Origin of the sequence: Cupriavidus sp. BIC8F, assembly GCF_032465815.1 — a bacterium.
Taxonomy (GTDB): Bacteria; Pseudomonadota; Gammaproteobacteria; order Burkholderiales; family Burkholderiaceae; genus Cupriavidus; species Cupriavidus necator.
On the sequence record NZ_CP136095.1, the window covers coordinates 1476090 to 1533229 of the forward strand.

Consider the following 57140-nt stretch of genomic DNA (forward strand, 5'->3'; position numbering starts at 1 on the left):
GCGCCGACCGCGCTCCTGGCCATCTTCACCAGCCCGCGATAAGCGTTCTGGCCGTGGCCGGCCGAGATGCCCTTGGAAAGGATGGTGCTCCTGGTGTTCCTGCCGAGGTGCGTCATCTTGGTCCCGGTGTCGGCCTGCTGGTAGTGGTTGGTCAGCGCGACTGAATAGAACTCGCCGACCGAGTCGTCGCCCTGCAGGATCACGCTCGGATACTTCCAGGTGATGGCGGAGCCGGTCTCCACCTGGGTCCACGAAATCTTCGAGCGCGCGCCGCGGCAGTCACCGCGCTTGGTGACGAAGTTGTAGATGCCGCCCTTGCCGTCCTTGTCGCCCGGATACCAGTTCTGCACGGTGGAGTATTTGATCTGTGCATCTTCCAGCGCAATCAGCTCCACCACCGCGGCATGCAGCTGGTTCTCGTCGCGCATCGGCGCGGTGCAGCCTTCCAGATAGCTGACGTAAGCGCCCTGGTCGGCGATGATCAGGGTGCGCTCGAACTGACCGGTGTTGCGGGCATTGATGCGGAAGTAGGTGGACAGCTCCATCGGGCAGCGCACCCCCGGCGGGATGTAGCAGAACGAGCCGTCGCTGAACACGGCGGAGTTGAGCGAGGCGAAGAAGTTGTCGGTATAGGGCACGACCGAGCCGAGATATTGCTGCACCAACGCCGGATGCTCCCTCACCGCCTCGGAAAAAGAGCAGAAGATGATGCCGAGTTCGCCCAGTTTCTGCTTGAAGGTGGTGGCCACCGAGACGCTGTCGAATACCGCATCCACGGCCACGCCTGCCAGCAGTTCACGCTCGTGCAGCGGCACGCCCAGCTTTTCGTAGGTGCGCAACAACTCCGGATCGACCTCGTCCAGCGTCTTCGGTCCCGCCTTCTGGGAGTGCGGCGCTGAATAGTAGGCGATCGCCTGGTAGTCGATGGGCGGGTGCCTGACCGTCGCCCAGTGCGGCTCGGACATCGTCAGCCAGTGGCGGAAGGCCTTGAGACGCCACTCCCGCATGAATTCCGGCTCACCCTTGATGGCCGAGATCATGCGGATCACGTCTTCATCCAGCCCGCACGGCACCGTGTCGGTCTCCACGGTTGTATAGAAGCCATGCTTATAGCCCTGGTTGATCAGTTCGTCGAGCTTGCGTGCCGGGGTTGCCATGTTCTGCCTTCGCTTGCCACTGTCACCTGATTCACAAGATGTCAGCTTGCGGCCCGTTTGTGCGTCGGGCGCGCAAGGCGCCGATATCCACCGGGTGCAATACCGGTTGCGCCATATCTGCCAGCGTCACGCCATTGAGTGCGCTAAAGATGACTCGATTGATCGATTGCCAATTGGCGCGGATGGCGCACAGGCCTTCCTGCGCACACAGGCCGGCAGCGACACTGCATTCGGTCATGCCCGCCGGGCCCTCCATGGCGTCAATCACCTGTGCGATCGAGATCTGCTCCGGCGGTCGCGCCAGCAGATAGCCGCCATTGGCACCGCGCAATGACTCCAGCAAGTGGTGTCTTGCCAGCATCTTCAGAATCTTGCTTGCCGTCGGGACCGCCACGCCGATCGCGGCGGCGACCTCGGCGGCACTGTAGATTCGGCCCGGGTTTCGCGCCAAGTGCGTCATGATCACCGTGCCATAGTCAGTCAGCTTGCTTAGCCTGAGCATTGTCGCCACCAGTATTTGCTAATTAGAACCAATTCGGTCCTCATTTGTTCCGACATCCCAGTTCCAAGTCAGACCGGGGTCCGCGGTATCCGCTGACACAAGGTCGCAGTCGACGGTGTATAGATAATTATCTGCGCCAGCGGCGAGGACACTCAGGCATGGTCAAGCAACCCATTACCGTCATCACTGGCGCGAGCCGCGGCTTGGGCCGCGCAGCGACGCGCCGTCTGGCCACTGTTGAAGGCCATCTGGTCGTCGCCACGGCGCGCAAGCCGACGGACCTCGCGGGGCTGGAGACCGAGCTCCGGCTCGCGGGGCATCCGATCGCATGCCGCCCCCTTGACGTCACGGAAGAAGGCTCGGCGGCCGCGCTGGCCAACTGGCTGACCGAACGCTTCGGGCGCGTGGACGTGCTGATCAACAACGCTGGTGTTTCACTCGACCACTATGACACCAGCCTGCTCGAACTGCCGCTCGAGACCCTGCGCCGCACCCTGGAAACCAATCTGTTCGGCGTGCTGCGGACCACCCAGGCGCTGGCGCCGCTGCTGCACGCCAGCCGCGCCGCCCGGGTGGTCAACCTGGCTTCGGGCATGGGACAACTGGCGGAGATGGGCCGCGGCGTGCCAGCTTACCGAATCTCGAAAACAGCGCTGAATGCCGTCACGCGCATCCTGGCCGCCGAGATGGCCGATCGCGGCGTCAAGGTCAACTCGGTGTGCCCCGGCTGGTGTCGCACCGACCTGGGCGGCCCCGATGCGCCGCGCCCGCCGGAGCAGTGCATCGACACTGTGGTCTGGCTGGCAACGCTGCCCGACGATGGCCCCACTGGCGGCTTCTTCCGCGATCGCCAGCCGATTCCGTGGTAGCCCGGAGGGTTCGCGGCAGCCGTGTCAAAGGCGTCGTCCACACGGCAACCTTCCCGCCCGCGGCATCGAACGCAGCGCGGCAAGCGACGGGGATTGGCCGTGGTGTGGATCGGGCGATCGGGTTGAACTCCGGTGCGAAATCGTCCAACCATTCCGACCTGCGATCAATGCTGTGACGCGCCTTCGAGCATCCGCATAGCGGCGGCCCACTAACGACCGGGCTGCGACGCGCTGTTGGCGCACCCCCGCTTTACGCCCAACGTGGATTTCTGAACTGAGATTGCCTTGACACCCACAACCTCGTCAGGGACGTAGCCCAATTGTTAACGTACGTCACGATCCGGCGCCCCCAGCCCGCGCGCTCCGGACTGGCCACTGCTACGCCCGGAGTCGGGTTCGGCCGCCGCCGGCACTTGCAGGCTGCGCTCCAGCAGCGTCAGGTCGTCCCGCAGCAATTGCAGGATGGCTGCCGGACCGGGCTTTTCCAATGCGCGGCTGGCGGGCAATTCCACCGAACGTAGTGCCATATCCGCGATTTGTCCTGCGACATCATCCATGGACACCTGTCCGGCGGGATTGAACCACCACGCCGTCCAGTTGCACATGCCTATGATCGAGAATGCCGCGACTTTTGCGTCCACCACGCGGAATGTTCCATGATCGATGCCGAATTCGATCGCTTGCCGGAACTGCTCGAGCACCGCGCGGCGCGACTGTTCCGCCATCTTGCGCTGCTTTAGCGGCAGGTTGTTTTCATTGCGTTCCACCACGCGGAACTGCAACGGGTGCGACAGGATCAGCGTGGCATGGCGCAGCACCAGGTGACGCAGAATGCCGGCAGGCGTGCGCATCGCTTCAGGGATGGCCTCGGTCGCCAGTTGCGCAGCGGTGCGCGTGACCGCGGTGGTCAGTTCCTCAAGGATGGCTTCCTTGCTCTTGACGTAGTAGTACAGCGCGGGGCGGCTCAGTCCCACTGCGTCGGCAATGTCGTTGAGTCCGGTGCCATCGAAGCCACGCTCGATGAAGAGGCGGGTTGCAACTTCCAGGATCGAGTCCCGCAGTGCGTCGCTCTTGGTCTGTGTCTTTGCCATGGACTGCCATTCAGTTTTTCGACGCAGGCGTCGAGACGCCACCACGATAAACAATAAGACGCGGACGCGCCACCCCAATGGCCGGCGGCTTGCGCTCAATCCCCCGAAATAGTGCCATATAGACCACTTCTATCCGTGGTTTGACGCGACTGTGAATAAATTTACGGTAACGTCGAAAAATGGACTATGCTGTAAAAAACGGAGTGAGATGATGACAAGTTCCAAGACGCCCCCCCAAGCATCGCCCGCGGCAGCCGGCCCGATTGCCGGGTTTCTCAATACCGACTGGAACCCGCGCGACGTGCCACCCGGCACGGTGACGCGCAACGTCGTGCTGCGCACGGAGGATGGTGCAGCCACGGGTGGCTCGCTCTACGCCGCAGGCCAGCCGGATACGGTGGTTTGCATCATGCATCCGCGTGAATTCATGGCTTGCCACTACCTGATTCCCGACATCGTGGAAGCGGGCTGCGCGGCGTGGTCGCAGTCGCCGCGTTCGGTCGGCAACGACCAGCGCCTGGAGCACGAGTTCGCGCTTTACGACGTGGCCGCAAGCGTGCGCTACCTGCGTGAAGCGGGATTCCGCCGCATCGTGCTGCTTGGCAATTCCGGAGGCAGCGGCTTGTACGCCTTGTATGTCCAGCAATCCAACGCAGCCCCCGCGGCACGAATCCCCAGGACGCCTGGCGGCCGCGCCACCAATCTCGCGTCAGCGATGCTGCCGGCGGTGGATGGCGTCGTGTTTGTCGCCCCGCATCCGGGGCAGGGTGTGCTGCTGCAGGGCTGCATCGACCCGGCTGTAAGCGATGAATCTGATCCGCTTTCGGTCGTTCCGGCGCTCGATGCGTTTTCGGCAGCCAATGGCTTTGCGCCGGCCCCTCAGTCCTCCGCGTACCACGCCGACTTTGTGGCGCGGTATCGCGCTGCGCAGGCCATGCGGGTGCAGCGCCTCGACAACCTGGCCAGGACGATGATTGCCGAGCGCATGGATGCTCGCGCGGAAGTGAAGCGCAACCCCGGTACCGTCAGCGATGCCATCCGGCGGCGCGCCGCCCACACGCAGCTCTTTACCGTGTGGCGCACAGATGCCGACCTGCGCTGCTTCGACCTTTCGCTCGATCCGTCTGAGCGCAAGTACGGAACGCTCTGGGGCGCGGACCCGTTTGCTTCCAACTACGGTTCAGTCGGCTTCGCACGTGTCTGCTCGCCAGAGAGCTGGTTGTCGACGTGGTCGGGGCTGTCGTCGAATGCGGCGCTGTCCCGGACTGCCCCAGCCATTCACCAGCCCACCCTGTTGATCGAATACACGGCCGACCAGGCCTGTTTTCCAGGCGTCATCGCGGACATCTTCCGCAGCATAGCCAGCACTGACAAGCAGCACCACCGGGTGCGCGGCGACCACCACGGCCGCGCGCTGGCCAAGGGCGAGGAGCCTGGCCGCTACGCGGCGGGCCGCCTGCTGCAGGCCTGGCTGCACGAAACCTTTCCCCAATAACGCACCCGACCAATCCGATCCGGAGACGCAACGATGTTTGCAAGTACCGCTTCACCAGATGCCGGCGCGCCGCTGTGCCTGCACGGCGTCGACCATACCGCCAGGCCGACCTGGCGCCTGAAGGAAACCGTCACGTTCTACCGCGACATCCTCGGCCTGCCGCTCATTCACACGATCTCGGCGCGCGGCTGGGGCCCCGCGACGCATCCCGATTTTCTGCACTTCTTCTTCGACAGCGGCAAAGGCAGCACCATCGCCTTCTTCTACTACCTCGGCAGTGCAGAGCCGGATGGCCTTGCCGGCCGCGACACCCGTCCCCCGTTCCCGGACGACCATGTCTTCGACGCCACCCATACGGCGTGGCTGGTCGAGTCGCAGGAAGCGCTGCTGGCATGGAAGGAACGCCTGGAAGCGCGTGGCGTCGTGGTGTCCACCGAGACCGCGCACGAGGTGATCGAGTCGATCTACTTCCGCGACCCAAATGGCTACTTCATCGAGATCACGCGCAAGCTTCGCCCGCTTGCTGCGCTGGACGCGCGCGACGCCGATGCGACGCTGGCCGCCGCGATCGAGCTGGAGGACGAGGCCCGCGCCAATCACGCACGCGTGACCTCGATCGACGAGATCTGGCTGCGCAAGGCAGAGATCCTGGGCCGCCGCCTGGAGCTGGAGCAGGAGTGTCACGCATGAGCCGGTCTTCCCTGCGCATCTTCGTGCTGAACGTGCCCGAGTTCGCTTCGCTGGCGGAAGCCGCGCGCCGCTTGCCGGCTTGCCGCGTCAGCGACCTCGGCGACTATACCGTGATAGCCGCGAGCGAGCCGATCGAGTTCGGGCGTCGCGCACTGGGGCTGAAGCCCGCGCTCTGGTATGGCCTGTTCACCGGCGGCCTCGACGGCAGGATCGAGTCGTTCGGCCGCGATACCGTGCGCATCGTGCCGCGCGGCCATGAGTCGGCCTGAGAACGGGAGGCAATCATGACCGGTATTCAGTTTCCGATCGAAGGCGTGGCGTATTGCCCGCCAGCGGACGCAGCTAGGTACTTCGAGACCGGGGCGTGGGTGGACGACACCCTCGGCGGGACGCTGCGCAAGACCGCGCGGCGTGACCCGGACCGCCTGGCATTTATCAGCGACGAGCGCTCGATCACCTTCGCCGAAATCGACCAGCGCAGCGAGCGCCTGGGCGCCGCGCTGCATCAGCTTGGTCTCAGGCCCGGGGATCGCGCGATCTTCCAGATGGGGACCACGATCGAGACGGCCATTGCCTTGATGGGCTGCTACAAGGCAGGCGTGGTGCCGGTGTGTGCGATGCCGCAATACCGTGAAGTGGAGATCGGCCAGTTGTCGGCGCTGTCGGAGCCGCGCGCCTATTTCGTGCAGGCCGACTTCAGTGCCTTCGACCTCGCCGGCTTCGCGCGCGGCATGGCGCAGCGTCATCCGTCGCTGCGGCACCTGATCGTGGCCCGGGGCGAGCCCGTGCCGGGACTCGGAGCGCGCGGCGAGCACGGCCTGGACGCGCTGATCGACGGCATATCCTATGAGCAGGCAGTGGCCGTGCTGGCCCGGGTGTCGATCGGCAGCCAGGATGTGCTGAGTTTCCAGTTGTCCGGGGGCACCACCGGCGTGCCGAAGATCATTCCTCGCTTCCATGCCGAGTATATCGGCCATGCGCTCGCCTGCATGCGGCAGCTTGGCCAGACCGAGCACAGCCGCCTGATCTGGTCACTGCCGTTGCTGCATAACGCTGGCCAGCTCTACGTGCTGGTACCGACTGTGGCCGGTGGCATGACATCGGTACTGATGCCGCGCGTCGACATCGCGCGCATGCTCGAACTGATCGAACTGCATCGCGTCACGCATGGCATGTCGATCGGACCGGTTGCGCCGCAGATGATCGCCTACCAGGATATCGCGCGGCACGACCTTTCGTCGCTCGAACTGTTCGGAACGATGACGCGAGCCGACGCGCTGGAAGCGCACCTCGGCGTGCCTTGCTTCAACCTGTTCGGCACCACCGAAGGGCTGCTGCTGGGTGCCGGCGCTCGCCTTTCCGCAGGGGTCCGACATGGCACGCAGGGCTTCTCCGGTTGCCCGGATGACGAACTCCGCCTGCTGGTGCCGGGCACCGACGAGCCGGTGCCGCAGGGCACGCCGGGCGAACTCTGCTTCCGCGGCCCGTCAAGCCTGCGCGGCTACTACCAGGCGCCGGACGCTACCGCGCAAACGCTGACGCCAGATGGCTTCGTGCGCTCCGGCGACCTCATGACCGAGCATGTGATCGACGGCTACCGTTGCTTCGCTTTTGAAGGCCGCCTGCGCGACAACGTGAATCGCGGCGGCGAGAAGATCGGATCGGAGGAGGTGGAAGCATATGTCAGCCGCCATCCGGCGGTGGCGGACGCCAAGCTGGTGGCGATGCCGGACCCGCTGTACGGCGAGAAGGGTTGCATTTACCTGATCGTGCGTGCCGGGCACGCGGCGCCGGGTGTTGCGGAGCTTGCGGCGTTCCTGGCGGGCCAGGGACTCGCGAAGTTCAAGTGCCCCGAGCGCATCGAAGTGATCGAGGAGTTTCCGGTGACCCGGGTCGGGAAGGTCGACAAGGCTGCGCTGCGGGCCATGGTGGCACGCCGGCTGGAAGTGGAGGCGGGCGTAGCCGGAACCGATGGAGCGGGGAGGGTGCCAGCATGATCTGTACCGAAGCCGTACTGGCTGACACACCGTTCGTCGTACGCCGGCGCGTCAAGTGGGGCGAATGCGATCCGGCCGGCGTGGTCTACACGCCGTCCTTCTCGGAATACGTCGCTTGCGAGACGCACCAGCTTGCCAACCCATCCCACCAGGGCCAGACAGCATGAACCGTCGTACCTACCGTATCGGGCAGATCGTGCCCAGCTCCAACACGACGATGGAGACTGAGATCCCGGCGCTGCTGCACGCGCGGGAGCAGATCCTGCCGGAGCGTTTCACCTTCCATTCGAGCCGCATGCGCATGCATCGCGTGGTGCGCGAAGAACTGGAGGCCATGAACCGCGAGGGACTGCGCTGTGCCGCCGAACTCGCCGACGCGCGCGTCGACCTGATGAGCACGGCCTGCCTGGTTGCAATCATGGCAATGGGCCCCGGCTACCACCGTCAGGTGGAGCAGGACCTGTTGCGCGTCGCACGCGAGAACCACTGTGCCGCGCCTGTGATGACATCCGCAGGTGCGCTGGTGGCGGGCCTGAAGTCGATGGGCGCGCGCCGGATTGCCCTGATGGCGCCGTACATGAAGCCACTGACTGAAGCGGTGGTGCAGTACATCGAACATGAAGGCATCGAAGTCCTGGACGCGCTGTCATTCGAGATCCCCGACAACCTGGAGGTCGGGCGTCGCGATCCCATGCAGTTGCTGCAGGACGTCAGGCGCCTGAACACCGCCAATGCCGACGTCGTGGTGCTGTCGGCCTGCGTGCAGATGCCGTCGCTGCCGGCGATCCAGGCAGCGCAGGACGCGATCGGCCTGCCAGTCACGTCCACGGCGGTTTGCACGGTTCGCCAGATGCTGGAGCACCTCGACCTGGCCCCCGTCGTCCCCAACGCCGGCGCGTTCCTTGCGCCGGCCAGCAAGTAAGAGGCTTACCATGAATGTCGCCGTCATCGGAGGCGGGCCGGCCGGCCTGTACTTCTCGCTGTTGCTCAAGCAGCGGCATCCTGAAGACCATATCGTCGTGCACGAGCGCAACGAGGCGGGCGCCACCTACGGCTGGGGCGTGGTGTTTTCCGACGTCGCCCTGTCGTTCCTGGAGGGCGCGGATCCGGCGTTCTTCCGGAAATTCACCGCGCATCACCAGCGTTGCGATTTTATGGAGGTCACCCACAAAGGGGTGCGGGTGCCGCTGCACAACAACCACTTTTCACGCACCTCGCGCATTGACCTCCTGCGCGTGCTGCAGCAGGCGTGCGCCGACGCCGGCGTCGACATTCGCTACGGCAGCCGCGTGAGCGACCCGGCGGAACTGCCAGACGCCGACATCATCGTGGCGGCAGACGGCATCAACAGCGAGGTCCGGACCCGGCTGGCGGAGCATTTCCAGCCAAGCTTCGATGTGCGCCGCAACAAGTTTGCCTGGTACGGCACCCATCAACTGTTTCACCCGGTCTCGCTGATCTTCCGGGAGACCGGCCAGGGGGTGGTCATGGCTCACGCTTACCAGTACAGCGAGACATTGTCGACCTTCCTGGTGGAAGTCGACCCCGAGACCTGGCATCGCACGGGACTTGACACCGCCACGGAAGAAGAGAGTCGCGCATTCTGCGAACAGGTCTTCGCGGAAGACCTGGGCGGTCACGCATTGCTGGGAAATCGCTCCAACTGGTTCCAGGCGAGCGTGGTGCGCAATGAACACTGGTCGCATGGCAGGGTGGTCTTGCTGGGCGACGCGCTGCGCAGTGTGCATTTCTCGCTGGGCTCCGGCACCCGCATGGCGATGCAGGATGCGATCGCGCTGTGCGATGCCGTCTGCTCGCATCGCGACGATGTGCCGGGGGCATTCCAGGCATTCGAGAACAGCCGGCGCGATGCATCGGCGAAATTCCAGGACGCGGCCCGCCGCAGCCTCGACTGGTACGAGTCGGTCGACAGCAAGATGCACCTCGATCCGGTGGCGTTCGCCTACGACTACATGCTGCGCACCGGCAGGGTCACGCATGAAGACCTGCGCCAGCGCGACCCCGAGTTTATCGCCCGCGTGGAAGCGTGTGGCTACCACCATCCGGTTGATGCACCGGCCGCGGCATAGCCGCACGCCTACGCGAAATTCTCGCAAAACCCCGCTGTACCCGCACAAGCCGCAGCATAGCGGCTGTGCGCTGACCATCCCAGGAGACAACATGACTGCCCTAACCGCCCCCCAAGGCGCGGCGGCCGGCGCGCCTGTGCGCGCCACCGTCAACGTGCGCGAATTCATCGACGCGGCACGCCTCTCATCGCTGCAGTTGCGCACCATCGCGTTGTGCTTCGCGATCGTGGCACTGGACGGCTTCGACATCGCCATCATTGGCTTTCTTGCTCCCCATATCCGCAGCGAATGGTCGTTGTCGGTGGTGGCCCTGGGGCCGCTCTTCTCTGCCGGCCTGCTCGGGCTGATGACCGGCGCTTTTCTCTGCGGTCCGCTGGCCGATCGCATTGGCCGGCGTCGCGTGCTGGTCATGTCGGTGGCGTGGTTCGGTGCTGCCTGTGCGGCATCTGCCGCGGCGCCAGGCATCGGCTGGCTGATCGCGCTGCGGTTCCTGACCGGGATGGGCCTGGGCGGCGCCATGCCCAATGCGATCACGTTGACCGCCGAGTTCAGCCCTTCGCGTCGCCGTGGCATGTTGCTGACGATCATGTTCTGCGGATTCTCCCTTGGCTCCGCGCTGGGCGGCGTGGTGACCGCGTACCTGATCGAGCAGGTCGGCTGGCGCGGCGTGCTGGCGCTGGGCGGTGTGCTACCGCTGGCGCTGGTCCCGGTACTGGCGCTGGCCTTGCCGGAATCGGTGCGCTACCTGGCCACGCGTGAAGGCATGCAGGCACGGATCGCCGCCACCCTGGCACGCATCGATGCAAGCCGGGTCGCGGGCGGCCAGCGCTACGTCACCGACGAGCCTGAGGGCCGCAGCTCTCCGGTCAGCCAGCTTTTCGCGCCGCGCTACCGGCAGGGGACGCTGTGGCTGTGGCTGGCATTCTTCTGCAGCCTGCTGTTGCTGTACCTGATGATCAACTGGCTGCCGATCCTGGTCCAGCGCAGCGGCCTTACGCTGAAGGAAGCGTCGATGCTCGCGGGGTTGCTGCAGGGCGGCGGCGTGCTGGGTGCCATCGTACTGGGCGTGCTGCTCGACAGGTTCAATCCCTATGCCGTGGTGGCCGGCGCCTACACGCTGGGTGCCATCGCCGTGGCATGCCTGGCTTCGGTGAGCGCGCCCACGGCAGTGGCGGCCGCGATCTTCGTCACTGGCTTCTGCGTCAGCGGATCGCAGGTCTGTGCCAATGTGCTGGCGTCGGCGTTCTATCCGACGTCGAGCCGCGCGACTGGCGTGGCCTGGGCACTCGGTATTGGCCGGGTGGGGGCCATCGCAGGCTCGCTCGGCGGCGCATTGCTGCTATCGGCGGGATGGAGCAATGCGGCGCTCTACCTCCTGCTGGCGATTCCGGCAGTGGTCGCGGCGATCGGCATCTACCGGACCGGGCGCGTTCAGGTTGCGGTCAGTATCCCGGAGCCTGCAGTCGGGGCAGAACTCGTCCGTATCGAAGCCGCTACCCCGTTCCGCAAATAGAGCGAGGCATAAGAACATGAACTTCAGATTTCCCAGGCACCGCGCAAGCTGGCTTGTCCTGTTCGCACAATGGTTGCTGGCGGCGCTGACGCCCGCAATCCCGGAGCGGAGGGCTCTCCGCACATACCCTCGGTTGACGTCGAAATTTATATGCGTAAAATGCAATTCATAAGTATGAATATCGGCACACGCCTGGCCCCTGCGCCGAGCGCCGTGCCGGCGCCGGATTTCGACAACCGCCGTCCAGGAGACACCCCGAATGAAGCCGTTTTCGCGCCGCCGCCTGATGCTGTGCGCCGCCGTGCTGGGCACGATGCCCGCGCTGGCCTGGAGTGACACCTATCCCAGCAAGCCGATCCGCATGGTGGTGCCGTTTGCGCCAGGCGGGGCCACCGACGTGGTGGCGCGGCTGATTTCGCAGAAGCTGGGCGAAGCGCTCAAGCAGTCGGTGGTGGTGGAAAACCGCCCCGGCGCCAACGGCATCATCGGCACGGACATCGTGGCGCGCGCGGCGCCGGACGGCTACACGCTGCTGCTGAACAGCGCCGGCGCGCAGACCCTCAGCCCAGTGCTGTACAAAGCGGGCTATGAGCCGCTGAAGAGCTTTGCGCCGATCTCGCAGATCAGCAATATCGGCTTCGTGATGGTGGTCCACCCGTCGGTGCCGGCCAAGACCGTGCAGGAGTTCGTGGCGCTGGCCAAGTCGAAGACGAAGCCGCTGAGCCTGTCGGCCGGCAGCAGCATGATCGAGCTGATCGGCGCCACCTTCAAGTCCGCGGCGGGCACGCCGGACGTTGTCAGCGTGTCTTACCGCGGCACCGGGCCGCAGATGCAGGCGGTGGTGGCGGGCGAGGTCGACATGACCATCGACCCGTTCAACGGCATGGCGATGATCAAGGCCGGCAAGCTGCGCCCGCTGGCGGTGTTCGCGTCCAAGCGCTCGCCCGCGCTGCCGGATGTGCCGACCATGCATGAGGCCGGCTATGACGGCATGGCCTTCAATTCCTGGGCGGGGCTGCTGGCACCGGCCGGCACGCCCAAGGAGATCGTCACGCGGCTGAACCAGGAAGTGAACCGCATCCTGGCGCAGCCCGAGATCAAGCAGCGCCTGGCGGCGATCGACTATGAGGTGGTGGGTGGCACGCCGGAGCAGTTCGCCGCGACCATTGCCGAGGATGCTGCGCGGTGGGTCAAGATCGTCAAGGATACGAACTACAAGGCGGGATCGTGAGGGCTCAGGCTGGTGCAGGCGTCGCCTGCCGCACCAGCCAGCTGCGGAACGCCCGCGCCGCGGCCGGTTCCATCCGGTCGCGCGGCCACACCGCGTAGTAGCCGCCGCCCAGGCTGGCGCTGGCATCGCTGGCGCGCACCAGCAGGCCTTCGCGCAGGCAGGCGTCGATCATATGGCGCCAGCCCAGCACGATGCCCTGGCCTTCCATGGCCAGCTGCAGCAGGATCGGGTACTGGTTGGAGGTCAGCACGTTGCGCAGCGTGGCATCGGGCAGGCCCTGGCTGGCCAGCCAGGTCTGCCAGGACATCCACTGGCGCTGGCCGTCGTCGAGCATCAGCAGCGTTTCATTGGCCAGCGCGGCCGGGGTCAGCGTGCGGCCGTTCAGGTAGCCCGGCGCACACACCGGAAACACTTCCTCGCCATACAGCCGTCGCGCTGCCAGTCCGGGCGGCGGGCCCTCGCGCAGATAGTACATGCCGATATCGAACTCCGCCGGCGACAGTGACGCCAGGCTGTCGTTGACGGTCAGGCGCAGCTGGATCTCGGGGTGCGCCTCGCGGAACGAGGCCAGCCGCGGCGTCAGCCACAGCACCGCCACGCCGCTGGAGCACGCCACCGTCAAGGCGGTATGGCTGCGCACCTTCATCACGTCTTCGGTCGCTTCGGCGCAGCCCACCAGCAGGCGCTGCACCACTTCGGCATAGCGCTGGCCGCTGACCGTCAGGCGCAGCGCGCGCGGTTCGCGGATAAAGAGCTTGCGCCCGAGAAAGCGTTCCAGCTGGGCCACCTGGCGGCTGATCGCACTTTGGGTCAGGTGCAGCTCGGCCGCGGCGCGGGTGAAGCTGCCGTGGCGCATCGCGGCTTCAAACGCGACCAGGTTGGGCAGGGGCGGGAGCGGGGAAATGCGCATGGGGGCTTACGGTCAGAGAAGCCCCCATGATAGACCGCCGGTGCATCCGGGTGGACGCCAGCGGGAGGGGCGCGCCACCCGGAGCGGGTGGCGGCAGGCCGGGTCAGCCGGCGCGGCGGTGGATGCGGCCGGCCTGCATCACCACGCTCAGGCGCTCGCCCTGGCCGGCGATCAGGCCGATATCGGCCAGCGGGTTGCCGTCGACCAGCAGCAGGTCCGCCAGCGCGCCGGCGCGCACGGTGCCAAGCTCGCCTTCGCGCTGCAGGATGGCGGCGGCGACAGAAGTGGCCGAGCGGATCGCTTCCAGGTTGCCGAGCAGCTCGGCGCGGATGCGGAACTCTTCGGACTGGTGGTCGTGCATCTCGCCCAGCAGGTCGGAGCCATAGCCCATCGGCACGCCGGCATCGGCATAGATGCGCAGCGAGTCGCGGCCGGCCTGGCGCACGGTCTCGATCTTGGCTACCGAGTCGGCCGGCAGGCCCAGGCGGGCGCCGTCGCGCGCAAGCGCGTCGTAGGTGACCAGCGTCGGCACCACGAAGGCGCCGTGCTTGCGCATCTCGTCGGCGGCAGCGCGGTCGACCAGGTTGCCGTGCTCGATGGTGCGCACGCCGCAGCGCACCGCGCGCGTGATGGCGCGGCCGGTGTAGGCGTGGGCCATCACATAGGTCTGCGCGGCTTCGGCTTCGGCCACGATCGCGCGGATCTCGTCTTCGCTGTACTGGGTGTTGCCGATCGGGTCGGTGGGCGAGGCCACGCCGCCCGAGGCCATGATCTTGATCTGGCTGGCGCCCTTCTGGATTTCTTCGCGCACGGCCAGACGCACCGCATCGACGCCATCCACCACGCGCGCGATGGCACCGGCGCGGAAGGCGCACGAACAGGGCTCCAGCACATCCGAGCGCGGACGGAAATCACCATGGCCGCCGGTCTGCGACAGCGCCTTGCCCGACGCAAAGATGCGCGGCCCCGGCACCAGCCCGGTGGCAACCGCCTGCGACAGGCCCCAGTCGGCGCCGCCGGCATCGCGCACGGTGGTGAAGCCGCGCTCCAGCATGCGCTGCATGATCGGCAGCGCTCGGATCGCCACCAGCACGTTAGGCTGCACCGCGTTCAGGCCGAGGTTGGCCAGCGAGGCCAGCACATGCACGTGGCAGTCGATCAGGCCGGGCATCACGGTCTTGCCGCGCGCGTCGATGCGCTGTGCGTTGGGGGCGTCGATGGCCGGGCCGACCGCGGCGATCCGGTCGCCTTCAACCAGGACATCGTGGCCGCGCAGCAGCTCGCCCGTGCCGGGTTCGAGCACATCGCCGCCGTGGAAAAGGGTCTGGGGACTCTGGGACATGTCAGCGTTGTTGCAGGTAGGAAGGTTCGCGCACGAAGCGGGTGCCGGCCAGGCTGATGGCGGCGGCAATCATCACGTAGATGGCCGGCGCCATGCTGCTGCCGGTGGTGGCGATCAGCCAGGTGATGATGAACGAGGCAAAGCCGCCGAAGATCGTCACCGCGAAGTTGTAGGCCACCGACAGGCCGGTCGACAGCACGCGAGCCGGGAACAGCTCGGAGAAGGCCGCCAGGATCGGGCCGGTATAGGTGGCGATCAGCACGCCGAATACCAGCTGGAACACCAGCAGCGAAGCCAGCCCGGGGACATGGTTGATGAAGACGAACATCGGCCACGCCAGCACCAGGATCAGCAGCGCCGAGCCGCTCAGCAGCACGCGCCGGCCGATGCGGTCGGCCAGCAGGCCAACCAGCGGCGCGAACACCATGATGGCGCTGCCGCCCGCCATGCCGGCGATAAAGCCATCGGCCTGCGGCACCTTCAGCACCTTGACCGCGTAGGTCGGCATGTAGAACAGCAGCACGTAGGTGCACACCGTCCACAGGATCACCATCGAGAAGCTGGCCAGGGTCTCGCGTGGGTAGGCCTGCACGATTTCCTTGAGCGGTGAATCGGCGCGCTCGGCGTTGTCGCGGAAGGTCGGGGTTTCATCCAGGTGATGGCGGATGTAGTAGCCCACCGGGCCGATCACGATGCCCAGCAGGAACGGCAGGCGCCAGCCCCAGCTGTTGAGCGCCTCGGTGCTCAGCGAACTGGTGACGAAGGTGCCCACCGCCGCGCCCAGCAGCACGGCCACGCCGATACTCGCCTGGATCCAGCTGGAGTAGTAGGCACGCTGGCGCGCCGGTGCATATTCGGTCAGGAAGGCGGTGGCGCCACCCATTTCGCCACCGGCGGAGAAGCCCTGCATCAGGCGCGCCACCACGATCAGCAGCGGGGCGAAGATGCCGACCTGGTCATAGGTCGGCGCAATGCCGATCAGCGTGGTGCCCAGCGCCATCAGCAGGATGGTCAGCGACAGTGCTGCCTTGCGGCCCACGCGGTCGGCGTAGATGCCCAGCACGATGCCGCCCACCGGGCGCATGAAGAAGCCCACGCCGAAGGTGGCCACGGCCAGCAGCAGCGAACTGAGGTCGTCGCCGGTGGGGAAGAACAGCTTCGCGATGATGACCGCGAAGAAGCTGTAGACGGTGAAATCGAACCATTCCAGGCCATTGCCGATCACCGTGGCGATGATGGCGCGCCGGCGCTGGCTGGGCTGGATGGCGGGCGCCGCAGGCGCTGCCGGTGTGTAGGGCGCGCTCGTGGGCGCAGCACTGTTTTGCATGGGTGTTTCCTCCTCTGTGGCAGCTGCCGGGGGCAAGGGCCGGTGTCGTCTCAGACCGGCCGGGCAGATGGTGCAGCTGATGTTAGGAGAAGGCGGGGCGCAGACGGTAGCGATATCTCCGCATGAATGCATGCGCGTGGCGCATGGCTCGGGTTGACCGCGCCGCTGGCCTGCCGTTACACTGCGCCCCGTTCTTATCAGCGGAGTTATCCGTGGACAGTTGTCCCAGTCATTCTCGCGGAAGGGAAGTTTCCCGGGCCGCCGGGGTGCGCTGAGCCACTGCAGTCTTTCGCTGCAGTGCCGCCCTCGCGCCCTGCAGTGTCTCCCGCGGCCAGGTGCAAGCCTGCGCCCGCCGGTGCCGATCCTCCCTTCCTGTCCTTCGATGTCTTGTCATGGCCTGCGCGTATCGTTGGCGGCCATGTGGCGGTATTTGTCAGGAGGGTTGCCATGGTGTGGCACCTGTTTTTCGTGCGTCTGGCCACAGTGGCCATCGTGGCCGCGGCCTGCCGGCCGGCGCTTGCGGCCCGGCCGCTCATCACCGACGATGCCCGCATTGTCGATCCCAAGTCCTGCCAGCTGGAATCGTGGATGCAGTTCCAGTCCGGCGGCAATGAGCTTTGGGCGCTGCCGGGGTGCAATCCCACCGGCAACCTGGAATTGACGCTGGGCGGGTCGCTGCACCGGATCGATGGCGGGCTGGATGCCACCAACGTGCAGTTCCAGGCCAAGACGCTGCTGAAGCCGCTGGAGGCCAACGGTTATGGTATTGCGCTGTCCGCTGGCCTTATCCATCATCCCAATGCCGAGCAACGCAAGCTGTTCGGCAACCTGTATCTCAACGTGCCGGTGTCGGTCTCGTTTGCCGACGACCGCTTCGTCGCGCACCTGAACGTGGGCGCCAACCGCGACACCGAGAACAACCAGACGCGCATGACCTGGGGCGTGGGCACTGAAACCCAGCTGCACCCGCGCGTGTTCCTGATCGCCGAGACCTTCGGCGAGAACCGCGGCAAGCCGTCGTTCCAGGCGGGATTCCGTTTCTGGATGGTGCAGGACCGCGTGCAGGTCGATACCACCTACGGCAACGTGTTCGGCGGCGGTACCGGCGCGCGCTTCTTTACGATCGGGCTGCGGCTGCTGTCGCCGGCGTTCCTGCCGTAGCGGCAAGCGCGCCGGCCATGGTGCCAGCCAGTCAGCGGATGTTAGTGGAAAGCAAGCTCAAGCTCCACGCCGCTGTAGTCAACGCGCGGAGCAAGCCTGCGGCGTGGCCCTTGTTCGAAGTGAATCAAGCCATAGCCCTCCATCGTGCGGAGTGTCCGCGACAGGTTCGACACGGCGCGTCCGGTTTTCTGCGATAGCTCTTCGAGCGATTCAGGATTCGTTTCCGCGATCAGCGCAAGCAATTGGCGATTGGCTGGGGACAGGACCTTTGCCAGCACGTCCAGCGATTGAAACCAGACCTTGGGCTCATCCTTTCCGGGCTTGAGTTTGCCGCGGGCGATCGCCATGGTGCGGGCCTTGAAGTCTTCCAGTGAGGCGATGCCAATCTTGAGGTTGCCGCTCATCATTCACTCCTTTTGCTGCAGGATCTTGTCGACCTCAGTCCAGAAATCTTCCAGCAACGTGGAAGCATCCTGGTAGTCGTAGAATCGAACGCCCGCCGCCATGTGCTGGTGGTCGTATTCAATGCGCGTCCGCACTCCTGGCCCGGATCCCTCATTGATGCCGTGCGCATTGTCAAAGCCAAGCAAACGGCAGCCAATCCTGTCATGCAGTGTCAGCGAATACCTCAGTCCGTGAGGGCGTTCCTGCGAGACAGGGCAAGTACGCACCACGATTTTCACCCAATGCAAGCTTTCGTCGTCTATGACGAAGCGGAGTCCATCCAGGTCCAACAGTGTGTCGAGGTTACGGTCGCGCATAGATATGCTATCACAGTGTGATAAGTATAGCGAGCCCGACCGCTTGCATAGTTTCGTACGCCCATAGGGGCCACCGAATCACGTTGTCTGTGGCCAAGGCTCGTCTGGCTAGCACATCACTTTGCCACCGACAATGTAACGAGGGGGTTGCTTTCTCGAGATCTGACGCGTATTTAGAGCTTTCCCAAACGGCTTTCCTTGCTGGCTCCGGCTTTCCCATTGCTGAACGCTTGCGGCCTGTCGCCGGCCTTTCAAGCAGCCAGCAGTTCTTCCACTTCATCGCGCCGCGGCGGATACGCGCCGGCCCGGGTCGCAGCAATGGCCGCCGCGGCCGCAGCCAGCCGCGCCTGTGCGGCAAGGTCGCCCGCCGCGCCGGACAGCACGCCGGCCATCCAGCCGCCCATCGCCGCATCGCCACAGCCGACGGTGTCGGCCACCTCGACTGCGAGCGCAGGCTGCTCGACGACACTACTGCCCTTGAGCAACGTCATGCCATGCGCGCCGCGCGTCAGCATGACGGTTGCATCGGGCGCCATGGCGCGTACTTGTGCCAGTGCTGTGTCGGTATCGAGCGCGGGAAAGAGCCCGGCCAGATCTTCGTCGGAGATCTTGACGTAGCTGGCCAGCCGCAGCATGTGTGCGAGGACATTGGCGTAGCCCGGTGCGCGCATCAGGTCCCGGAAGTTGGGGTCGAAGGCAATGCGCTTGCCCGCCGTTGCGGCCAGCGTGGCTTCTTCACACAGGCGTGCCGCCAGCGGCTGGCGCACCAGGCTGATGGAGCCGAAGTGGATCGCCTCTGCCGCCTGGCGCCAGCCCTCTGGCAAGCGGGCTGGATCGAAATGCAGGTCAGCGCTGTCGTCGCCGACAAAGAAGTACTGCGGCGGATGGCGCGAGGCCACAAAGGCCAGGAACGGCGAGCGCGCCACCCGCTGCAGGAAGCGGCTGTCCAGGCCGGCGTCAGCGCTGGCCTGCGCCAGGTCATCGCCGAACAGGTCCTGGCTGACGGCGCCCGCAAAGGCGGTCGCAATGCCCAGCCGGGCGCCCACGCGCGCCACGTTCCAGCATGAGCCGCCGGGCAGGCCCAGCCAGCTGCCGTCGGCCTGGCGGACCATGTCGGTCAGGGCTTCGCCGAACACGACATAGCGGGGAAGGGGCGTGGACATTGGCGTCTCCTGTGTTGTCTGCCGCGGGTTAGTTTGCGGCCGTTGCCCGCACGGCCTGGGCGCGGCGGATCAGTGCGGCGGTTGAGGCATCATGCGCGACGGCTCCGGCGGTGCCTTCCAGTTCGCGCTGGATCGGCGCGGCCAGCTTCTTGCCGAGTTCCACGCCCCACTGGTCAAACGAATTGATCTGCCACAGCGCACCCTGCACGAAGGTGCGGTGTTCCGACAGCGCCAGCAGCGCGCCCAGGTGGTACGGGTCCAGCCGCTGCAGAAGCAGCGTGTTGCTGGGCCGGTTGCCCTCGAACACCAGGTGCGGCACCAGCGCTTCATCGCGCGCGCCCTCGGCGCGCACTTCGTCGGCGGTGCGCCCGCGCAGCAGCGCTTCGCCCTGTGCAAAGCAGTTGGCCAGCAGCTTGGTATGGTGGCCGGGCAAGTCGCTCACTGGTTCCAGCGTGGCGATGAAGTCCACCGGAACCAGCTGCGAGCCCTGGTGCATCATCTGGAAGTAGGCGTGCTGGCCGTTGGTGCCGGTGGTGCCCCACACCACGGCGGCCGAGCCCGCGTCGAGCGCGCCGCCGTCAAGCCGCACGGACTTGCCGTTGCTTTCCATTTCCAGTTGCTGCAGGAAGGCCGGCAGCAGTTCCAGCGGCTCGCAGTAGGGCGCCACGCAGCGGCTGCCGGCACCGAGGAAGCTGCGGTACCAGACGTCGATCAGGCCCAGGATCATCGGCAGGTTGTGCTCGGGCGGTGCGCTGGCGAAATGCAGGTCCATCGCGCGCGCGCCGTCCAGCAATTGCCGGAAGCGCTCGAAGCCGATGGCCACGGCGATCGAAAGTCCCACTGCGGACCACAGCGAGAAGCGCCCGCCCACCCAGTCCCAGAACGGGAACATATTGGCCGGGTCGATGCCGAACTCGGCCACCGCATCGCGGTTGGTCGACACCGCCACGAAATGCCGCGCCAGCCCGGCACGGGTCATGCCTTGCTGCAGGAACCAGTCGCGCGCGGTGCAGGCATTGGCCATGGTTTCCAGCGTGGTGAAGGTCTTGGAGCAGACGATCACCAGCGTGGTGGCGGCATCCAGCCCCGACAGCGTGCGAGCCAGATCGCTGCCGTCGACATTGGCGACAAAGTGCATGCGCGGGCCGGTGGTTTTTGCATCGCCCAGCGCGCGGCAGACCATGCGCGGGCCCAGGTCCGAGCCGCCGATGCCGATATTGACGACGTCGGTGATCGCGCGGCCATCGAACCCGGTCCAGGCGCCACTGCGCACCGCATTGGCAAAGCGCTCGATCTGTGCCAACACCGTGGCGACGTCCGCGCCCACGGGCACGCCGAGCGCGCGATAGCCATCCTCAGGATAGGCGCGCAGCGCGATATGCAGTGCGGCGCGGTGCTCGGTGGTGTTGACCGGTTCGCCGCCAAACATGGCGTCACGCCGCTCGGCCACGCGTGCCTGGCCAGCCAGGGTGAACAGCAATGCCAGCGTTTCGTCGGTGATGCGGTTCTTGGCGTAGTCCAGCGTCAGGCCGCAGGCTTCGGCGGTGAAGCGCTCGGCGCGCAGCGGTCCGCGCGGGCCGTCGAACCAGTCGCGCATATGGGTGCCGCGCAGGGTGTCGGCGTGCGCGCGCAGGGCTTGCCAGGCGGGCAGGGAAGTGGTCATGTCAGATACTCCGCAATACGTGGGCTACATCTCTTCATGCCAGGCCATGCCGTCTCGCGACAGCAGGGCGCTGGAGGCCGCCGGGCCCCAGGTGCCGGCGGTGTAAGGCTTGGGCGGCGTGGGGGAGTTCTCCCACGTCTTCAGGATGGGCGCGACCCAGCGCCACGCCTGCACCTGCTCATCGCGCCGCACGAACAGGCCCAGCCGGCCGCGGATCACGTCGAGCAGCAGGCGCTCGTACGCGCCCACGCGCCGCACACGTGGGGCGGCAGTGTTCAGTTGCAGGTCGAGGGACGCGGGAATCAGCGCCTGCGTGTCGCCCGGCTGCTTGGTCAGGAAATACAGCCGGATGCTCTCCTCTGGCTGCAGCGTGATCACCAGCCGGTTGCCGGACATGACCCCCAGCGGATGCGGGAACAGCGGGTAGGGCACGTCGTGGAAATGGATCACGATCTCCGCCACGCGCGACTGCATGCGCTTGCCGGTGCGCAGGTAGAATGGCACCCCCGCCCAGCGCCAGTTGGCGATCTCGGCGCGGATGGCGACGAAGGTCTCGGTGCGGCTGTCGGGCGCGATGCCGGGCTCACTGGCATAGCCGGGCACCGGGTCGCCGCCCGCGGCGCCACGGGCGTACTGCCCGCGCACCACCTTCTCGGCAACGTCTTCCGGCCGGATCGGCCGCAGCGCCTTCAGGATCTTGAGCTTCTCATCGCGGATGGCGTCTTCCGACAGGCTCGTGGGCGGCTCCATCGCGACCATGCACAGCAGCTGCAGCAGGTGATTCTGCACCATGTCGCGCAGCGCGCCGATGCCGTCGTAGAAGTTGCCGCGGCGCTCCACGCCCAGCTCTTCGGCGATGGTGATCTGAACCTGACGCACCCATTCGCGCCGCCAGAGCGGCTCGAACAGCACGTTGCCAAAGCGCACCGCCATCAGGTTCTGCACCGACTCCTTGCCCAGGTAGTGGTCGATCCGGTAGATCTGGTCCTCGGCAAAGTGCCGCGCCACTTCGGCGTTGATGGCCTCGGACGAGGCCAGGTCGTGTCCGAGCGGCTTTTCCAGCACGATGCGGCTACGCTGGCCGGTCAGGCCCACGCGCGCCAGTTGCTCGCAGATGGTGACGAACAGGTGCGGTGCCGTGGCCAGGTAGAACACCACCACCGGCGCCGCGCGCGCATTGACCAGCTCGGCCAGCGCATCGAAGCCGGCATCGGCGTTGGCATCCACCTGCAGGTACAGGATGCGGTCGAGAAAGCCCTGCCAGGCTGCGGCCGCGGCGTTGCCCGCCAGCGCTGGCAGCACTTCATCGTCGAGCATCGCCAGGTAGGCGTCGTGCGACAGCGGCTGGCTGCCCAGTGCCAGGATGCGCCCGCGCGGATGCAGCGAGCCCGCGGCGTGGGCATCGAACAGCGCCGGCAGCAGCTTGCGCCGCGCCAGGTCGCCGGTGGCGCCGAACAGTACGAAATCGAACTCCGGGGCAGGTTCAGGCGCCGGAGCGCCGGCAGGGTGGCTAGCCATCATGGATCAGCAAATAGAGAAAAGGGTGGAGGGGCCGGCCATGCCGCTTACCGCGGCGCGGCCCAGCCCTTGTACTGGCCGACATTGGCGCGCGTCACCAGCGTGGACGGCAGCAGCACGGTCGGGTTGGGCGGGCGCTGGCCGTTCATCATGCCCACGCCCAGCTGCACCGCGGTGCGGGCAATGGCCCACGGGTCCTGGCTGGCCGAGGCCTGCACCAGCGTGTCGGCCTTCAGTGCCGCCTCGATGTCAGGCGCGCCGTCGACCGAGGCAATCACGATGCCGCGGCGGTTGAGCTGGCGCGCGGCCAGGTCCGCGCCCACAGCCTGCGGGTCGTTGATGGTGAAGACCGCATCCACCTTGGGAAAGCGCGTCAGGTACAGCTGCATCACGTTCAGCCCGCCTTCGCGGGAGCCCTTGGCATCCTGGTCGTCGGACAGGATGCGGATATCGGGGTGGCGCGCCAGCACGGTCTTGCAGCCCTTGACCCGGTCCAGCACCGCCGACACCGGTGGGCCGTTCTGGATGATGACGTTGCCGCGGCCCTTGAGCCGGTCGGCGATAAAGCCGCAGGCGAGTTCGCCGGCCTGGGTGTTGTCGGTCTGCACGGTGGCATCGGCACCGGCGGCGGCCACATCGACTGCCACCACCACGATGCCGGCCTTGCGCGCCTTGCGTACCGCCGGCTCGATGGCACGGGCGTCGGCGGCGTTGATCAGGATCAGGTCGACGCCGGCGACGATAAAGCTGTCGATGTGCATGAACTGCTTGTTCAGGTCGTAGTCCGCCGACAGCACGGTGACCTTTACCTTCGGGTTGACCTGCCGGGCCGCGGCCTCGGCACCGCGGGCCAGTGCGACGAAATATGGATTGCCCAGCGAGCCCAGCGTCACGCCTACCTTCCTGAGCGGACGTTGCGCGGCCTGGGCATCAGAAGCCTGCGCGTTATGCGCGGGCGCCTGAGCCATGGCTGGTGCCGCGCACAGCGCGGCCAGCACGCCGGCGGCCAGGGCCTTGAGGATGGGTTGGATCACAATGTTTCTCCTGTCCGGCAGCGTGTCAGGTACGGGCAGAGCCCTTCTGGCGATAGCGGTCGAGCGCGACCGCGCCGATGATCACCAGGCCCTTGATGATGTACTGCCAGATATCCGACACGCCCAGCAGGATCAGTCCGTTGGACAGCACCGCAATGATCAGAGCACCTACCAGCGTGCCGGCAATCGATCCGACCCCGCCGACAAAGCTGGTGCCGCCCAGGATCACCGCGGCGATCGCATCCAGCTCATAGGACTGCCCCAGCTGCAGCCCGTTGGCCGCATACAGCCGCGACGCCGACATCACGCCGCCCAGCCCCGACAGCAGGCCCGACACCGCATAGACGAACAGCAGCACCACCCACACCTTGATACCCGACAGGCGCGCCGCCTCGGCATTGCCGCCGACCGCGTAGATCTGCAGCCCCAGCACCGTGCGGCGCAGCACCAGCCACGACACCGCGACCACCACAATGGCAATCACCACCAGCCAGGGGATACCCAGCAGGTCGCCGTTGCCGATAAAGGCGAACGAGATATCCGGGTTGTAGACCGTGCTGTCGTTGCCGACCAGCCGCGCCAGCCCGCGCACCGCGGTCAGGCTGCCCAGCGTCACGATGAACGGCGGCAGCTTCATGAAGGCGATCAGTGCGCCGTTGACCAGTCCGAACAGCAGCCCGCACAGCAGCGCTGCCGGCACGCTCAGCGCCGCCAGTTGCGGCATCAGCGAGACCAGCATCGCCACCACCGCCGACACCGACAGGATCGATCCCACCGACAGGTCGATGCCGCCGGTCAGGATCACGAAGGTCATGCCCGCGGCCAGCACCAGATTGATCGACGCCTGCTGGGCGATGATCGACAGGTTCTGCAGGCTGGCGAAGTTCTCGGTCAGCAGTGTGAAGCCCAGGCAGAGCAGCACCAGCACCGGCAGCATGCCGAGCGCGCGCAGGCGTTCCTGCGTGGTGGCGCGTCCGGTGGCGCGCGCGAGCGGGGCGGAAGCCGGGGCGGTGACGCCGTGGGCCGCGTGGGTCGTGGATGAGAGGGGATTGCGCATAAGTGTCTCCTGATGCTGCGAGGCGGAATGCCGCCCCGGCGCGGCCGTTCTTTGCCGGCCTGTACGGGAATTCAGCGGTTCAATGCAGGACCGGGGGCTGTTGTTCGCCGGCGCCGGTTGCCAGCGCAATGATCTGTTCCTGCATGGCGGCGGCATCGGCGCAGCCCGGCACTTCGCCGGCCAGCTCGCCTTCGCGCATCACCAGCACACGGTCGCACAGGCCGACCACCTCGGGCAGTTCGCTGGAAATCATCAGCACCGCCACGCCGGAGCGCGCCAGCTCATTGATGAGCCGGTAGATTTCGGCCTTGGCACCGATATCCACGCCGCGCGTGGGCTCGTCCAGGATCAGCACGCGCGGCCGGGTTTCCAGCAGCCGCGACAGCATCACCTTCTGCTGGTTGCCGCCGGACAGCGATCCCACGTTGACCTGCGGGTGCGCCACGCGGATGCCGAGCGAGCGGATCGCCGCGGCCGTGCGCTGGCGCGCGCTGGCGCGGTTCAGGCGCCCGCCGCGCAGCGCATCGCGCGCGGCCACGATCAGGTTGATGTTCTCGTGCACGCTCTGGTCCAGGAACAGGCCTTGCAGCTTGCGGTCTTCGGTCAGGTAGGCAATGCCGGCATCGATCGCCTGGCGCGGGCCGGTGACGGCCAGCGGCGTGCCGGCCACGAACACGGCGCCATCGGTGCGGGCGTCGGCGCCGAAGACCAGCCGCGCCAGCTCGGTGCGCCCGGCGCCCACCAGCCCGGCCAGGCCCAGCACTTCGCCGGCGCGCAGGTCGAAGCTGCAGCCGCGCACGCGCCGGCCATCGGACATATTGCGCACCGACAGCATGATCTCGCCCGGTGCGGTCGCGCCATGGGTCTTGGTGTAGAAGCCGGACAGGTCGCGCCCGACCATCATCTTGACCAGCGCCGCCTGCGTCAGACCCTCACGCGTGAGCGTGCCGACAAAGCAGCCGTCGCGCAGCACGGTGACGCGGTCGGCCAGCTCATCGATTTCCGCCATGCGGTGGCTGATGTAGATGATGGCCATGCCTTCGGCGCGCAGCTGGCGGATCAGCGCGAACAGGCGGTCGGTCTCGCGCGTGGACAGCGGCGTGGTGGGCTCGTCCATCACCAGGATGCGGGTCTCGAAATGCACCGCGCGGGCAATCTCCACCAGCTGGCGCTGCGCGATCGACAGCCTATGCACCGGCGTCTGCGGCGTGAAGTCCGCGCCCAGCCGGGCCAGCGTGGCCTCGCAGGCGCGCGCCATGGCGGCGCGGTCGACCATGCCGCGGTGGTGCAGGTGGCGGCCCAGGTAGATGTTCTCGGCCACGCTCAGGTTGGGCGCCAGGCTCAGCTCCTGGTAGATCACGGCTACGCCGTGGGCGCGCGCCGTGGCGGGGCCGTCGATGGCCACCGGCTCGCCGGCGATGCGGCACTCACCGCCCGGGTCGGCGATGTAGGCACCGGACAGGATCTTCATCAAGGTGGATTTGCCTGCGCCGTTTTCGCCCATCAGGGCATGGACTTCGCCGGCGTAGACGGTCAGCTCCATGTTGCTGAGCGCCTTCACGCCGGGGAAGGTCTTGGAGATATTGCGCAGCTCGAGCAGCGGGGCGGCGCCCGCATGGACGCCATGCAGGTGCGCTGGCATGGGCGAGGTACGCGGTGCTTCAGACAATGGCATGGCTGGCCTCCGGAACGATGGCAGACGCACCCCGTAGCAGCTCGGCGCGTGGCGAGAAGTTCATGAACATCGGCAGCGACGCGGCACCCACCGCGCCGGCGTTGGCGCCAAAGCAGCCGCGCACCACGGTGGCGGGCGCGCGGGCTTCGGGGGCGCCTTCATCCAGCGCCTGCTGCAGGCGCGCGATCAGCGTGGCGACCAGACCGCCGTCGATATCGGCATCGAAGATCACCAGCGGCACGTCGAGCACGGCGAGGGCGGACTGCAGCGCAGGCGCCAGCGCATCGACGCAGTCGGCAATCCATTCCTCGACCGCGCGGTGGCCCAGCTCGACCTGGCGCTGCAGGTCGGCGTGGCCGTTGACCACCACGCGGTGGTGGCGCAGGTGGCGGGTCAGGGCGTTGAGCGACGCACGCGAGATCAGGATGTCGCGCCGCTTGCCGTTGCCGGTGGCAACCGGCGCGGAAGCCAGGGTGCTGGGTGGCACCGGCATCATCGCGATATCGCCGGCATTGCCGGAGACACCGCGTACGCAGTCGCCATTGAGCACCACGCCGCCGCCGATAGCGGGGCCAAGGAAGACATAGAGGAAATGCTGGGCATGGTGGCGCCCGTAGAACAGCTCGGCCACGGCGGCGGCGGTGCCGTCGTTCTCGCCGAAGACCGGCAAGCCGGTGGCGGCGTTGAGCATCGCCGGGAAATCAGCCTGGTCCCAGGCGCGGAAGCTTGCCTGGAAGGCTTCGCCATGCACGTCCAGCTCGCGCAGCCAGGCGCCCAGGTTATAGGGCTGCGCCACGCCGATGCCCAGCAGACGCTTCTGTTCGGCGGGGGTGAGCAGGGCGCGCAGCTCGGCAATATCGTGCCGCACCATTTCCAGCGCCTGGTCGGGGTGGGGCAGGACCAGCTGGTGGGCGCGGCTGGCCAGGATATGGCCGGCAAAGTCCACCATCACCACCTCGATGCTGCCGCGGTCCAGCCGTACGCCAATGCCGAAGGCGCCCTTGGGCTGCAGCCGGATCAGGCTGGCGGGCTGGCCGCGCTGGCCTTCCGTGCGGCGCCCGGACTGCTCGACCAGGCCTTCCTCCGACAGGGTCTGCACGATGCTGCCCACCGCCGTATTGGTCAGTTGCGCCATGCGCGCCAGGTCAGCCTTGGAGGCCTCGCCGGCACGGCGCAGCGCCAGCAGCAGCGCGCGTTCGTTGTACAGGCGCAGGCTGGCGGAATTCACGCCACGGCCCGCTTTGGATGCGGTCATCTTGTCTCCGTCCGCTATTAATTAATTCACGTTGAATTAAATGATATAGGAGCGCAGAACTCAACCGCGGGGAAACCCGGAGAGCGGATGCGGCGCCTGGGCGCCAGGTGATGGCGAAGCCACTGCTGTGGCTCCGACGCGGAAGGCTGCGGCGGTCCGCCCGCAGGGGACCGCCAGGGGCGTTGCCCGGAAGTGGGCTTATTGCTTCGACATTTGCATGGTGAGATACCCGCCGGTCCCGGTGCTGCAGGCCATCACCAGCGTGCGCGCATAGCGCGTGCTGCTGTTCACGATGATGCTGCCGTCGGCCGGCATCAGGCGGATCGCGGCAAAGCCGTTGTGCGGCACGCCAGTCGACAGCGCGCAACCGGTGCTGCCCGGCTGCGTGGAGTTTTCGGCAACGATCCTGACCGCATACAGGTTCTTGGCCGATCCCGGGGTGGCAAGCGTTGCCGTGCCCTGCAGGTCGCAAATGCGTGTGCCGCTGGTATAGGTACCGGTGACGTTGCCCGCGTCGTCGATCTGCATGGCAAAGCCGTCTTGCTTCCAGTTGCCGGCGATGGCAGCCTGGTCCACGGCTAGCGCGTTGGATGGATCATAGGTACCGGATAGCACATTGGTAGGGTTGCCTGGCGTGGCGACGAAATTGCCGTCAAAGCGCTGGCCCGGGGTAATGGTGCCGGCCCCGGTGGCCGGGTAGGCAAAGCCGGTTTCGTACAGCGTGCCGGGGCCCAGCGTCCAGGCCGAACCAGAAAACTGGAACGTGCCTCCCAGCACGCCCGTCAGTCTCGCGTGCACGAACTTCCCGCTGTTGTCGACCAGCGTGGCGTTCATGAGGCCGACCCAGAGACCTTCGCTGCCATTGCCGACCGCTGCCGTCGAGCCCGGTTGCGGTGCGCTCAGGCTCGGCCGCAGCTCGCCAGCGGGTGCGGGTTGCGGTGCTGCTTCGGGCGAGGGCTCAGGCTTTGGTGCAGGCGCCGGTGCCGGATTATTTTCAGACGGTGGCGTTTGTGCCGCTGGTGTGGTCGTTGCGTCGTCCCCGCCGCCGCCACAGGCGGCCAGCAGCGCGATGGCCGACAGCAGGGCTGCCGGCATTGCTATTTTTCTCATTGGATTTCACCTCCGGATCATGGGAGCGGTCTTGCTGTCCCGTTGCATACAGGCGCCGGCGGATCCCACTACGGAATGGTTGCGTCGGGCGACGCGGTGGGAAATGCCGACCGGCCAAAGCTATCGATCCGGGGTCGGCAGGTAAATCAGACGGATCTGAAATACGGGGGAGAAATTGCCTGTGTGAAATGTCTGAGGGCAGTGACTGAAGGCGGCCGCGCGTGCGGCGGCCGCCTTCGGAAGCGTCAATCCGGCAGCGCCCCCGCCTGGCGCAGCGCCGCGCGCGCGATCTCCATGCGCGCCTTGGCGTGTTCGGGCCGCAGCATGTCGAGATTGAGCGCAAACAGGTAGTCGTCGTCGCCACGCTCAACCCAGCCCACCAGCCAGCCCACCGCCGGCCTGGCCGAATCGGCCCAGCCGGTCTTGGCGTGCAAGGTGTAGGCGGCGGTGCGCTCCGTCACCGTGATGTCGTCCACGGCCTTGAAGGTGGTCGGCGAGAACGGCAGCGTGCGCTGCACCACGCCCTTCAGGAAGTCGATCTGCTGGTAGGCGGAGATCTGCAGCGTGCCGTTCAGCCAGAAGCGGTCGACCTGGCCGGAACTGTTGGCATTGCCATAGTGCGACGCAGTCAGGTAGCGCTGGTAGGCCGCGCTGCCAACCCGCCGCGCCAGCGCCTGGTAGGCCGGCACGCAGGAGTTGGGGAAGGCGACGCGCAGCGGCACGTCAGCGTTGCAGGCCTCGGGCAGGATGGCCTTGCCGCCGACCAGCCAGACCTTGCCGTCCCACGGCAGCTTGTCTTGGTCGACGTCGGCCACGGCGCCGCTCTCCAGGCCGATCATCGAGTTCAGGATCTTGAAGGTCGACGCCGGCGAGTACTGGGTGGCCGCACGCGGCTTGTTGTAGGTCAGCATGCGGTCGCGCCGCAGGTCGTAGATCACCATGGTGCCGGTGGTATCGGCCTGGCGGAACAGCACCGCGGCATCCAGCGGGACTTCTTTCGGTGCCGCCATGGCAGGCAGGGTGGAGGCAAGCAGGCCGAGGCTGATCGCCATCGGTGTCAGCAAACGAGCAAGATGATTGTTCATGGCTGTGCAGAGGAGTTGAGGGGATGGCAATCCGGGCCCGGACCGTGGTGCGCAGCATAGGAGAGCGCCCGGATAACGCCAACCGTGCTGCCTGTAACTTGCGTAACATGTCGGGCGCCGCCCGCGCTTTCCCCGCGATTGCCCCCGTTCCCTGACCGCCTGATGCCAGCCACGCCTGCCCCGATCCGTATCGACGTGTCGGCCCCGTACCGGGTCGACGGCCAACCCGCGCGCTACCAGTCGGTCTGGCTGCTGGCGCGCATCTGGCATGCGCATCGCACCGGCGCGGGCGGTGTCACCGCGGCAGTGGTGCGCAGCGCCTTCCCGACGGCGGCCAACCTGCGCATGCTGGCGTCGCGCGCGTTTGCGGACTTTGCGCGGTGGCAGGTGGCGGTCGGATGGGGGGCCGACCGCCAGCGCGATCCCGCCGCGGCCAATCCGGCGCACCGCAGCCGCGGGCCGTTCTGGATCACGGCAGCGAGCGCGCGGCGCCTGCGCTTTGTGGCGGACGGGCGCACGCTGGGCCCGGCCGCGCTGGCCCGCCATCTTGCCTTTGCCGCGGGGCCGCAAGCGGCGCCGGCGGGCCAGCCGGACGGCGTTGGCTACGTGATGCGCGACATGGCCTTCTGGAGCGAGCTGACCCAGGCCATGCGCGGCGCGCAGGACGGCCACGCGGGCATGCATGGCTCAGCCGTGGCCGAATCCTTCCGCGCGGCGGGCCGCAGTGCCGGTGACGGTTTCCAGCAAGCGCTGTCGCTGCTCAAGGAAAGCCTGGCCTGGCGCCGCTGCGGCCGCCTCGACCAGAGCCGGGCGGCGCTCAGGCGTGTCGACCGCCTGGTGCAGGCGGCCGAGGCCGGCGCGGCGACGCCCGCGTTCTGCGCCATGGCGCATATCGTGCGGGCCTGGGAACGCCATACCCGCGGCGACAGCTACGGCGCGCGTGCCGGCCTGGAAGGCCTGCACTCCGATCCGGAACTGCGCCTGGTGGTGCGCTACAACCCGCGCGTGCGCTTTGAAGTGCTGAACCTGGAAGCGCTGCTGCACAAGGCCGATGCCATGCGCGCCGGGCATGCCGGCACGGCGCGGGCCGCGCAGCTGGCGCTGGATACCTTCGCCGGCGCCCTGCAGGCAGCCTACGAGGCCGATTCCGTCGACGCCGTGCAGCATGCCGCGGCCAATATCGGCCTGTGCCTGTGGCTGTTCTGGCAGCACGGCCTGGTCGATGCCGCGCGCGCCTTGTCCGCCAGTGCGGTGCAGCGGCAGGCGATGCGCTGGCTGGGCTTGTCGGAGTGGATCTGCGACCGGTTTGGCGTAGGCGGCGGCACGGCGTGGAATGCGATCTTCCTGCTGCGCATCGCACGCGGCAGCTGCGGGCCCGATACCCCGCCGTCCGACCGGCCAGCCAGGGCCAACGACAGCATGGCCGCGTTCCGCCGCCAGCGCCCGCTGTCCGTTGCCGATGCTGTCGACGCGCTGCGGCCGTTCCATGCACCGTTCGCGCCGGCCAAGGGCTTCGTGCGCTGGTCGGCCGTGGCTGCGTTCGCACTGGAAGACCATGACGCCGGCCACGTCAGGCTGGGGCCGTTGCAACTGGCCAACCTGTTGCTCGAATCGGCCTGGTATCTCACCCACGAGCAAGGCGCTACCGCAATAGCGTGTGCAGCAGTGGAGCGGCTGGCCGCCCAGCTGCCCGCGCTGCGGCCGGCCGAGCGTGCGTTCTTCACCGCGGAACTGCGCGCCTTGCCGCCGGAGCTGCGCGATGCTGCCGCGGAAGCTTCACGGCGCAGGCGCAAGGCGGCGTGACGGCAGCGCGCTACGCCGCGGAAGTGCCGGGCCGGTTTGCGCGGGACAGCTCGCCCGGGGTCATGTTGTACAGCCGCCGGAATGCCGCGATAAACGCCGACAGCGAGTCATAGCCGCAATCCAGGGCAACGTCGGTCACGGCCTCGCCGCGCTCCAGCCGCGGGACCGCGTCGAGCAGGCGCAGGCGCTGCCGCCAGGCGCGGAAGGTCAGCCCGGTTTCGCGCAGGAACAGCCGGGTCAGGGTCTTGTCCGACACCGCCAGGCGGGCGCTCCACGCAGCCAGGCTGGTATCGCGGTCCGCGTGGCGCTGCAGGCCGTTGCAGACCAGCCGCAGGCGCGGGTCGGCCGGCAGTGGCAGCATGAGTTCCACTTCCGGCGCGGCGCAGAGCTGGTCCAGCAGCACGCGCGCCAGGCGGCCGTCAGCGCTGTGCTCATCGTATTCGGCAGGCAGGTAGCTGAAGGCCCGGATCAGCTCGCGCAGCAGCGGACTTACCGTGAGCACACGGCAGCGGCCCGAGACCGCCGCGCAAGCCCCGTTGTCCAGGTAAAGGCTGCGGACGCGGGTGCCGGCCGCACAGCGCACGCGGTGCTGCATGCCGGACGGAATCCAGACTGCCCACTGCGGCGGCGCCACGAAGCGCCCGCTGTCGGTCAGCACCTCCAGCACGCCCTCCAGGGCATAGGCGAACTGGCACCACGGATGCCGGTGGCGGTAGCCCAGTATGCGGTTGGGCAGGGCTTCGACATGGCCATATAGCGGGCGGGGCAGCTGCGCGAGTGCGCGCAGGCCGTGGTCGTGGGCAGGCATGCAGTGTCCGTTGGCGATGTGGGCGATGCCGCTGGTGATGTCCGATTGGCGATACCGGATGCGACTTTGCCGTTAGCCAGAATCTTTGCCGCAGGCTAACTTGCGCTCGCCCCATAGGCAATCCGGGCAATCCGGGCAATCCGGGCAATCCGCTCTACCACGCATGCAGGTTGCCCAGCCTCCGGCATGCCTCTTCGCTGTGTCACCAACGGAGCCTGCAATGCACCGCATACGACTTTCCACCCGATTGCGCCGGGCCGGCTTGCTGGCCGCGCTCACCCTGCCGGCTGCGCCGGCGTGGGCCTTCGATGTGAGCGGCAAGTACTGCGACACACCTTCAGCCTGCGTCAACCCGATGGCCACCGGCGGCATGGTGACTTCGTCAAACCGCCTGGCCACGCAGGCGGGCCTGCGCGTGCTTGCGGGCGGCGGCAATGCGGTCGATGCTGCCATCGCGGTGGCTTCGACCATCGCCGTGGTCTACCCGCATATGAACTCCATCGGCGGCGATGCGTTCTGGCTGATCTACAACGCCAGAACCCGCGAGGTGCGCGCGCTCAATGCCAGCGGCCGAGCCGGCGAGCAGGCCAGTATCGCCTTCTACCAAGGAAAGGGCCTGGACAAGATCCCCGCCCGCGGTTACCTGTCGGCCAACACGGTGCCGGGTACCGTTGCCGGCTGGGAGGCGGCCTACCAGTACGCGCGCCAGGGCATGGGCCGCAGCCTGCCCTGGCCGGATCTGCTGGCCGATGCCGTGCGCTATGCCGAGACGGGCTTTCCGGTCTCGTCGTCATTCGTGACCTGGAGCCGGATCAATATCGATCCGTCCGACAAGGAGTTCCGCGCCTTGCAGCGCTTCGACGGCTTTCGCCAGGCGTTCCTCAAGCCGGACGGCTCCGCCTACCGGGTTGGCGAAACCCTGCGCCAGCCCGACCTTGCCGGAACGCTGCAGCAGATCGCGGCGGGCGGCGCCAAGGCGTTCTACCAGGGGGAGATCGCGCGCAAGATCGTGTCCGACTTGCAGGCGCATGGCGGCGTACTGACCTACGGCGACTTTGCCCGCCATCGCGCCGACTGGGTGCAGCCGATCACGGTGAACTACCGCGGCTACCAGGCCGTCAACTTTCCGCCCAACACGCAAGGCTTTGCCTCGCTAGAGATCCTGAATATCCTGGACAAGCGCGACGTGCGCGCCCTCGGCGAAGGCACGGCCGACTACTATCACGTGCTGGTGGAGGCGACCAGGCAGGCCTTTGCCGATCGCGACCGCTACGTGGCCGATCCGGATTTCGTGCAGATCCCCCTGGCGCGGCTGCTTTCGCCGCAGCACGGGCAGCTGCAGTCGGGGCGCATCAGCATGCTGCGGGCCGGCATGGACGTGAAGCCGATGGACCCGCACGGCGACACGGTGTGGTTCGGCACCGCCGACAAGGACGGCAACGTGGTGTCGATGATCCAGAGCGTGTATCACGATTTCGGTTCTGGCATCGTCCCCAAGGGCACCGGCGTGCTGCTGCAGAACCGAGGCTCGTTCTTTTCACTCGATCCCGCGCACGTGAATCACCTGGCGCCGGGCAAGCGCACCTTCCATACCCTCAACCCGGCACTGCTGCTGAAGGACGGCAAACCGTTCCTGGTCTACGGCACCATGGGCGGGGAAGGGCAGCCGCAAACGCAGGCCGCGCTGGTGACGCGGATCGTGGATTTCGGCATGTCCCCGCAAGACGCCGTCAATGCGCCGCGCTGGCTGTATGGGCGGACTTGGGGCGTGTCGTCGAATGACCTCAAGATTGAAGGCCGCGTGCCGGAAGCCGTGACCTCCGAGCTGGCTCGCCGCGGGCATCCGGTCAGGCGCGTGGAGGCGTTCACCGACACCATGGGCCACGCGGGCGCCATCCTGATCGATCCGGTGACAGGCGTGATGTATGGCGCCACGGATCCACGTGGAGATGGGTTGGCGGCAGGGTTATAGCGGTCTGCGGCCGGCCACAAAAAGGGCGACCTTGCGTCGCCCTTGCTCACTGGCAAGCCAGCGTCAGTCGAACAGCTCGTGCCAGATGCTCTTCTTCTTATAGTGCTTCTGCTCGCGCTCATAGTACCGGTCGCGGTCGTCATGGCCGCGCTGGTATTCCTGTCGCGGGGGCGGGGTTTGCTGCGGCATTTGCCGCATGGGCGCCTGCTGCACCGGGGCGGCCGCCACGGAGCGCTCAAGGATCTTGTCGAGTTCGCCCCGGTCCAGCCAGACACCGCGGCATTTTGGGCAGTAATCGATCTCGATGCCCTGGCGTTCGGACATCACGAGTTGCGTTTGCGGGCACACCGGACAATCCATTGCTTCTCCTCATTGCAGTGAAAATGGTCAGGGTATGACCGGCGCCAGTGCGTATGGTTCGACCGGGGGATGCTTGCAGAAGTGGTCGGGGGCGCTTGATGTGGCGCGCAGCCCCGCCTGACGGGGAATTTGTGCGCCCGGCTGCCGTCGAAGGCATATGCATGCCTCCCGTCTGTCTTCCCGTCCCCGCGCTTTCGCCGGCCTGATCTGGCTGGCGGCGAGCATCGGCCTGATCTGGCTCGCCTGGCCCTGGTTGCGGCCGCCACTCGAACGCGCGATCTACGCGGCCCGGCTCTCGATCCGCCCCGCGCCGGTGGCACTGCCGGTGCCGGTCGAGGGCATTGTCCCGGGGGCGCTGCGCGATACCTGGCACGGCGCGCGGTCGGGCGGGCGCAAGCATGAGGGCATCGATATCTTTGCGCCGCGCGGCCGCCCGGTGGTGTCGGCTACCGAGGGCATCGTCACGCGCGTGGGCACCAACAAGCTGGGCGGGAAGGTGGTGTGGGTGATGGGGCCGGGGCGCCAGCTGCACTACTACGCCCATCTTGACGACTACGCCGGCGTGCGTGCCGGCGACGTGATTGTGCCCGGTACGGTGCTGGGCTATGTCGGCACAACCGGCAATGCGCGGGGCACGCCGCCCCACCTGCACTATGGCGTCTACACCGCGGGCGGGGCGATCAATCCCTACCCGCTGCTGAAGGCGCCCGCGCCAGGGGGCGGGGCGGCTGTGCGAGGCGGCGCACGCTAGCGCGGCCGCCGCGGGTTTCAAGGCAGGCCGCTCAGGCAGCCTTGCCGACGGTGCCGTGGCCGGCGTCTTCAGCCGGCTCGTCCTTGCCGCCGGGCAGCAGCAGGTTGAGGATCACCGCCGACAGCGAGCCCACCGTGATGCCGGAGCCAAACACTTCGTGGACAAAGGCCGGCAGCTTCGACAGCAGTTCCGGGCGGAAGGTCACCGCCAGGCCGCATCCGATCGACACGGCCACGATCAGGGTATTGCGCTGCGTGAACTTGACGGTGCTGAGCATCTGGATCCCGCCCGACACGATCATCGCGAACATCATCAGGCCGGCGCCACCCAGTACCGGCTGCGGGATCGTCACCACCAGCGCGCCCAGCACCGGGAACAGCCCCGCCAGCAGCAGCATGACACCGGTCAGCGCGACCACATGGCGGCTGGCCACGCCGGTCAGCGAGACCACGCCGACATTCTGCGCGAAGGTCGACAACGGCGGGCTCGACACCAGTGCCGCAAAGGCCGAGCCAAAGCCATCGCACAGGATGCCGCGCGACAGGCATTTGCCGGAAATCGGCCGCTGCGTGGCCGCGCCCAGTGCCATGAACGTGCCCGTGGACTCGACGATGGTCACCAGGAAAGCGATCGACATGGCGACGATGCCAGAGATGGGGAACGACATCCCGAAGTGCAGCGGCTGCGGCACCGCGATGATGGGTGCCTGGTGAAACTGGGTGAAGTCGACCAGGCCCAGTGCCAGGCAAAGCACGTAACCGCCGGCGATGCCGACCACGATCGCCGAGGCAGACAGCATGCCCTTGCCCCACTGCACCACCGCGACCACCAGCGCCAGCACCCCGACGGCAATCGCCAGGTTGCCGGGAGCGCCATAGCGGCTGCTGCCCTGGCCGCCTGCGGCCCAGTCGATGGCCACCGGAATCAGCGACAGGCCGATCATGGTGACCACCACGCTGGTGACGGTGTGCGGAAACAGCTTGCGGATCGCCGGCATGAAGAAACTGCCCAGGATCATCACCAGCGAGCCCGCCAGCGCCGAGCCCAGGATGCCGGCCACGCCGTGTTCGACGCCCACGCTGATGGCCGCGCCGACAAAGGCGAAGCTGGTGCCCATCACGCATGGCATGCGGATGCCCACCGGGCCAACGCCCTTGCACTGGATGATGGTGACGATGCCCGAGCCAAGCAGGGCGGCATTCACCAGCGCAATGACCTGGTCCGGCGGCAGCTTCAGGGCGCCGCCAATGACCAGCGGCACCGCAATGATGCCGCCCAGGGCGGCCAGCAGATGCTGGAGCGCAAGCAAAAACGTCGTCAGCCGCGGGGGGCGGTCTTCCACCTTGAACAGCAAGGGCGCCATTCATGTCTCCTGTTGTCTGGCCGGATATGTTTCCGGACTGTCTTGTTCTTCTGGCGCCGGGGGAGGGGTTGCCCCCGGCCCTGTCGTTGCGCGCTGCCGGACAGGCGGAGAAGACCGCCTGCGGCGAGCATGGCCGGGATCAGGTTCCAGGCCGCAACCGGGGAGCAAGAATAACAGGGATAAGTATTCCGTGATACAAAAATTGCATACAATTTGTATCAACTCCCTTGCGCGGGAGGATAAGGACCGGGGAGGCGCGCCGCGCGCCGGCGCGGAACAGAACCGGGGCCGGCTACTCGCCGAAAAACATCCTGTCCGGATGCGGATGGCTGAGGAAGTCGTGGTGCGAGATATGCCAGCCGTAGGCTCCGGCCAGCATAAAGACGATGCGGTCGCCCACGCGCACGCGCGGTATCGCCACCTCCTGCGCGAAGACGTCCTTCGGCGTGCAAAGCTCGCCGCAGATCGTGAGCCTTGCGTCAGTCAGCTCCGGGCGCGCAAACGGGTAAGGCCACGCATCGTTCGGCGCGACAAAGAACGGATGATTGTGCTGCCATGACACCGGCAGCCGGAAATGGTGCGTACCGCCGCGCACGATGGCGAAGTGCTTGCCGTGATTGCGCTTGAGGTCGATGACTTCAGCCACGTAGCAGCCGCAGTCGGCGCTGATGAAACGGCCGCATTCCAGCACGATGCGGCAGCCGGGCCGCCGCTCCTGCAGCAGTTGCGCCAGCCCGGCGCAGAAGCGCGGCCAGTCAAAGGTGCGATCGGGATCGGCGTAGTCGATGCCGATGCCGCCGCCGACATTCAGCCATTCCAGCACCAGTCCGTGTTCCTCGCGGCATTGCCGCGCCAGCGCGATATGACGTGCAATCAGTTCGAGATGCTGGTCGGCGTCCAGGCTGTTGGAGACCGCGTGCAGGTGCAGCCCGACCAGGCGCACGCCGGGCAGATCGCGTGCCAGCGCGATCAGGGCGGGGAGTTCCGCCTGGTCGATGCCGAACTGCGTCGGGCGCCCGCCCATCTGCAGCGTGGCGCCGGGCAGGCCGTAGGCCGGATTCACGCGCAGCAGCACGTCGGCGCGGCGGCCCATGCGTTGCGCGATGCGGTCCAGCCGGCGCAGTTGCAGCGCGCTTTCCACGTGGATCAGCCTGACGCCGAGGCGCAGCGCGCCCTCCAGCTCGGCATCGGTCTTGCCCGGGCCGCCGAATACGACCGGCACGTCGGCGTCGACGGCGCGCACGCGTTCGATTTCACCCAGTGACGCGACTTCGAAGCCTGCCGTTGCGCCCAGCAGCGCGCGCAGCACCGGCGCATCGCTGTTGGCCTTGATTGCGTAGTAGAGGTCGCAGTCGTCGGGCAAGGCGGCAGCGAGGCCAGCCGCGCGCGTGCGCAGGTGGTTCAGGTCATAGAGATAGGCGCACGCAGGCCCCTTGCGGGGATCAAGTTCATCCAGGTAACGGGTGATGTTTTGCGGGTTCATGTGGTGGCGGGAAGGGGCGGCTTTATGTTGATGACTGGGAATGGGATTGCAGGTGCGCGGCCATGGCCCGGCGCGCGATGCCGCGGTCGTCGCCGAGCAGCAGCATGCGCGTGCCTTGCCGGCGCCAGAGCGCGGCGTCTTCCGGGGTGCGGGGCAGCGCGCAGAAATGCTTGCCATGCGCGCGCGCGGCATCGGCAATGCGCGCCACGGCGTCCCGCACCAGCGGATGACGCGTCTGCCATGACACGCCCAGTGATTGCGAGAGATCCGCGGCGCCTTCGAGCAGCACATCGATCCCGGGTACAGCGGCGATGTCATCGAGCGCATCGAGCGCGGCGCCGTCTTCGATCATCGCCACGACCAGCGTATCGGCGCCCGCTGCGGCAGTGGCCGCGGCAAGATCGTCGCGGCCGAACGCGCTCTGCCAGGTGGCGTTCAGCCCCCGCTCGCCGGGCACGGGCTGATGCTGTGCGTAGTGGCAGAGCCTGGCCGCCTGCCTTGCCTGCGCTACAGCACTGATGCGCGGGAAGACGATGCCCTGGGCGCCGGCGTCCAGCGCCGGCGCCACCTGGTGCGGGGCCGCCACGCGTACCAGTGGCGCGATGCCGCTGGCGCGCGCCGCCAGCAGCATGGCACCAAGCTGAGCGCCATCGATCAGCGTGTGTTCCAGGTCGATCACCACGAAGTCATAGCCGGCGGCAGCGATCAGTTCGACGGTCAGCGCCGCAGGCGTCGAGCAGAACAGGCCGTGCACCGGGCCGCCGCCCGGATCCGACAAACGCGTCTTCAGCGATCTCATGCCGCCTCCGCCAGTGCCAGCGGATTGGGCGCCTGCCGCGTGCGCAGCCGGATTTCGGGCATGAAGCGGCGGCTGGCCAGCAGTTCGATCGACATGGTGGGCGCGAAGCAGTCGAAGCGCCGGAAGCTTTCAGCCAGGCGCGGGTGTGCGCGCTGGTAGCTGCGGATCACGCCTGCCACGATGGTCCAGAATTCTGTTTCTTCGAGCTGGTAGTGCCCAGCAAGCAGCGGGGCCAGTTCGGCCAGGTTGACGAAGAACAGCGCGTCGCAGGTGAAGTCCCGCAGTTCATCGGCATCGTCCGTTTCAATAAACGAGTTCGGGTTGACGCGCGCATGCTCGGCCGGCGGCGGCGTGAGTTGCGGCGCGGCGCCGGACAGCCACTGGCGCGAGAAGCGCACGCCATCGTGAAAGTCCTTGAGCGCCACCCGCTGCGGCAGGCCGTCGACGTGCAGCAGCAGCATGTTCTGCGCGTGCGACTCGAGCGCGGTGCCGTGCTCCCAGAGCAGGTGCAGCACCGGCAGCCAGGCGCGCTCCACCAGCCGCTGCAGCCAGACGCGCACGCCATGACAGCGGACCCACGGCTCGATCAGCGGCAGGCCGTCGACATCGATATGGGTAAGCGCGGTCATGGGAATGGCGGCCTCGCCGGTCGCCAGATAGCGGTGGATGCTTTCGCGCCAGATGCAGGAAAGCGCGCCGTACTGGCCCTGCACCGGTGCGGCGGGCACATGGCTGACGCCGGCGACTTCGCGCAGCAACACCGGTGCGGCCATCGGCTCGGTCCATTCCGTGCGCGCCACCAGGCTCGCCAGCCAGTCACTCAATACGGCGGCGTTGCATACCGTGTGCGGCGCCAGCACGCGCGAAGTGGAGGTGTTGACGAGATTCATGGCCAGCTTCAGCGATAACGCATCGGCCTGATCGGTATTGGCAAGGGTGCGGATCGACTGCTGGGGCAGGTAGCGGCCCGGCATCTCGCCGACGGCGATCAGCTCGCCGCGCGCGAACGCGCCGTGGTAGCCCGGCGCGATGACCTCGTCCCATTGCCACGGGTGGACGGGCAGTGGCAGGTAGTCGGCAGGATTGGCGCCATGCTCGCGCAACGCGGCCTCCAGTGCGGCGCGCGCCGGCGGTGGCAGCAGGCTCTCGGGCGATGCCTCGGCGTTGCCGAGATTCCAGCGGCAATGCGAGCGGCGCGCTGCCAGCAGCACGGGCTGCAGGGGCGCGGCGCATTCCGGCGCGTAGCGTCCGTTGTCCGCCAGCGTGAAACCCATGCGCGATTTATATCCAGGGTGGTAAGGATGGGCACCCGTCAGCCGCGCTTCGATGGCATCGTAGCCGGCATCGCGCAACGGCTGTCCGGCGTGCCCGTTGGCATGGTGGGACTGCGCGTCCTTGACCTGCGTGGACAGCAGCTCCAGCCCGAACTGCTGCAGGCGCACCGGGTCGGCATCGAGCTGGCCGGCAAGCTCGGACAGCAGCTGCGCGACGTCGTCGGCTTCAGCCTGGCTCTGGCCTTCGCAACGGAGCACCGGCCCACGGATGCGGATGCGGCCGAAGCTGGCGGTGCGCTGCGCGGTGCAGCGATAGCTGACGGGCTGGCCGCCTGCGGTCACGCCAGGCAGCTCGACGCCGACGTCGGTGACAAGCACGTCGCGCAGGCAGTCTTCGAACAACAGGGCTTCCAGCAGCTGGCGCAGCACGCGGCGGGCGGCTTGCCGGTATTGCGGGCTCTGGATCAGTCGTTGGTAATCGGTCGTGTTCATCGGGGGCTCAGGCTTGCGGTGCGGATACGAGGAAGTTCGGGACGCCTGCCCACGCAGGCGTTTCGCCATGGCGGCCGAAGCAGCTCAGCATGTTGGCCTTGGCGGGAAGGGTCGGCAGGGCCTGCAGCGACGCCAGCAGCTGGCGCAGCGATGGGCCGCCTGCATCGAGCGCGGCTGCGGTGTCCTGCCACAGCGTGGCTTCGTCGCAGCCGCCCGTGCGCGCCAGGCAGGCGATGAAGTGGCCGATGTGGTTGACCAGCACGTAATAGGCAAATCGATGCAGCGCGGCTTCCTCGGTGTACAGGGCGGGACTGTCGGCATCGAACTGCGCCGCCCAGGCAAAGCGGGCGCGGCTGATGCTGGCGCCTTCCATGTCGCGGACATAGCCGTGCACCGGCCAGCCGCCCGCGAACGCGACCATGCTGTTCTGCAGGTGCGCCTCCAGGCTGACGCCGTGCTCGGCGAACAGGCGAGCCAGCGGCAGCAGCGTGACGTCGAGATAGCGCACCCACCAGCGGCGGATATCCTCCGCGCCGGGTTGATGGCCCAGCGCTTCGCACAGCAGGCCGTCCAGGATGCCGGCGCCATGCGCGGGCTCTTCCAGCACGGTGGCGAGGACTTGCGCGGCGTCGCCATGCGGGCCGGTCATGCCTTGCCGGAAGATCACCGCGGTGCTCGCGCGCAGCGCGTTGTCGGGCAGCGCCAGCACGGCGTAGCCGGTTTCGGCCAGCACCGTGAAGTGTTCGGACGAACGCGCCGCCTCGGGCAGCATGGCGATGGCGCGGCTGGCATCCAGCGCGCGCCGCACGTGCTCGGGCGGATTGTTGCGGATAAAGTTGGTGATGCGGATATCGAGCGCCAGCTTGAGGAAGCGTTGCTGCTGCGCCAGCCACACCGTGCGCACCGACGAGGTCGGCCAGGCCAGCTCTCCCAGCGGCCCAAGGGAAATCATCGCGCGGCTGGCCAGCAGTGGCTGGATCTCGCTGTGCGCAAGCAGCTGCGTGGCTTGCCAGGGATGGCAGGGCAGCAGGCGGTAGTCGCCTTCCTTGAGCAGGTCCGCGGCAGCCTCCATCGCCGCCGGGTCGATGGGCAGCGGCTGGCCGTCGATGGCGCTGCTCTCCAACTGGTCGCTGGCGACGGCGAAGTAGTGCAACTGGAAGGCGGCGCCCAGCTCCGGCGCATAGCGTTGCAGCGCATCGTGGCTGAACCCTTCCGACGCCTTCGACGTGGCGTGGAAGATGTGCCCGAAGCGCAGCCCCTGCTCGGCAGCGATAAAGCGCGAGGGCGCTTGCCGTGCGGGCGCTTCGCGGTGGTACAGGCGCACCTTCTGGACGCCGTTCTTCATCAGCGCGGCAAAGCGCGCCGGCCAGTCGGTGGCGGCGCTCTGTGGATAGGCATGCGCGAGCGCCTGGGTGATGGCATCGGCCAGATTCTCGGCGCGGCGCAGCGGGGCGAAGGCGCTGCCTTCGGACAGCACCGCATCCACGAGCCGGTGGTAGCCGATCGGGGATACGTAGGAGAGCGCAGCCGCCAGCCAGCGGTGGCGGCCGTCGCGATCCGCCAGTGCCAGCACCGCCGGTTCCAGCCCTTCGGAACGCCAGCGGACCAGGGTACTTCTCAGCGCAGCCGGCACCGGGGCCGGAAGGTGCGCGTCAAGGCGCGGATCGACGATGCCGGTCTCGCGGCAGTAGGTGTTGAAGAATTGCTCGATCAGGCGGCGCTCGACGGCGTCGGGCGCATCGGCATCCAGGTCCGGGCGATGGGCGCGCAGGCGCCCTTGCGGTGCCACGGAGGTGGGGGGCAGGAGAGTGGCAAGCATGCAGTTACCTCGCATCAGTGACGGTGGCAAACAACGATGAGCGATCAGGGACGACGAGTGCGGCGGCCAGCGCGAACATGGCGGCGATCAGCCATAGCGTGCCCGCCGGGTCGGAGCGTGGCAGCCATGCCATCACCGCCAGCGGCCCGACGAGTTGCCCGGCGGTCATGGCGCTCTTGGCGATGCCGGTTGCGCTGCCGTGCAAACTCGCGGGCAGGCGGGCGCAACAATAGGACAGCATGGATTGCGCGAGCGCGGCGAACAGCGCGCCCTGCACGATCCTGAGCGCGCCGATCTGCCAGAGCGCATCGGCAAGCGGCAGCAACGCCAGCGCGACCGCACAGCCGCCGGCGGCCAGCATGAATGCGCGCACGGTCGTGCCGCGGTCGCTGAGCGCGCCCCACAGCGGGCTGGCGAGCATCGCGGCCAGCCAGCCCAGTGCGTGCAGGAAGCCCGTCTTGCTGCCGAGCAGGGCATCGTGCGGGCAGCGCTGCTGCAGGTAGAGCGCGAACACGTTCACCAGCGCGAACGCGCCGGCCTGCGTCAGGCAGCCGGCCAGCAGCCAGCGGCGCAGCGACGCGTCCGCCAGCATGGCGGCGAATCCGCGCGGCGAGCCGGCGCCTGGCGACGCCTGTGGCGCCGGCTCGCGCAGCCGCCATGCGAGCAGCAGCGTCAGCACGGCATTGGCCGCGGCCACTGCAAGCAGCATCGGCCGCACCGTCCACCAGTCCTGCAGCACGCCGCCGAGCACGGGGCCCAGCAGCGCGCCCGTGGCCACGGCCGATTCCTGCATGCCAAAGGCGCGGCCGCGCATGCCAGGCGTGCTGACGCGGCCGATGCAGATGGTCAGCAAGACGCCGACGGCGCTCGCGCCCTGCAGCAGGCGGCCGGCCATGAAGCCGGCCACGTGCGTGGACAGCCCCATCAGCAGCAGGCTGGCGGTGAAGGCCGACAACGACAGCAGCAAGGGCCGGCGATAGCCCCATCGTTCGCACCAGCTGCCGGCGAACGGCGCCAGCAGCAGCGCGCCGACGCCCGGCGCGGCCAGCGCCAGGCTGCTCCAGTGCGCGGCAGCGGGGCCGGCGAGGTCGCGCAGGTAGAGCGGCATGATCGGCACCAGCGTCATCAGGCCCGTCGTCACCACCGCCTGGCCGGCCAGCAGCAGTGCGATGTCGCGCGACGGGCCGGCTTGCGGCGCCGGCGTCATGACGGGACTCCACTCTCGCGCAGCGGGTTGCGCAGGCTGCCGAGCGCGCTGGGCATGCCGGTGCTGGCGGTGTCCCGCGCCAGCAGCGGCGCAAGCAATTGCTTGAACGGCCATTCTGGCGCATCCAGCAGCGCGGTCCGCGCAATCTCTGCGGTCCGGTTGCCGGCACCGGTGGGCAGCAATCGGGCGATCTCCTCGCGCAGGATGCGCCAGCCCGTGCGCTCGTCGCTGTCGAAGGCCACTGCGATCGCGGCGGCGATGGCGTACAGGTTGACCTCGATCGCCAGCGTCTGGAAGTACGCGAGCAGTTGCGCCGGCGCATCGAGCATCAGCGTATTCGGCGTGGCGGTGTCCACGGCGTACGCGGGCACGTCCACGCCGGCCTCCGCGAGCAGGGACGGGCAGATGCGCAGCGTGTCGTGATCGCGCAGCAGCAGTGCCCGCGGGCCTGCCTCGCCGACCAACAGCACGACGTTTTGCCCATGCAGCTCGGGCATGACGCCGTTGGCAAAGCAACGCAGGCCGGTTTCGAGCAGCAGGGCCGCGATGCAACGGAATGCCGCCCAGGCCTCGTCGGCATCGGTGCAGGACAGCCGGCGCAGCGCCGGCAGGTCATTGCTGGCGGTCAGCGCCGCGCACGCCGCCATGGGCAACAGCCACGTGCCAGCCGCCAGGTCGCCGGGGTAGCGCCTGAGCACGCAGGCGAGCTCGCCCGGCTCAGCGATCAGCGAGTCGTGCTGGCGCAGTGCCCACCAGTCGCGCTCGTCGCAAAGCAGCAGGTGCTGGCCGAGCCACGGATCGCGCGCCCGCAGCTGCGCCAGGCACTGCTGCGCGAGCGCACCGTTGTGCAGGTAGCGCGCGGGCAGGGTGCGCCTGGCCCCCAGTGCCTGCACGCCCAGCGACAGCTTGAGGTGGAGCTCGGGCCGCCCATGCATGACGAGCGAGCGCAGTGAGGCGGTCGGGTAGGCCGCGCCGATGCCGCTGCCGAGGTCGATGCATGGCGCTGGCCCGCTGGCGGCGGCGTGGGCCTGCTGCTGCCATTGCCACGGGTGCACCGGCATCCACAGGTAGCCGCGCTGCGCGCCGGCGGCTTCCGCGCGTGCCGCCAGGCGGTCGAGTTCGTCGGGCGGCAGCAGCGAACGGGCCAGCGGTTGCGCTGACGCTTCCATCTCCGAACCGGTCCGGAGCCGGTGCAACGGCACGGCAATCCAGTGCAGCCATACGGGCTGGCCGGATTCCGCGTCGAAGCCGGCGTGCGGCCCGGCCGCATCGCCCCAGGCCTTGGCGCGGGCGAGCGGATGGAAGGGGCGGTCGCGCAGGCAGCAAACCGCCTCCCAGGACAGCAGTGCGCGCGGCGCCGCCGCGAGCCGCTCCAGGATGGCCGGCTCGTGCGCAAGCGTGTGCGCGGCTTGCGCCTCGGCCAGCGCGAACAGCGCCTGCAGGCGCCCGCCGCGGCCGGGCCACCAGTCCGCCGACTGCAAGGCTTCCAGCGCCGCGGCGGCGCCGAGCGCCATGGCGCTGCCGTCGCGTTGCAGGACCACGGGCGGCCGGTCATCGCCGGCGCCAAGCTGCAACGGCCTGGGGCCGTCAAGGCGGCGGCCAAGCCAAAGCAGCGTGCCGGCCGCACCCAGGTCGACGGCGAGCGCGGCCAGCGGCGTGTCGTCGGCGGCTACCAGCCGGCAGTGCTCGCGCATGCCGTACAGGTCCTCCTGCCACAACGCATCCAGCAGATCCTGCGCCAGCATCCGCTCGCGTACGGGGTCGTGTGGCAGCACCGTCATAGCAGGGGCAGGCGGACGCCGACGTCGCGCTGCAGCGCGAGCTGGTAGAAATGGCGCGCGCACACCATATCGTCCAGCGCCATGCCCATCGGGTTAAGCAGGATGATCTCGTCGTCGCGCTCGCGCCCCGGCTTCGCGCCGATCACGATCTCGCCCAGCTCGGCATGCAGCTGCTCGCGGCTGAAGCGGCCTTCCAGCACCAGCTGGTTGATGATCTTCTTCTCGCGGTTGGACTGGTCCCAGTCGTCCACCACGACCTTGTCGACCTTCTCGTAGACGTCCTTGTGCACGTCCATGATCGAGACGTTGGCGACAAAGGCGCCGGGCTTGAGCCAGGCATGCTCCAGGTAGGGCGCATCCGCAACCGTGCAGGTGACGGTCACGTCGGCGGCACGCACCGCGGCCTCGGCGCTGGCCGACAGCTCCCAGCCAACCGCCGGGAAGCGCGCGCCCAGCTGGCTGCGCATTGCCTGCATGGCATCGCGCGACAGGTCGAACAGGTGGATGCAGCGGATGCCCGGGAACTGCTCCAGCAGCGTCTGCAGCTGCATGCGCGCGATCGGGCCGCAGCCGATGCAGGCCACCTCGGTAAAGCCCGCGCGCGCCAGGTGGCGCGTGGCCACCGCGGTGATGGCCGCGGTGCGCATGCCGCTGATCAGCCCGCCTTCCATGAGGGCGACGGGGTAGTTGGTCTGGGCGTCGTTGAGCACGATCACGGCGCTGGCGCGCTCCAGGCCGTGGCGCTGCGGGTTGTGCTGGCGGCTGCCGATCCACTTGATGCCGGCGACCGGGTTGTCGCCGCCGACGTAGCAGGGCATCGCAATGATGCGGTCGGCGATATGGTCGGCGCCGGTCCAGCGCAGGTAGGGCTTGAGCGGCTGCACGCATTCGCCGCGCGCATGCAGCGCCAGGCCTTCGGCAATGGCCTGCACGAAGGCGTCGGAATGGTCGGCGCCAAGGGCGATCAGGTCGGCGCGGCTGAGGTAGCGCAGCTCGGCTGCGGGCGTCTGGATGGGGGCGTTCATGCGGTCACTCCGTGTGCAGGGATGGGCGATTGCGCGGCAGCCGAAGCCGTGCGCGCGCGATGGATGGCGGCGACGCGTTCCAGCCACGCGTCGTCGTAGACGGTGTCGAGATAGCGCTCGCCGCGGTCAGGAAACAGGGTGAGGATGCGGGGCGGGCGTGCGCTGCGCGGCAGGTCCTGCAGCAGGCGTCCGATCGCGGCAACCACGGCGCCGGACGACCCGCCGGCAAAGATGCCTTCCTGCGCCAGCAGGCGCCGGCAGCCGAGGGCCGCCGCGTGGTCGTCCACATGGATGACCTGGTCGATTTCTTCGCGGCACAGCAGCTCCGGCACGCGGCTCGCGCCGATGCCCGGCAGCTCGCGGCTGGCCGGCGCATGCCCGAACAGCACCGAGCCGGCGGCGTCCACGCCCACCACCTTCAGCGCGGGCCACGCCTCGCGCAGCCGGCGCGCGATGCCGTGCACCGTGCCCGAGGTGCTGACGCCGAGCACCAGCATGTCGACCGGCCGGTCGAGCTGGCGCAGGATTTCCTCGCCTTCGCCGTGGTAATGGCTTTCCCAGTTGCGCGGATTGCCGTACTGGTTGATCCAGATCGCATCCGGCAGGTCGCGCAGCATCTGCCGCACCCGCGCGATACGCGTTTCCAGGTAGCCGCCCTGGCTGTCCTTCTCGGTCACCAGCTCGATCCCGGCGCCATAGCAGCGCAGGATCGTCAGGTTGGTCTGCGAGATCTTCGGGTCGACCACGGCGGTGAAGCGCAGTCCCTTCAGCCGGCATACCATGGCCAGCGCGATCGCCAGGTTGCCCGACGAGCTTTCGATGATGTGGGCGTTGGCGCCGATGGTGCCTTCGGCGAGGCCCTTTTCGATGATGTAGCGGGCAGGGCGGTCCTTGACGCTGCCGGCGGGATTGAATAGCTCCAGCTTGGCAAAGACCTCGGCCCCGGTGTCCCCGAACAGGCGGCGCAGATGGACCACGGGTGTCCCGCCGATACTCTCGATGATGCTGTTGCAAACCATGGCTTACCCCTCATTCGATGTTGCCCGGCACCGTGCCTGGGCAATTTGTATCGCTTTGGAAATGAGAATTATTTACATCTGAGTTTAAAAAAATGCCGGTCGACGATGGTCCCGACAAGGCCATCGCCGTCCGGCGGCTGCTTTACCAGCGGTGCTGGTACATCGCGGTCAGCGTGATGCCCGCAGCCGGCAGGCGGCTGGTGTTGTTGCTGTTGCGCATCAGCTGGCTGTACAACGGGTAGTAGTAGCGGTTGAACAGGTTCTCGATCCCCACCGTGATCGTGTCCTTCTTGCTGACCTGGTAGCGGCTGATCAGGTCGACGGTGGTGTAGCTGCTGACCTCGCGCCGCCCGAAGCTGTTCTGGTCGTTGAGCCGGTAGTCGCGGCCGCCGTAGTAGGTCACCTGCAGGCGGTTGCTCCACGTGCTGATCGGACGGTACTGGACGTAGGCGGTCAGCTTCAGCGGCGGGATGCGATAGCCGGTCATGTTCTGGAAGCTGCTGCTGCCTTGCGGCTGCTCGCGGCCGTTGATCCAGGTGAACGTGCCGCCGGCGCCCCAGGTCTCGCTGTCGCTCAGGTAGTCGGCAGAGGCCTCCACGCCCGCGATGTGCTCCTTGGTGCGGGTCAGGATCAGGCCGTTGTTGAAGCTCTGCACGTCGCCCAGTTGCGAGGTGGTGTAGAACAGCGCCAGGCTCGCCATCGTATTGCCGAACGCGCCGCGCCAGCCGATCTCATAGTTGTTGGTCTTGACCGGCTCAAGACTCGACGAATTGATATCGAAGCCCGGGCGCGCATTGCGGATCTGCAGGCCGATATCGGGCAACTGGAAGCCCTGGCCGAACGAGGCATAGAACTCCTGGTTCTTCACCGGCGCGTACGCACCGCCGATATTGAACAGCCAGGCGCCGTAGTTGACCGTGCCGCCCTGGACCGCGACCGGGTTGCTGACCTTCGATTGCGACAGCGGCACAAAGTCGTCGAAGCTGGCGTTGGCGCGCTCGTAGCGCACGCCGCCCTCCATCGACCACTGCTCGTTGAACTTGTGCTGCAGCTGCCCGAAGACGCCGCCGCTGCGGGTGGTCAGCGGCGGCATGTAGGTCAGCGAACCGGTCTTGTTGAAGACCAGGCCGCCGCTCTGGTCGTAGGCGCGCGGATCGAACACATCGAGCGGCATGTCGCTGCGCTCCTGGTTGTAGTCCGCGCCCCACAGCAGCTTGGTCTTCTTGTCCGCGCCCAGCGGGGTGCTGATGGTCAGGCGCCCGCCAAACACGTCGCTGTTCTGGCTGACCTGGTCCACGTTGCCGCCACGCGTGGCCACCGCGCGCGCATCGAACGGCGGGAAGCGGGTGAAGTAGTCGCGGTAGTAGATCTGGGTGGACACCGTGCTGCCGAGCAGGTCCAGGTTCTGGTAGCCCAGGTTGACCACGGTGTTGCGCAGTTCGTTCTGGTTTTCGAGCTGCAGCCCCTTGATCGCGCGCGCGGCCGCGGTGCCAGGCGGCAGCTTGGCCACCGAGGGATCGGAGGCGTAGTCGGTGTTCTGCTTGGCCTGGTACTGGCTCACGCTCAGTTCGATGCGCTGCTGGCTGTCGATACGCCAGCCCAGCTTGCCGCTCACGTTGTAAACGTTGGAATCGAACAGGTCACCCTGGCTCGGCTCCGGCGCAATGCGGTGGCCGTGGGCGTCATAGGGGCTGCCGATATGCTGCGCGCCCAGGTGGAATGCGTAGTCGAGCGGCCCCTGGCTGCCGGAGAAGTGCTGCTGGACATTGGCGCTGAGCCCCTCCTTGCTCAGCCGCGTCAGCGGGGTGCCCAGCGTCACGGTGGTATCCGCGCTGGGCGGGCCGCCCGCAGGCCGCGTGGTGATCGCGATGATGCCGCCGTTGGCGCCGGCGCCGTAGATTGCGCTGCTGCCGCGCATGACCTCGATCTTCTCGATATTGCTGGGATCGATGGTGGCGAGGTTGCGCGCCGAATCCCGGTTGGTGTTGAGCGGAATGCCATCCACCAGGATCAGCGTGCCGCGGCCGCGCAGCGTCTGGCCGAAGTCCGTGACCGTGCGGCTGGAGTCCGCCATGCCCGGGATCAGCTTGCTCAGCATGGTCGCGAGATTGTTGGAACCCACCTTCAGTTCCTCGATTTCCTCGCGTTCCAGCACCGTTACCTGGCGCGTCGGGCTGACGAGGTCGCTCTTGATCCGGTCGACCCTGACCTCCACCGCATTCAGTTCGCCACCGTCGGCCTTGGCCGGCGGGCTGTCCTGCTTTGTGCCCGCACCGGATGTGCCGGTTTGCGCGACGGCGGACGCGGCGGACACTGCCTGTGCCTCGGACAGCAGCGGAGTGCCCGCGCCGATGGCGGCCACGAGAAGAGCGAGCGGACGGACCCGGCAGCGGCCGGCCGGCCCCGCCAGGGTGACTGAGCGTGTTGCGGTTTGCATGGTGATGGTCAGGCCAACGTAATGATGTGCGTAATGTGCTGTAATAGAACTCCGTGAATTGTAATAGTAATGATTCGCATTAACAACCGATTGTGGAGGAATCTGAATTTTCGTCGGGGTGTGCCGGGAAACCGGCTCGGATGTGTCTTGGGACCCGAGACAGGTTCCAAGGGCTGGGCCGTGCCTGAAAGCACGGCCCGGGGCGCGGCAGGCTCGTTCGCCATCCGCGCTCGATGGCAGCGGTATGACAGCCTTACTTGCGTCCGGCCAGCGCCTTCTGGATGGCCGCTTCGGTCTCGGCGTAATCCCCTTCGCCAAAGTGCTTGTAGACCACGGTGCCGTTTGCATCGACCAGGTAGAGCGCCGGCCAGTACTGGTTGTGCCAGGCGTTCCAGGTGGCATAGGCGTTGTCCTGCGCGACCGGGTAGCGGATATCGAAGCGCTTGAGCGCTGCCTGCACGTTGGCGGTGGACTTCTCGAAGGGGAACTCCGGGGTGTGGACGCCAACCACAACCAGGCCCTTGTCGCGGTATTTGTCGTACCACTGCCGCACATGGGGCAGCGTGTTGATGCAGTTGATGCAGCTGTAGGTCCAGAAATCGACCAGCACGACCTTGCCGCGCAGCCCGGCAACGGTCAGCGGTTCAGTGTTGAGCCACTTGTCGATGCCGGTGAATTCAGGCGCCTTGCCATAGTCGGCAGGGGCGGCGGCGGCATGTTGGGCGGCAACGATGGCGGTGGTGGCCAGCAGGGTACGAAGGAAGCGGTGCATGGTTCAGGCTCCAGGTTGGGAGGCAGGGAAAAGGGAGGTCAGCCAGGCGACGGCAAGCGTGTCGTACTGGAAGTACATGGCGATGGCGGTCGCCACCACCAGCACGCCGAAGCCTTGCTGCAGCCGGTGCGTGTGACGCGCCAGGCGGCGCACGTGGGTGGTGGCGAACTGGCCGCCATAGGCAACGCCCAGCATCGGGATGGCCGCGCCAGCCGCGAACAGCGCCAGCAGCCCGGCGGCGCGATGCAGGTCTTGCGCCTTGGCCACCAGCGCGAGGATCGACGCCAGCACCGGCCCGGCGCATGGGGTCCACACCGCGCCCAGTGTCATGCCCAGCACAAAACCGCCGGCCACGCCGGTGCCGGTCCGGCCGCCGGCGCCCGCCAGGCGGTCGACCACGCCGGCGAACGGGGCCGCCAGGCGCTCGAAGCCCGCCGGCCAGAGCCGCGCCAGGCCGGCGCCCAGCAGGAACAGGATGGCTGCGTTGCGCACTACGCCTGGGGCTTCGCTGAAGGCGCTGGACAGGGCGCCGAAGACGATGCCCAGCGCGGAAAAGGCGCTGACGAAGCCAAGCGCGATCGCCAGCGGGCGCAGCCGGCCGGATTCGCCCACCGAGCCGGCGAGCAGCATGGGCAGCACCGGCAGCACACAGGGCGAGGCAATGGTCAGCACGCCGGCGGCAAAGGCAAGGAAGGCGTCGATCATGGGCGGCCCCCGTTGGCGTGCGCGGTGCCGTAGCAGGCACGATGGCAGGGGCGGGGCGGCGGATGGATGGCGACGATGGACATGGCGGAGAACTCCCGGTGTTGGCGATAGACGCATTCCACCGTCCGCACGTATCCCGGCTGTTTCCGCTTCCCGGCATCCGTGCAATCTTTCATGTCTGCAGCGGCCCGGGATACAGAGCGATACATAGTGGCGCCGCACCCGCCGCACGGTGACCGCACCGTGCAGTGCAAACGCTGTGCCGCCGCTTCAGCGGCTGCCGTGGAGCTCGAGGTATTCCGTGAATTCGTCGCGCACGACGGCTTCAATGCGGGCGAGCTCGTCGTCCGTGATGTCTTCGAACAGCTTGCGCTTGCGCCTGGACAGCTCGCCGTGGTTCTGGACGATCAGGTCGATCAGGTTTGACAGGCGTGACTGGCGCAGGTCGAGCCAGCTTTCCAGGCGTGTGACGCTGGCATCGTAAGCGCGCAGGTACTGGATCTCCTGCGCAAGGTCTTGCTCGACGCACTGCTCGATGCATTCGAAGACGAATTCGCACAGCGCTGTCGCATCAAAGGATGCGTAGAGCCAGCCGGGCTGGGGCGACTTGATCAGGATCGTGTCGCTGTCCGAATCCAGCGCGTAGTTGAGCAGGGCCGTCCGCGGGGCGGAATAGGATTTCAGCAGGGCGGCATAGGTATCGATTTGCTTGAGCATCCGCGCCGACACCGGCAGCACTACGCCATCGGGCGTGACACCGGCCTGGCGCAGCAAATGGTGGATGAGGAATCGATGGAGCCGGCCGTTGCCGTCGTAGAACGGGTGGGCGAAGACAAAGCCAAACGATACGCACGCCGCGGCCACGATCGGGTTTGCCGCCTGTGCCGCGACCAGGCCCGCCACCGCGGCAATCCCGTCCATCATCGCGCCAAGCTGCCCGGGCGGCGGGGGAATATAGTCCGCAATGTTGCGCATGCGCCCGCCGCGGGACAGCCAGTTCTGCTTGTCGCGATAGGAGAATTCGGCGCGCAGCCCCGAGATGATTTCGTTCTGCCACTCGCACAGCTGTTCTTCGGTAAGCGGGGCGGGATTGCCGGCGTACTCCAGCAATCGCCTGAACTTGGCGATCCGCTGGTTATCGGGGATCTCGTGCTCGATGGAGTAGGTCGATCGGGTTTCCGCGAGGTAGAGGTAGTCCACCGCGCGCGCCAGCAGCTCTGGCTCGAGCCGCTTGATGGCCGCGGCCACGCGGCCAGGGAGGTCGGCGTCAATGTACTGCGCCAGCTTCTCGGTGCGGCGCACCAGGGGGCAAAACGCGGCCGGGCCAAGGTGGTTGTTCTGGATGCCGAACTGCAGGTCCGGCGTTGCCGGGCCGGTCAGGTAGCGGGTCTCGTCCAGCGCCAGTACCCTGGGCGCCCCGGCCGGCAGCTTGTAGTCGAATTGCGCCCCGGCCAGCCATTTGGCATAGAACGCGCTCAGCCTCGCATAACGGGAGGTCGGGGTGGCCGCCAGCCACTCGCGTACAGCCTGCACCGCTTGCGCATGCTCGAACAGCGCCGCCAGCACGGTCAGGTCCAGGTGCTCCTTCTTCAGCGCGAACGTCAGGTGGTCCACGGTCGTGTCGGCGCCGCGGTAGCGGTTCCTTGGGTACACGGTGCGCGTGGTGCCGTCCGGTCCGGTGTGCGTGCTGAGGACCCCGGTCTTGTCGGCGAGGGCGGAGGTCGAGCGCAGCGGCGGGACGCGCAAGCCGAACTTGCGGATAAGCGCATCGTAGCCTAGTGGCGCATGAGACATATGAAGTCGCGATCCTTGGGTGCGGGTTTGCCCGGAGCTTACCAGAGTTTCTACAGAATTTACCGAAACATCTACTTGGTGGGAAAGCGCTTTCCATTCTATCTATAGCGATGGACGGGCAACCTGGTCGCCGGGCTTCCCAGGAGTTCTACAGCACTTACCGTTTCATCTACTCTCATGGGCAGCCTGGATGATCTTGTCTACAGGGCTTGCCTTCCGGCCCGGGTAGCGGGGCATCCGGTCGCCTGCAAATCGAAATACATCATGACAAAAATGCCATCTTCTGAATCGGCTCAAATGGCGTTCAGGGTTTTTCGGTAAATCCGTCAGGGTTTTCGAGGGTTTCTGGCCGCTACCCGGTACTAAGCATTTTTATTTGTTTATCTGGCTCGAATAATCGCCTATAACTGCATCTACATGCTGCGGCTGATGTCACGCATCATGCCTACGCCCGCCAGGCTTGCCTGCGGGCATTTTTTTTTGGGGGGGGATGTGTGGGTGCCGTTTATGCGGCATTAATCGCTCTGATTTATTTCGATCATCATTCGATGCGGTCAAAATCATGACATTTCTGTAATCATGACATCTTTGTAATCATTTTGACTGGCCCGAGGATCGCCTTCCCGGCATTACAAATTCGTAATGATGAGGTTTAAGTCCTTTTCCTCATTCATTCAAAACGAACGCTTATCTATCGGCGGCAATTCGCCTGAAAGCGGCTCCAGCAAAGGGTTTTGTGGTCATCGTGTGGCGCCTGGCGACGCTTTTATCCGGGGGCGACGATGCATATTCAGCGTGAATATTCGGTGCCGATCCTTCCCCGTCATTAATTCAGTGAAAACCCTGCCATGCCTTTCGCTTGACTTACTTGATATATCACATACTGTGTATCCCATCGCCACTCCGAACTTGAGAGAGGTGAGGTCGGAGACCTCAGGTCGGCGTCGGAAAAAGAGGCAAATAAATGCCAATGACACAGGAGACATGAAATGCCAACAGCCACCCTTATGCTGAGGCGCAGCGCGCCCGCATACCCGCCCGCACCCCCGCAATTGAATGGTCAAATGATTCAAGGAGCGCGCAAATGAGTAATCCATCGGCAGCGCTGGGCGCTAATCGCCAGGTCCCGGAAGGCACACGCTGGCTGCAATTGATTGTCGGTGTGGTCTGCATGATCGCCACCGCCAATATCCAGTACGCCTGGACCCTGTTCGTCCCTGAAATCCAGGGCACCTACGGCTGGTCGCGCGCCAGCATCCAGATCGCCTTCACCGTTTTCGTCCTCGTGCAGACCTGGCTGGCGCCGATCGAAGGCTATTTCATCGACAGGTTCGGCCCGCGCATGATGGTCGCCTTCGGCGCGGTCTTCATCGGCGCGGCGTGGTGCATCAACTCCCAGGCCACTACCCTGATGGGCTTCTACGTCGGCGCAGCCGTTGGCGGCCTTGGCGTGGGCTCGATCTACGCCACCTGCATCAACAACGCGCTCAAGTGGTTCCCGGACCGCCGCGGCCTTGCGGTGGGCCTGACCGCGGGCGGTTACGGCGCCGGCTCCGCGGCGACGATCCTGCCCATCGCGGCCATGATCGAGTCGCAGGGCTTCCAGCACACCTTCCTGTTCTTCGGCCTGCTGCAGGGCGGGCTCGCCTTTGTCGCGGCGTGGTTCCTGCGCGCACCAAAGGGTAGCGAGGTGAGGGCATCGCAGAAGCTGGTCCAGGCCACGCGCGACTACACGCTCAAGGAAGCGATGTCCACCAGGCTGTTCTGGCTGATGTTTGTGATGTTCATCCTGGTCGTCACCGGCGGCATGATGGCCGTGGCCCAGCTTGGCGTCATCGCCAAGGACCTGGGTGTGAAGGAGTTCAAGGTCGACCTGCACTTCTTCGTGATGGCCGCGCTGCCGCTCGCGCTGATGCTCGACCGGATCATGAACGGCATCTCGCGTCCGTTGTTCGGCTGGATCTCGGACAACATCGGCCGTGAGAAGACCATGGTCATCGCCTTCACCCTGGAAGGCTTGGGCATCATCGCGCTCGGCTACTTCGGCAGCAACCCGTACGCCTTCCTGATCCTGTCGGGCGTGGTGTTCCTGGCCTGGGGCGAGGTCTACTCGCTGTTCTCGGCACTGGCCGGCGATGCCTTCGGCACCAAGCACATCGGCAAGATCTACGGCGTGCTCTATACGGCCAAGGGCATCGGCGCACTGTTCGTGCCGGTCGGCAACCTGATGATGGAGGCGACCGGCACCTGGTCGACGGTGCTCTACACGGTTGCGGCCATGGACCTGACCGCTGCCTTCCTGGCGATCATGGTCTTGCGCCCGGTGCTGGCCAGCCATGTTGCCACCTCCAGGAGTCTGTTCTCGAAGGAGACGGCGGCGGCGGGGACGCAAGTGCCAGCCTGACGGACAGGCACGTGGGCGTTTCGCAGCAAGACGGGCGGGCATCTTCGGAAGCCCGCCTTTTCGTTTACGGGGGACTCGGCAATCCCGGTGGCTTTGCCGGGCCGTATGCGATCGGATAATGCATGGCTGGCCGACGCAATGCTCATGGCAAGCCGCGACGCCGGCTCTCACAATGAAATGGCTCACCGGAGCCTTTCATGCCATACACCCTTTGCCTTGAAGCGCAATGCCTGCGCCTGCACCTGCGGGCCGGCGCGGAACTGGTCTGCCGCGGCGGCAGCCTGTGGCTGACGTTCGAAACACGGGACAGGCCGTCCCCGGACGTCCTGCTCGCACCCGGCGAGCGCTATCGGCTGCATGGTGACGCCGACGTGTTTCTGGCGGCGCTGCACGGCGCGGGCCCCGTGTTGTGCGGGATCGAAGCGCCGCCACACCAGCGCCGTACCGGTTTTCCCTGGCTCAGGTGGCTTTGGGGCTCGCGCGTGTCCTGACGGTGCGTGCGGCTTCCTGGCAAATCCACTCGGCTACGCAGCTGACGTCCTCGCGCGGATGGGCGGAGGCATGGACCAGCCAGTACGCGTTGGGGCTCGGCGGCGCTTGTAGCGCCGTCGGCACGATCACCAGCTGGCCGCCATCGATCAGGGGCCGCACCAGCTCGAGCCGGCCCAGTGCGACGCCCTGTCCCGCCAGCGCCGCGTGGATGACCTGGTCGTACTGATTGAAGCGAAGCACGCCGTGCTGGCTCGCCTGGCGGTAGCCGCGCGGCTCGAGCCAGCTGCGCCATTGCAGCCACGGACGGGGATCGTCGAATTCCAGCAGCGGCAACTGAAGCAGCGCCTCGTCGTGCCGGGCGACCCCGGCCACCAGCGATGGATGGGCGACCGGGGCGATGTGTTCGCCGAACAGGCGCACGGCATCGGGCGGCGCCGCGGCATCGCGGCAATAGCGCACGGCGAGGTCAATGCCCTCGGCACGCAGGTCGCTGATACGGTTGCTGGCGGACAGGCGCACATCCAGATGCGGATGCGTCTTCTGCAGGTTCCCCAGCCGCGGCAGCAGCCACAAGCCGGTCACGCCGATGCTGGCGGTGACCGTGACGGCCCGCTGGCCCTCGTTGCGGCGCACCTCGGCCACCACGTCCTGCAGCTGCTGCAGCGCGCTGTCGGCGCTGCGAAACAGCCGTTCGCCCTCGGCGGTGAACGCAACGCCGCGATGCTTGCGCACGAACAGCGGCACCTTCAGCTGCTCCTCCAGTGCGTGGATCTGCCGGCTTACCGCCGACTGCGTCAGGCACAGGTCGTCCGCCGCCTGCGTAATGCTCATGCGTCGGCCGACGGCGACGAAGCCCTTGAGCAGGTCGAGCGGAAACAGCCGGA

General features: G+C 67.1%; 48 protein-coding genes and 1 pseudogene (2 of these 49 cut by a window edge). 16 read left to right on the forward strand and 33 right to left on the reverse strand.

Annotated elements, in window-relative coordinates; genetic code table 11:
- Both sufB and RS901_RS26900 read right to left on the reverse strand, forming a co-directional pair.
- On the reverse strand, positions 1-1157 hold the 5' portion of the coding sequence (sufB, locus tag RS901_RS26895; protein ID WP_316157186.1) for a Fe-S cluster assembly protein SufB. The gene continues 292 nt to the left of window position 1, outside the view; 1157 of the gene's 1449 nt are visible here — the first part of the coding sequence; the start codon lies at positions 1155-1157; the stop codon falls past the left edge of the window.
- A 31-nt stretch (positions 1158-1188) separates the two neighbouring features.
- The gene (locus RS901_RS26900; protein ID WP_316157302.1) at positions 1189-1659 is read right to left on the reverse strand and encodes an SUF system Fe-S cluster assembly regulator; all 471 of its coding nucleotides are present in this window, start codon (positions 1657-1659) and stop codon (positions 1189-1191) included.
- Positions 1660-1817: 158 nt separating this feature from the next.
- On the opposite strand from RS901_RS26900, the gene RS901_RS26905 reads away from it, so the two are divergent.
- On the forward strand, positions 1818-2528 hold the full coding sequence (locus RS901_RS26905; protein WP_316157187.1) for an SDR family oxidoreductase: 711 nt from the start codon (positions 1818-1820) through the stop codon (positions 2526-2528).
- Between the two features lie 323 nt (positions 2529-2851).
- Here the strand turns inward: RS901_RS26905 and RS901_RS26910 are convergent, their stop codons facing one another.
- Positions 2852-3619, reverse strand: coding sequence for a TetR/AcrR family transcriptional regulator (locus RS901_RS26910; protein WP_316157188.1), 768 nt, complete (start codon positions 3617-3619; stop codon positions 2852-2854).
- A gap of 208 nt (positions 3620-3827) precedes the next feature.
- Between RS901_RS26910 and RS901_RS26915 the strand changes: the two genes are divergently transcribed.
- The 9 genes and pseudogenes from RS901_RS26915 to RS901_RS26955 all read left to right on the forward strand — a co-directional run bounded on the left by RS901_RS26915 (position 3828) and on the right by RS901_RS26955 (position 12635).
- Positions 3828-5114, forward strand: a complete 1287-nt coding sequence (locus RS901_RS26915; protein ID WP_316157189.1) for an alpha/beta hydrolase — start codon at positions 3828-3830, stop codon at positions 5112-5114.
- Positions 5115-5147: 33 nt separating this feature from the next.
- Complete coding sequence (locus RS901_RS26920) at positions 5148-5804, forward strand: VOC family protein (RefSeq protein ID WP_316157190.1); 657 nt, start codon at positions 5148-5150, stop codon at positions 5802-5804.
- Positions 5801-6073, forward strand: coding sequence for a hypothetical protein (locus tag RS901_RS26925; protein ID WP_316157191.1), 273 nt, complete (start codon positions 5801-5803; stop codon positions 6071-6073). Before RS901_RS26920 ends, RS901_RS26925 begins: the two co-directional genes overlap by 4 nt.
- Positions 6074-6088: 15 nt before the next feature.
- A complete protein-coding gene (locus RS901_RS26930) occupies positions 6089-7801 on the forward strand; it encodes an AMP-binding protein (RefSeq protein WP_316157192.1) in 1713 nt (570 codons plus the stop codon).
- Positions 7798-7914: pseudogene (locus RS901_RS26935) on the forward strand (acyl-CoA thioesterase); the annotation flags it as partial. The gene RS901_RS26930 and the pseudogene RS901_RS26935, both read left to right, overlap by 4 nt.
- Positions 7915-7964: 50 nt before the next feature.
- Positions 7965-8723, forward strand: coding sequence for an Asp/Glu racemase (locus RS901_RS26940; protein WP_316157193.1), 759 nt, complete (start codon positions 7965-7967; stop codon positions 8721-8723).
- A 10-nt stretch (positions 8724-8733) separates the two neighbouring features.
- On the forward strand, positions 8734-9891 hold the full coding sequence (locus tag RS901_RS26945) for an FAD-dependent monooxygenase (protein ID WP_316157194.1): 1158 nt from the start codon (positions 8734-8736) through the stop codon (positions 9889-9891).
- A 91-nt stretch (positions 9892-9982) separates the two neighbouring features.
- On the forward strand, positions 9983-11404 hold the full coding sequence (locus tag RS901_RS26950; RefSeq protein WP_316157195.1) for an MFS transporter: 1422 nt from the start codon (positions 9983-9985) through the stop codon (positions 11402-11404).
- A 259-nt stretch (positions 11405-11663) separates the two neighbouring features.
- Complete coding sequence (locus RS901_RS26955) at positions 11664-12635, forward strand: tripartite tricarboxylate transporter substrate binding protein (RefSeq protein ID WP_316157196.1); 972 nt, start codon at positions 11664-11666, stop codon at positions 12633-12635.
- A 4-nt stretch (positions 12636-12639) separates the two neighbouring features.
- On the opposite strand, the gene RS901_RS26960 is transcribed toward RS901_RS26955, so the two are convergent.
- From RS901_RS26960 to RS901_RS26970, 3 genes are all read right to left on the reverse strand, one after another.
- Positions 12640-13545: a LysR substrate-binding domain-containing protein gene (locus RS901_RS26960; protein ID WP_316157197.1), complete on the reverse strand. Its 906-nt coding sequence runs from the start codon at positions 13543-13545 to the stop codon at positions 12640-12642.
- A gap of 103 nt (positions 13546-13648) precedes the next feature.
- The gene (locus RS901_RS26965) at positions 13649-14887 is read right to left on the reverse strand and encodes an amidohydrolase family protein (RefSeq protein WP_316157198.1); all 1239 of its coding nucleotides are present in this window, start codon (positions 14885-14887) and stop codon (positions 13649-13651) included.
- A gap of 1 nt (position 14888) precedes the next feature.
- The gene (locus tag RS901_RS26970) at positions 14889-16214 is read right to left on the reverse strand and encodes an MFS transporter (protein ID WP_316157199.1); all 1326 of its coding nucleotides are present in this window, start codon (positions 16212-16214) and stop codon (positions 14889-14891) included.
- A 447-nt stretch (positions 16215-16661) separates the two neighbouring features.
- On the opposite strand from RS901_RS26970, the gene RS901_RS26975 reads away from it, so the two are divergent.
- Positions 16662-17375 (forward strand): hypothetical protein, encoded by a 714-nt coding sequence (locus RS901_RS26975; RefSeq protein WP_316157200.1) that lies wholly within the window; start codon positions 16662-16664, stop codon positions 17373-17375.
- Between the two features lie 41 nt (positions 17376-17416).
- Here the strand turns inward: RS901_RS26975 and RS901_RS26980 are convergent, their stop codons facing one another.
- The 11 genes from RS901_RS26980 to blaOXA form a co-directional block, all read right to left on the reverse strand.
- Positions 17417-17779 carry a helix-turn-helix domain-containing protein gene (locus RS901_RS26980; protein ID WP_013953158.1) on the reverse strand — a complete coding sequence of 121 codons (363 nt, stop codon included), beginning with the start codon at positions 17777-17779 and terminating at the stop codon, positions 17417-17419.
- Between the two features lie 3 nt (positions 17780-17782).
- Positions 17783-18136, reverse strand: a complete 354-nt coding sequence (locus RS901_RS26985) for a toxin-antitoxin system TumE family protein (protein WP_316157201.1) — start codon at positions 18134-18136, stop codon at positions 17783-17785.
- A 251-nt stretch (positions 18137-18387) separates the two neighbouring features.
- Positions 18388-19299 carry a carbohydrate kinase gene (locus RS901_RS26990; RefSeq protein ID WP_316157202.1) on the reverse strand — a complete coding sequence of 304 codons (912 nt, stop codon included), beginning with the start codon at positions 19297-19299 and terminating at the stop codon, positions 18388-18390.
- A gap of 28 nt (positions 19300-19327) precedes the next feature.
- Positions 19328-20962 (reverse strand): glucose-6-phosphate isomerase, encoded by a 1635-nt coding sequence (gene pgi, locus RS901_RS26995; protein WP_316157203.1) that lies wholly within the window; start codon positions 20960-20962, stop codon positions 19328-19330.
- Between the two features lie 24 nt (positions 20963-20986).
- Positions 20987-22483, reverse strand: a complete 1497-nt coding sequence (zwf, locus tag RS901_RS27000) for a glucose-6-phosphate dehydrogenase (protein ID WP_114130750.1) — start codon at positions 22481-22483, stop codon at positions 20987-20989.
- A 44-nt stretch (positions 22484-22527) separates the two neighbouring features.
- A complete protein-coding gene (locus RS901_RS27005; protein WP_316157303.1) occupies positions 22528-23448 on the reverse strand; it encodes an ABC transporter substrate-binding protein in 921 nt (306 codons plus the stop codon).
- 91 nt (positions 23449-23539) lie between these two features.
- Positions 23540-24571: an ABC transporter permease subunit gene (locus RS901_RS27010; RefSeq protein ID WP_316157204.1), complete on the reverse strand. Its 1032-nt coding sequence runs from the start codon at positions 24569-24571 to the stop codon at positions 23540-23542.
- Positions 24572-24650: 79 nt separating this feature from the next.
- A complete protein-coding gene (locus RS901_RS27015; RefSeq protein ID WP_316157304.1) occupies positions 24651-26213 on the reverse strand; it encodes a sugar ABC transporter ATP-binding protein in 1563 nt (520 codons plus the stop codon).
- Between the two features lie 19 nt (positions 26214-26232).
- On the reverse strand, positions 26233-27501 hold the full coding sequence (locus tag RS901_RS27020) for an ROK family protein (protein WP_316157205.1): 1269 nt from the start codon (positions 27499-27501) through the stop codon (positions 26233-26235).
- Positions 27502-27699: 198 nt separating this feature from the next.
- On the reverse strand, positions 27700-28611 hold the full coding sequence (locus RS901_RS27025) for a hypothetical protein (protein WP_316157206.1): 912 nt from the start codon (positions 28609-28611) through the stop codon (positions 27700-27702).
- A gap of 245 nt (positions 28612-28856) precedes the next feature.
- Entirely contained in the window at positions 28857-29696 is an 840-nt protein-coding gene (blaOXA, locus tag RS901_RS27030) for an OXA-1206 family carbapenem-hydrolyzing class D beta-lactamase (protein ID WP_316157207.1), read from the reverse strand.
- 162 nt (positions 29697-29858) lie between these two features.
- On the opposite strand from blaOXA, the gene RS901_RS27035 reads away from it, so the two are divergent.
- Positions 29859-31499 carry a hypothetical protein gene (locus RS901_RS27035; RefSeq protein ID WP_316157208.1) on the forward strand — a complete coding sequence of 547 codons (1641 nt, stop codon included), beginning with the start codon at positions 29859-29861 and terminating at the stop codon, positions 31497-31499.
- 10 nt (positions 31500-31509) lie between these two features.
- Here the strand turns inward: RS901_RS27035 and RS901_RS27040 are convergent, their stop codons facing one another.
- A complete protein-coding gene (locus RS901_RS27040) occupies positions 31510-32307 on the reverse strand; it encodes a helix-turn-helix transcriptional regulator (protein ID WP_316157209.1) in 798 nt (265 codons plus the stop codon).
- 355 nt (positions 32308-32662) lie between these two features.
- Here RS901_RS27040 and ggt point away from each other — a divergent pair, with 355 nt between their 5' ends.
- Positions 32663-34279: a gamma-glutamyltransferase gene (gene ggt / locus RS901_RS27045; RefSeq protein WP_316157305.1), complete on the forward strand. Its 1617-nt coding sequence runs from the start codon at positions 32663-32665 to the stop codon at positions 34277-34279.
- Between the two features lie 63 nt (positions 34280-34342).
- Here ggt and RS901_RS27050 read toward each other — a convergent pair whose 3' ends face one another.
- The gene (locus RS901_RS27050) at positions 34343-34639 is read right to left on the reverse strand and encodes a zf-TFIIB domain-containing protein (protein WP_316157210.1); all 297 of its coding nucleotides are present in this window, start codon (positions 34637-34639) and stop codon (positions 34343-34345) included.
- 157 nt (positions 34640-34796) lie between these two features.
- On the opposite strand from RS901_RS27050, the gene RS901_RS27055 reads away from it, so the two are divergent.
- The gene (locus RS901_RS27055) at positions 34797-35390 is read left to right on the forward strand and encodes a M23 family metallopeptidase (protein ID WP_316157211.1); all 594 of its coding nucleotides are present in this window, start codon (positions 34797-34799) and stop codon (positions 35388-35390) included.
- Positions 35391-35421: 31 nt separating this feature from the next.
- On the opposite strand, the gene RS901_RS27060 is transcribed toward RS901_RS27055, so the two are convergent.
- From RS901_RS27060 to RS901_RS27120, 13 genes are all read right to left on the reverse strand, one after another.
- A complete protein-coding gene (locus RS901_RS27060) occupies positions 35422-36753 on the reverse strand; it encodes a nucleobase:cation symporter-2 family protein (RefSeq protein ID WP_316157212.1) in 1332 nt (443 codons plus the stop codon).
- Positions 36754-37045: 292 nt separating this feature from the next.
- A complete protein-coding gene (locus RS901_RS27065) occupies positions 37046-38236 on the reverse strand; it encodes a type III PLP-dependent enzyme (RefSeq protein ID WP_316157213.1) in 1191 nt (396 codons plus the stop codon).
- Between the two features lie 22 nt (positions 38237-38258).
- On the reverse strand, positions 38259-39035 hold the full coding sequence (locus RS901_RS27070) for an HpcH/HpaI aldolase family protein (protein WP_316157214.1): 777 nt from the start codon (positions 39033-39035) through the stop codon (positions 38259-38261).
- The gene (locus RS901_RS27075; protein WP_316157215.1) at positions 39032-40801 is read right to left on the reverse strand and encodes an IucA/IucC family protein; all 1770 of its coding nucleotides are present in this window, start codon (positions 40799-40801) and stop codon (positions 39032-39034) included. Before RS901_RS27075 ends, RS901_RS27070 begins: the two co-directional genes overlap by 4 nt.
- A 7-nt stretch (positions 40802-40808) precedes the next feature.
- A complete protein-coding gene (locus RS901_RS27080; RefSeq protein WP_316157216.1) occupies positions 40809-42620 on the reverse strand; it encodes an IucA/IucC family protein in 1812 nt (603 codons plus the stop codon).
- 4 nt (positions 42621-42624) lie between these two features.
- Complete coding sequence (locus RS901_RS27085; protein WP_316157217.1) at positions 42625-43827, reverse strand: MFS transporter; 1203 nt, start codon at positions 43825-43827, stop codon at positions 42625-42627.
- Complete coding sequence (locus RS901_RS27090) at positions 43824-45308, reverse strand: IucA/IucC family protein (protein ID WP_410054238.1); 1485 nt, start codon at positions 45306-45308, stop codon at positions 43824-43826. The genes RS901_RS27085 and RS901_RS27090 overlap by 4 nt, the downstream gene beginning before the upstream one ends.
- Positions 45309-45604: 296 nt before the next feature.
- A complete protein-coding gene (gene sbnB / locus RS901_RS27095; RefSeq protein WP_316157219.1) occupies positions 45605-46633 on the reverse strand; it encodes a 2,3-diaminopropionate biosynthesis protein SbnB in 1029 nt (342 codons plus the stop codon).
- A complete protein-coding gene (gene sbnA / locus RS901_RS27100; protein ID WP_316157220.1) occupies positions 46630-47652 on the reverse strand; it encodes a 2,3-diaminopropionate biosynthesis protein SbnA in 1023 nt (340 codons plus the stop codon). The genes sbnB and sbnA overlap by 4 nt, the downstream gene beginning before the upstream one ends.
- Before the next feature lie 142 nt (positions 47653-47794).
- On the reverse strand, positions 47795-50089 hold the full coding sequence (locus RS901_RS27105; RefSeq protein WP_316157221.1) for a TonB-dependent siderophore receptor: 2295 nt from the start codon (positions 50087-50089) through the stop codon (positions 47795-47797).
- A 253-nt stretch (positions 50090-50342) separates the two neighbouring features.
- Positions 50343-50861, reverse strand: coding sequence for a thioredoxin family protein (locus tag RS901_RS27110; protein WP_316157222.1), 519 nt, complete (start codon positions 50859-50861; stop codon positions 50343-50345).
- A 3-nt stretch (positions 50862-50864) separates the two neighbouring features.
- Positions 50865-51566 carry a cytochrome c biogenesis CcdA family protein gene (locus tag RS901_RS27115; protein WP_316157223.1) on the reverse strand — a complete coding sequence of 234 codons (702 nt, stop codon included), beginning with the start codon at positions 51564-51566 and terminating at the stop codon, positions 50865-50867.
- Positions 51567-51836: 270 nt separating this feature from the next.
- Positions 51837-53360: a Fic family protein gene (locus tag RS901_RS27120; protein ID WP_316157224.1), complete on the reverse strand. Its 1524-nt coding sequence runs from the start codon at positions 53358-53360 to the stop codon at positions 51837-51839.
- A gap of 1084 nt (positions 53361-54444) precedes the next feature.
- On the opposite strand from RS901_RS27120, the gene oxlT reads away from it, so the two are divergent.
- Together oxlT and RS901_RS27130 are read left to right on the forward strand one after the other, a co-directional pair.
- Positions 54445-55764, forward strand: a complete 1320-nt coding sequence (gene oxlT, locus RS901_RS27125) for an oxalate/formate MFS antiporter (protein ID WP_316157225.1) — start codon at positions 54445-54447, stop codon at positions 55762-55764.
- Positions 55765-55961: 197 nt separating this feature from the next.
- Positions 55962-56255, forward strand: coding sequence for a DUF2917 domain-containing protein (locus tag RS901_RS27130; protein ID WP_316157226.1), 294 nt, complete (start codon positions 55962-55964; stop codon positions 56253-56255).
- Here the strand turns inward: RS901_RS27130 and RS901_RS27135 are convergent.
- Positions 56224-57140, reverse strand: partial view of a LysR substrate-binding domain-containing protein gene (locus tag RS901_RS27135; RefSeq protein ID WP_316157227.1) — the 3' portion only. It continues 16 nt past the right edge of the window; the window shows 917 of its 933 coding nt (coding positions 17-933); its start codon lies off the right edge, out of view; the stop codon is at positions 56224-56226. The genes RS901_RS27130 and RS901_RS27135 overlap by 32 nt on opposite strands.

Excerpts from the sequence above, each read along its gene's own strand:
- RS901_RS26900 (WP_316157302.1), bottom strand. The coding sequence starts at position 1,659 with ATGCTCAGGCTAAGCAAGCTGACTGACTATGGCACGGTGATCATGACG.
- RS901_RS26905 (WP_316157187.1), top strand. The coding sequence starts at position 1,818 with ATGGTCAAGCAACCCATTACCGTCATCACTGGCGCGAGCCGCGGCTTG.
- RS901_RS26910 (WP_316157188.1), bottom strand. The coding sequence starts at position 3,619 with ATGGCAAAGACACAGACCAAGAGCGACGCACTGCGGGACTCGATCCTG.
- RS901_RS26915 (WP_316157189.1), top strand. The coding sequence starts at position 3,828 with ATGATGACAAGTTCCAAGACGCCCCCCCAAGCATCGCCCGCGGCAGCC.
- RS901_RS26920 (WP_316157190.1), top strand. The coding sequence starts at position 5,148 with ATGTTTGCAAGTACCGCTTCACCAGATGCCGGCGCGCCGCTGTGCCTG.
- RS901_RS26925 (WP_316157191.1), top strand. The coding sequence starts at position 5,801 with ATGAGCCGGTCTTCCCTGCGCATCTTCGTGCTGAACGTGCCCGAGTTC.
- RS901_RS26930 (WP_316157192.1), top strand. The coding sequence starts at position 6,089 with ATGACCGGTATTCAGTTTCCGATCGAAGGCGTGGCGTATTGCCCGCCA.
- RS901_RS26940 (WP_316157193.1), top strand. The coding sequence starts at position 7,965 with ATGAACCGTCGTACCTACCGTATCGGGCAGATCGTGCCCAGCTCCAAC.
- RS901_RS26945 (WP_316157194.1), top strand. The coding sequence starts at position 8,734 with ATGAATGTCGCCGTCATCGGAGGCGGGCCGGCCGGCCTGTACTTCTCG.
- RS901_RS26950 (WP_316157195.1), top strand. The coding sequence starts at position 9,983 with ATGACTGCCCTAACCGCCCCCCAAGGCGCGGCGGCCGGCGCGCCTGTG.
- RS901_RS26955 (WP_316157196.1), top strand. The coding sequence starts at position 11,664 with ATGAAGCCGTTTTCGCGCCGCCGCCTGATGCTGTGCGCCGCCGTGCTG.
- RS901_RS26960 (WP_316157197.1), bottom strand. The coding sequence starts at position 13,545 with ATGCGCATTTCCCCGCTCCCGCCCCTGCCCAACCTGGTCGCGTTTGAA.
- RS901_RS26965 (WP_316157198.1), bottom strand. The coding sequence starts at position 14,887 with ATGTCCCAGAGTCCCCAGACCCTTTTCCACGGCGGCGATGTGCTCGAA.
- RS901_RS26970 (WP_316157199.1), bottom strand. The coding sequence starts at position 16,214 with ATGCAAAACAGTGCTGCGCCCACGAGCGCGCCCTACACACCGGCAGCG.
- RS901_RS26975 (WP_316157200.1), top strand. The coding sequence starts at position 16,662 with ATGGTGTGGCACCTGTTTTTCGTGCGTCTGGCCACAGTGGCCATCGTG.
- RS901_RS26980 (WP_013953158.1), bottom strand. The coding sequence starts at position 17,779 with ATGAGCGGCAACCTCAAGATTGGCATCGCCTCACTGGAAGACTTCAAG.
- RS901_RS26985 (WP_316157201.1), bottom strand. The coding sequence starts at position 18,136 with ATGCGCGACCGTAACCTCGACACACTGTTGGACCTGGATGGACTCCGC.
- RS901_RS26990 (WP_316157202.1), bottom strand. The coding sequence starts at position 19,299 with ATGTCCACGCCCCTTCCCCGCTATGTCGTGTTCGGCGAAGCCCTGACC.
- pgi (WP_316157203.1), bottom strand. The coding sequence starts at position 20,962 with ATGACCACTTCCCTGCCCGCCTGGCAAGCCCTGCGCGCGCACGCCGAC.
- zwf (WP_114130750.1), bottom strand. The coding sequence starts at position 22,483 with ATGATGGCTAGCCACCCTGCCGGCGCTCCGGCGCCTGAACCTGCCCCG.
- RS901_RS27005 (WP_316157303.1), bottom strand. The coding sequence starts at position 23,448 with ATGGCTCAGGCGCCCGCGCATAACGCGCAGGCTTCTGATGCCCAGGCC.
- RS901_RS27010 (WP_316157204.1), bottom strand. The coding sequence starts at position 24,571 with ATGCGCAATCCCCTCTCATCCACGACCCACGCGGCCCACGGCGTCACC.
- RS901_RS27015 (WP_316157304.1), bottom strand. The coding sequence starts at position 26,213 with ATGCCAGCGCACCTGCATGGCGTCCATGCGGGCGCCGCCCCGCTGCTC.
- RS901_RS27020 (WP_316157205.1), bottom strand. The coding sequence starts at position 27,501 with ATGACCGCATCCAAAGCGGGCCGTGGCGTGAATTCCGCCAGCCTGCGC.
- RS901_RS27025 (WP_316157206.1), bottom strand. The coding sequence starts at position 28,611 with ATGAGAAAAATAGCAATGCCGGCAGCCCTGCTGTCGGCCATCGCGCTG.
- blaOXA (WP_316157207.1), bottom strand. The coding sequence starts at position 29,696 with ATGAACAATCATCTTGCTCGTTTGCTGACACCGATGGCGATCAGCCTC.
- RS901_RS27035 (WP_316157208.1), top strand. The coding sequence starts at position 29,859 with ATGCCAGCCACGCCTGCCCCGATCCGTATCGACGTGTCGGCCCCGTAC.
- RS901_RS27040 (WP_316157209.1), bottom strand. The coding sequence starts at position 32,307 with ATGCCTGCCCACGACCACGGCCTGCGCGCACTCGCGCAGCTGCCCCGC.
- ggt (WP_316157305.1), top strand. The coding sequence starts at position 32,663 with ATGGCCACCGGCGGCATGGTGACTTCGTCAAACCGCCTGGCCACGCAG.
- RS901_RS27050 (WP_316157210.1), bottom strand. The coding sequence starts at position 34,639 with ATGGATTGTCCGGTGTGCCCGCAAACGCAACTCGTGATGTCCGAACGC.
- RS901_RS27055 (WP_316157211.1), top strand. The coding sequence starts at position 34,797 with ATGCATGCCTCCCGTCTGTCTTCCCGTCCCCGCGCTTTCGCCGGCCTG.
- RS901_RS27060 (WP_316157212.1), bottom strand. The coding sequence starts at position 36,753 with ATGGCGCCCTTGCTGTTCAAGGTGGAAGACCGCCCCCCGCGGCTGACG.
- RS901_RS27065 (WP_316157213.1), bottom strand. The coding sequence starts at position 38,236 with ATGAACCCGCAAAACATCACCCGTTACCTGGATGAACTTGATCCCCGC.
- RS901_RS27070 (WP_316157214.1), bottom strand. The coding sequence starts at position 39,035 with ATGAGATCGCTGAAGACGCGTTTGTCGGATCCGGGCGGCGGCCCGGTG.
- RS901_RS27075 (WP_316157215.1), bottom strand. The coding sequence starts at position 40,801 with ATGAACACGACCGATTACCAACGACTGATCCAGAGCCCGCAATACCGG.
- RS901_RS27080 (WP_316157216.1), bottom strand. The coding sequence starts at position 42,620 with ATGCTTGCCACTCTCCTGCCCCCCACCTCCGTGGCACCGCAAGGGCGC.
- RS901_RS27085 (WP_316157217.1), bottom strand. The coding sequence starts at position 43,827 with ATGACGCCGGCGCCGCAAGCCGGCCCGTCGCGCGACATCGCACTGCTG.
- sbnB (WP_316157219.1), bottom strand. The coding sequence starts at position 46,633 with ATGAACGCCCCCATCCAGACGCCCGCAGCCGAGCTGCGCTACCTCAGC.
- sbnA (WP_316157220.1), bottom strand. The coding sequence starts at position 47,652 with ATGGTTTGCAACAGCATCATCGAGAGTATCGGCGGGACACCCGTGGTC.
- RS901_RS27105 (WP_316157221.1), bottom strand. The coding sequence starts at position 50,089 with ATGCAAACCGCAACACGCTCAGTCACCCTGGCGGGGCCGGCCGGCCGC.
- RS901_RS27110 (WP_316157222.1), bottom strand. The coding sequence starts at position 50,861 with ATGCACCGCTTCCTTCGTACCCTGCTGGCCACCACCGCCATCGTTGCC.
- RS901_RS27115 (WP_316157223.1), bottom strand. The coding sequence starts at position 51,566 with ATGATCGACGCCTTCCTTGCCTTTGCCGCCGGCGTGCTGACCATTGCC.
- RS901_RS27120 (WP_316157224.1), bottom strand. The coding sequence starts at position 53,360 with ATGTCTCATGCGCCACTAGGCTACGATGCGCTTATCCGCAAGTTCGGC.
- oxlT (WP_316157225.1), top strand. The coding sequence starts at position 54,445 with ATGAGTAATCCATCGGCAGCGCTGGGCGCTAATCGCCAGGTCCCGGAA.
- RS901_RS27130 (WP_316157226.1), top strand. The coding sequence starts at position 55,962 with ATGCCATACACCCTTTGCCTTGAAGCGCAATGCCTGCGCCTGCACCTG.